The following is a 57,671-nucleotide window of genomic DNA, read 5'->3' as shown; positions in this document are numbered from 1 at the left end:
ACCCTAAAATTTTACTATTCACCATCACGATAACACAAAAAAATCGCTCAAATAAACGATGTTAAACTTTTGTGATAATTTAGCGATAACCCAGTGAGATCCCTTTGTCAGAATCATTATCAATCAAACAAAAGGAGCTCTGTTATGAAATCATCAGTCTTAAAGACATCAACACACAAAAATTTATCAGTCAAAACCAGCTTGTTAACCCTTGGATTAGTTGCAGGCGGAATATTTAGTGCTCAAGCATCTGCAGCTGATTTAGAAATTAGTGTCGTTAACCTAACCCATGGTAATCATTTCACCCCGCTACTGATTGCTGCTCATGATACTGACAGTCACCTTTTCCATGTCGGTGAAATGGCCACACCAGCCTTACAAAAAATGGCTGAAGGCGGCGATGTTGGTGATTTAGATGCCGCCGTAATGGGTGCTGGTGGTTTTACCGCTGTTAACCCTGCAATGGGATTATTAGCCCCTGGCGCGAATGTAAGTGAAGTGATGCTCGACTCTATGGATATGACACATTTATCGATTGTGGCAATGGTATTACCAACCAACGATGCCTTTATTGGTTTAGATAGCTGGGAAATTCCGACTGAGGCAGGCAGCTACACTGTGTATTTAAATGCATATGATGCAGGTACAGAAGCCAACGATGAAATCGTCAATGGCGGCGGCATGTCAGGTGTTCCAGGTATTCCAGCTGCTCCTGGCGGTGACGGAGGTATGAATGGTACTGGTGTTATGGATGGTTCTACTAATGCTTATGTTCACACTCATCCAGGTGTGCTTGGCGATACTGATGCAGTAGGCGGTGCCAGTGATTTAGACAGTCGTATTCATCGCTGGTTAAACCCTGTGGCGAAAGTTGTTGTTACCGTCAAATAAGGGGGAATCGCAATGAGATATTTAACGAATACGTCCAAAAAACGCAGTCATCCATACAGTTTATCAGCCGTAGCACTTATCGCTGTGATTGGATTAAGTGGTTGTTCTGATGACGATGATGACTCACCAACACCGGCACCAGTGACACCAACGCCGCCAGCTGTGGTAATGCAAACATACACTGTCACTGTTACGAATTTAACAGCTAACCAGCCAATGTCTCCCATTGCTATCGCCTCTCATGGTGATGATGTCATGTTGTGGCAGGCCGGTGAAGCAGCCAACGTTGCACTAGAGAAAATCGCAGAAGGTGGTGATGCAGCAGATGTTGCTGCGATTGAAGGCATTACTTCAACCGTCAGTGGCGCTGGTATTTTAATGCCAGGGATGTCAGAAACCATTACCGTGACACTCGAAGAAGCCGATGTAGCCAACCTCACGGTTGCCACTATGTTAGTGAACACCAATGATGCATTTACAGGCTTAAACAGCTATGACATCAGTATGCTCGCAGTGAGTGATTCAGTATCTATGCGTGGCATGGTTTACGATGCTGGAACCGAAGCAAACTCAGAAGCACAAGGCACTATGCCTGGACCTGCTGATGGTGGTGAAGGCTACAACGCTGAACGTGATGATGTTGATTTTGTCCATATCCACCCTGGTGTTATCACTATGTATGATGGGTTAATGGATAGCGTATTAACGCCTTCACATCGTTTTGATAATCCAGCGGTTTCTATCTCGATTAGCCGTACTGAGTAAGTGATGCGAATGCATAGCTAATCAGATTGTTCAGCGATAGATTAAATTCTGTTTGATAACATTATTTAAACAATTTGAAATTTAATCTGCCCAAGTCAGGTCTGCTCAGTAGGGATCTGATTTGGGACATTCTGGATGAACGATAGCACTAAGCATAACGGCCATCAGATAAAGCCGCATATTTTACTTGTGGAAGATGAACAAGACTTAGCAAAACTTATCATGCTCAACTTAACAGCATTAAATTATGAAGTATTTCATGCGACTACGTTAAGTCAGGCAATGCAAATCATCGACACAAAAACGTTCGACCTCATTCTCATGGACAGGATGCTGCCTGATGGTGACGGCATCATGTTATGTCAGCAATTACGAGAAGCAGAAAAGTCATTACCAATAATGATGCTAACTGCAAAAGATTCTGAAGCCGATATTGTTTTGGGGTTAGAAGCTGGCGCTGATGACTATTTAGTGAAGCCATTTAGCGTATTAGAGCTTAGAGCCCGCGTTAAAGCCATGCTAAGGCGCAGTAAGGTTCAACAAGTACAAACTGAGCAATTGGACTTTAATGGGGTCACCATTAACTCAACCACCCGAGAGGTCGTATCCAATAACAGCCCACTTGAACTCACCGCAAGAGAGTTTGATTTACTGTTATTTTTAGCCAAGCACCCACTCCAAGTATTCAGTCGTATGCAATTGCTAGAGGCTGTTTGGGGTTATAACTATGATGGATACGAGCATACGGTAAATAGCCATATTAATCGTTTACGCAGCAAACTTGCCCGCAGTCCAGGTCATCCTGAGCTCGTAAAAACAGTGTGGGGAGTGGGTTATAAATTTTCTCCACCAGAAGCGTAAATGGATTATTTTTCTCTGATGTTACCAAGGCAGGCCAGTCATTATGAATCGACTATTTAATCGACTATTTCTTTCAGCGACATTGGTTGTGCTTATTCTGTTCATGGCGTTATGGCAATGGTTGCAACTCAATCATGAATTTAGTCGTAACCAAATTCAGCAATCTTTGCATCTCGAATTGGCTGAGCATATGGCACATATCAACCCATTACTCTCTCAAGGCATTACTTCTGATGCGGCATTAAAAGAAGCGTTTCATGATTTTATGTTACTTGGGCCCAGTTTTGAGATCTATACACTCGATCCAGAAGGCCGAGTCGTTGCTTATGATGCAAAAGAGGAGAAGATTAAAAAAAACCGAGTGAGTTTAGATAAAATTGAGCAGTTTATTGCACGCCGAGATTTACCTATATTAGGAACAGACCCTCGATCGACTGAAACTGAGAAGATTTTTTCAGTCAGCCCACTTATCACAGAGGATGGCCTTCACAGCGGGTATTTATACGTGATTATTGGCGGTGAAGATTATGACAGCTGGCAGGCGCTGATTAATTCTGAAAACCAGCCTAAACTATGGGGCGCTACGATTGGTTTTTGGGTGATATTTGCCTTGATATTGTTTGTATTATTATTAGGCTTTTTTACCCGTCCAATTCAAAAGTTAGCCAGTGATTTAACGCGTCTTAAAGCGTGTTCGTTTGAAGGGAATTCCTTCGACAGCAGCCTGACTCTCCCAAACCGTTATAACGGTAGCTTAGAAATCAAAAAGCTCAGCGAACATATTAATCATTTACTGCAAGAGCTTAATAATCAACATCAACAAGTTAAACGCCAGCAACAAGCAAAACATGACTTTTTACTGCATTTATCCCACGATTTAAAAACACCGCTCACCTCTTTATTAGGATATATAGATACCTGGTTGCTCTCCCCACCAAATGAGCGCCAACCAGAATACATAGAGTATGCGGCTAACTCAGGGCAAAACTTGCAACAATTACTATCGCAACTGCTTGAGCTTGCAGCACTTGAAAACGGTCAAATTAGCGCTCAAATTAAACAAATCAATTTGCGTGAGTTGTTACTCGATTTGAATCAGACATTTGCTCCTAGAGCTAAAAAGCTGGGAATAAGATTACAATTTAATATTACCGATGAATTACAGGTTTATACCGATCCACAATTGATGCGCAGAATCCTCAATAACCTTGTTGATAATGCGCTCAGATACACCCCTAAAGATGGCACTATTACCATTTACAGTGAAACGTTAAATGGTCAAACTTGGCTAGCCGTTAAAGACACTGGTGCAGGTATGCACAAGCATGAAGTGGACGCTTTAAAACAATTATCAATGCAACAACTTACCTTTTCACCAGAACAACCACTCCCACAATTAGGTGTTGGGCTTGCAATTGTTAGACAGCTCCTTGGGATATTAAAGTGCCGTATAAATATCGACAGTCAACCTGGTACAGGAAGTTGTTTTCATATTGAGCTGCTTTCTTCAAGTCATTGAGTGTTATGTGAGTAATCGTTACTCCGATTTTGATTACTCATTATTTTTTACAAGTTAATGAGCCACTTTTCTACCCATCGCATTTGAATGTTGATAACATAAATTCAACAAGCACCGTCCGTATTAAACGAACAATTATTATTTTAAATCGTTTGCAGGTAGATACAGCATGCACCCAATATATTCAGATGAACTCAACCTTCCTGATGCACCTTTCGATGCTCCTAAACTCAATTATGAAAAGCCCGAAGAAAATAAAAACTTTTGGATAATTGATAATTTCTTTTCTGAAAAGCAAGCAACAGAGATTGCCAATCGCTGTTTCATGAAAAGTAAGTGGAAGCTTGGCAAGCCTTATACTAGTGAGTTATGGCCTGGTATGCGCTCTAAAAACGCCTTGAAGAAAAAAGAGCTCTTACAAGTAGAAAACTGGATAAAAGAAACCCTAAAAGTCGATAAATTATGGGTTGCTGAATCAAACAGTGTCGTTGTTGATACAAACACAGCTATTTTGGTTGGGGCTGATGAAGGAGCGGCAAGACCTCATGTTGATAATCGGCAGCTTTGTCGATACGGCGCCGTGCTTTTTTTAAGTAAAAATCCTAAACCACACTCTGGAACCTCTTTCTATCGCTTGAAATACGCGAATGAAGCTGCTGGCGGTAATCTAGTACAAAAACCCTATAACAATTTAGTGGATGCGTTAAACACCGACAGCTTACCTCCAAGTGCTTGGTATGAAGACGAAGCCATTGAAAATAAATTTAATCGCCTCATTTTATTCAAAGGCAATATGGTTCACAGCGCCAGTAGTTACTTTGGTAAAGAAAAGAGGGAAAAAAGACTCGCGATTACTTTCTTCTATATGACAGAGGATTAAACGTATAATTGCTCAAAGCATCAAAGCCAAAAACAACAAAGCCAAAAACAACAAAGCCACCTATTTAGGTGGCTTTACGTATCAAGTCAATTAATAACGAACCTTGAATGTCTACAATTAATCGTTATAAATTGATTGATATAAGCTTTTAATTTTGTGGAAGAAAAGACTCGCAATACCCGCAAACAAGCTAATCCACATCAATAATACTGAAGCAACTGTGATGTATTGCCCCATGTAATAATCAGCATTGGCTACATAGATGTAATGGGTGCCAGGAAGCAAAGCAGCAAAAATAGCGAAGAACACTAAAGCAACAATAATTTGAATTTTCATATTTAACTCTCTTTTAGCGAAGGCTACTAGATGTGGCTTCCATCCCATCGTGAAACAAAACTAGTTAGCATAAAATATTTATTCTCAGAATGTGTATAAAATATCAAATTAACTCTCTGAAGAATTTTGCAAAGATCACAAATTAGAATATCTCATATTTACTTTGTGACACATATCACCACACCTTTAACTCGATGATTCCTATAAGCTAGTTCAGCTTTAGTCATTCGTCACTTTTTTCACAAATAAAAAAGACGAGCTAAGCTCGTCTTTTTTTACGCATCTTCACGACGCCTCAAACTTCATACCCATTACTTGTGGTATTTAGCCGATAACTCATGCACAGAGTTGATGAACGAACCGGCATGCTCAGGATTAACATGCTGATGAATACCATGACCCAAGTTAAATACGTGGCCAGTACCTTCACCGTAAGATGACAAGATTTGGTCAACTTCTTGATGAATACGCTCAGGTGATGCGTAAAGTACTGATGGATCCATGTTACCTTGAAGCGCAACTTTTTCACCAACACGGCGACGTGCATCACCGATATCAACAGTCCAGTCTAAACCTAGTGCATCACAACCTGTTTCAGCCATAGATTCTAACCATAGTCCGCCACCTTTAGTGAATAAAGTAACTGGTACTTGGCGACCGTCTGCATGACGAGTAAGACCATCAACGATTTTTTGCATGTAACGTAGCGAGAACTCACGGTAAGCATGGTGAGATAATGCACCGCCCCATGAATCGAAAATCATTAACGATTGAGCACCGTTAGCAACTTGTGCGTTTAGGTATAAGATAACTGAATCAGCTAACTTGTCTAAAAGCATGTGTAGTGTTGCTGGCTCTTCGTAAGCCATTTTTTTGATCTTTTCAAACGTCTTGCTTGAACCACCTTCAACCATGTAGGTTGCTAGTGTCCATGGAGAACCAGAGAAACCAATTAATGGTACTTCACCTTTTAGTTCACGACGAATGGTGCTAACAGCACGCATAACATAACCAAGCTCATCTTCAGGATCTGGGATAGCTAGCTTTTTGATAGCGTCGATTGTATCTGTAGGACGCTCGAAACGTGGACCTTCACCGGTTTCAAAATATAAACCTAAGCCCATTGCATCTGGAACAGTAAGAATATCTGAGAATAAAATTGCAGCATCTAAATCATAACGACGAAGTGGTTGTAGCGTCACTTCACATGCTAAATCTTGGTTCTTACAAAGAGACATAAAGTCACCCGCTTCTGCGCGAGTCGCTTTATATTCAGGTAGATAACGTCCAGCTTGACGCATCATCCAGACAGGGGTTCTGTCAACAGGCTGTTTTAATAAAGCGCGTAAATAACGATCATTCTTTAATTCTGCCATGGGGCTTGATTCCTAAACATATAGTGATATCCGCTGGCGCGTAGTTTAGCACTTATGCGATTAATGTAACCAGCAATGCTAAATTAATGTGAAGTAACACCCCAACTAGTATCGAAATTGCTAATGTAATCGTTATCGCGCTCACAATAATACTCATAATTAGGTATAGATTAGGCTAATTGGATAAAAAAGTTGCACCTATTGTTAGCGTTTGGTATAAAAAGTCTGCGCTAGCAAGAACAATCAAGAAGCACGATAAATCGAGCCCTTAAAAAATCTATTTGCCCAGTGATAGCTTGCTATCACTGGGCATTTTTCTTTCTGAACTCCACAGTTTCATTATTTTTTACAATTAAAACGTCCTTCTTCTGGTCGATCCATTCGATCTTTTACAGAAAATAGTTGATCAATAGTCACTTTCTCTCATACATTAAGTGTTATGGATTAGTTGCAATATTGGATTTCGTTATGCTGACAAAACTAGAAAAAGCCGAACAAAAATGGGGCGGTTCTAACAAGCTTGTCGATCAATGGCTACAACACCGTAGAAATTTACTGATCCAATACTTCAATATTGCCGGTCTAGCCCCTTACACTGCGCCAGAAAAAAGCCTTCCAACCACAGAAACGGTCAAGCAATTTTGTGCACAATTAGTGGACTACGTTTCCGAGGGACACTTTGAAGTGTATGACCAAGTGGTCAACGAATGTGAGAAGTCTGGTGAAAGCAGTAAAGCCCGTGCACAACACCTATTGCCTCAAATTAGCGAAACAACCGATGCTGCGCTTGACTTCAATGATAAATATACAGAAGTTGAAAGTGACGATGTATTGATGGACTTAGACGCCGATTTATCAAAATTAGCTCAAGCAATGGAAACGCGTTTTGCTTTTGAAGACGAACTTCTTGAGCAACTTTACGAACATCATTCAAAAGCGGCCAGTTAACGCTATTGCCAATTGTATGGGTGCTAGTCATTACCGTTAGCGCTGAGCATTTGCACATAAAATTAGCGCTTAAGAATAGTTTAAACCATTAGCTTTCCATTGCCCGCTCACAAGGCATACTCAGTTATACCTTCATTTACGCCAGTTATCTGGTAATTCCACCTGCGACCATAAATCGTTGCACAACATTTGATGTTGATGCCAGTCGCCCTGTTTTAACCATTTCACTAAAGCATCACCGACCTGAGGGTACTGAATAGGCTTTGGCGATGCAGACTTTAGCCAACGTTTTAATACACTGCCATCTAAAGTGTCCATGCTTTGTGCAGCAGCAAGTAATTCTAATGCGGCCACATTAGATGACTGCTCAAATTGACCTAATAACGGTTTTACCAACAGCTTTTTGCCAAGCGTCATGGCTTCACTGGCCAGTTCAAACCCAGCATTGCCTATCACGCCGCCACATTGTGACATATGGGCTTTAAAACCCGTGCGATTGAAACCGAACCAATTAATATGGTCTGCCAATGCTATATTCGGTTCAGCAGCGTGATAGACAAAGAATTGATATTGATTAAAAGGCGCCAAGAACCGAGCAATTTCATCTGGGCTTTCAAAAGGCAAATACACCAAAATCTGATGATGGTGATCACCGCAGTTTGGCTCGACTTCAACAAAAGGCGGAATAATTGGAAAACCAAAGTGATGCCAGTGGCAACCTAGTTTAATATCTGTTGGAGCGAAGTTATTCAGTAAACGTTCGTCAAGCCAACTCATCCCTTGTTTAGGCACAGGATACTGCAATGCAGCTTGATGGCTGATGCTTATTGATGTGACTCCCTGTTTTTTTGCTGCCCAAGCCGTCACAGGCTCAAAATCATTAATCACTAAATCATAATCAGATAAGTCCATGTGCTGCACTTCTGAAAAGATGGACGTAGAAAGATTGCGTCTAATGGTTTTTGGCAGATTAACTCGCCCACCTTCTGTCATAAATGACATACCTTTTCGCAGCTGAAAGTCACCAAAACAATCCATATCAAAATATTGATGTTCTTCTCGGCCACTGAATAAAAAATCGACCTCTATGTCCGTTTTACTCAGTGACTTCGCCATCACACGTGCACGGCTAATATGGCCATTTCCTGTACCTTGAACACCGTATAAGATTTTCATAAACGCCCTTGATTACCTGCCACTAATTTCTACATCCCACAAAATAAAAAGAGTTAAATACCCTGTGGTTAAATAAATTGCTCTGCCATGCTCACCGCTCCGAGCCCTAATGCTATTCCAGCTAAGATATCTAATGGGTAATGCACGCCAAGTGCGATTCTCGATAAGCCAATTGCCATAGCCCAAGTAAATGCCATCACAGCCAGTAATGGGAAAACATGCATCACGACTGATGCCATAATGAAGGCCGCCGCCGTATGCCCAGAAGGCAGGCTAAACTTATCGGATGGTTGAAAATCAGATTCAAACCCTGCAAATGCGGCGCAGGGACGATTGCGACGAATAAAATTTTTGAGTAATAAATAAAGAGGCAGCTCAATAATATAGCTGACTAACATAAGGTTGAAAAAGTGGCTTCCTTGAGGATGTAGAAACAACAATCCAACGGCCAAATACACATAAATATGGCCATCACCCGTTGCAGAGACCTGCTTAGCAAACTGATTAAGCTTATGCTCACGACAAAAGGTTAATATATGACAAAATAACAACTTATCTAAGTTTGCTATATTCACCATCTCGCTAGTCCTTTGGGTTATTTATTATCCAACCATGATTAGGACTGTAAATATGACCAATGACGCTGACATGACATTCTGTCGAAAGTTTTATGACAATGACGAATCTGATACTGATATCAAGTGTCCGCAATAACCGTCATAAGAGGAAGTGATATCTGAGCACAAACAGGCAAGCTTGCATCAGCCTTTATATGTCAATAAAGCGTTGGAACTGACATAAAGATAAAAACGAGAGAGGATATATGAAGCGTGGTTGGTAAATAGTAAATTTCAGTGATGGATTAAGGTGCCCAATAAAGGCACCTCGCTTGACCATTTTTACGCAGACGCTTCAGATAAGCTTTCTGACTTATTGGTACGATAGATTTTGATCAAATGGAAAATATTGATCCCCGCAACGAAGGCATTCATACCTGCTACTGGCCATGCTTCAATTTGCACACCGTAAATAACGAATAATGTACAACCCACAAAGTTTAACCAACGTAGCCAGATAATATCTTTCATCATTAATGAAATAGCCACCATAACTGATGCGCCATAACCTATGATTTCAACAACGTTTAACCCTTCCATAAGAACCTCTCATTAAGGCCCTCTGCCATCCATAAGCGTTACGGGGGGTCCGTGCCCCTAAAGCAAATAAAACAAACTGCATTTAATTAAGCGCTGATATTAACAAAATTTCATACAAGGTTGTAATAAAAAACCGTAATAAGATGACTAAGATCAATATAAACATCCTAATCCACCACTAATGTAAGTTAGTTTCCTACAACTTAGTCTCTGGTGCGATGTTGTGGGATTTCTCAACATCAGTTTATAAATCAACTTGTTGGTTTATCGTCATCTGGTGATGAATATCGCTTTTAATTTCACAAAAAGCTCATATAATTCATTTAAGATTGCTTAACTACTAGCGAGAAGTAACAAATCGCTACCCCCAAGGAGTGTCACTATGGAATACAACACCTCAGAACTGTGTGATATGTATTTAGATGTTGTTGATGTCGTAGAACCTATGTTCAGTAATTACGGCGGTACGAGCTCTTTTGGTGGTTCTATTAGCACCATTAAATGCTTCGAAGATAACGGCCTTATCGCAGATGCACTGCAAGCAGATGGTGAAGGAAAAGTATTATTAGTTGATGGCGGCGGTTCGATGCGTCGTGCACTAATCGATGCTTCTATTGCCGAGATTGCTGTTGCCAACAAGTGGGAAGGCATCATTGTTTATGGTTCTGTCCGAGATGTCGACACACTTGAAGAAATGGACATTGGCATTCAAGCACTCGCTTCAATCCCAATTGGCGCTGATGGTAATGGTGTCGGTGAAGTTGAAATCCCAGTTAACTTTGGCGGTGTAACCTTCTTACCTTGCGATCATATTTATGCTGATAATACTGGCATTATTTTATCGCCAGAAGCTTTAGACATCGACTAATCAACTTTCACCTTGTGAAGGTTAATTGATAACTACCGTCATATCATGAGCAGTCAAAATTAAAGCCAGCTTTGCTGGCTTTTTTATTTACTGTAATAGAACATTGTTTAAGCTAAATCTGCTTTACTCATTCATCACTGTCATGAACAATAGTGGCACAAGGCATCACAATAAATGCGCTAATAGCCCTTGTGGCCACAACAATAACGAACCCAACCTCGATAACAATAATACTTAACACGAGATAAAGTAGGTTTTTATGCTACAGATAATGACGCACGAAGCAATTAAGCAGTTTGTCTCCCCCCGTGATGGAGAGACAAAATTAGGACAAACAGTGCACGTGCTTGCACCATCCTTAACTAACAGTGCGGCGCAACAAGAAGCTTTACAGCAGTTTAAATCCCAAGGCGGACAGTTCGTTATTCTTGGGATCAGCGAAGATGCAGGCCCTAGAGCTAACCTTGGTCGAGGTGGAGCAAATACGGCTTTTGAAGCAACGATGTCGCAATGGTTGAACTTGCAATCAAACAGATACCTTCACGGAAAAGAATGCCTTATTTTAGGCAACCTCCTACCTCACCATCTCGATGACAATACCACTCAAGCAGACTTATCAAAAGCAACAGCTGAATTAGATGAGCAAGTTATCAACATCGTCAGTCAAATATTTGCAGCACAATTAACGCCTATAGTGATCGGCGGCGGTCATAACAATGCTTATGGCCTTTTAATGGCTGTAAAAGGTCAATTTAATCAAGCTGCTGCGGCGGTCAATCTCGATCCACATAGCGATTTTCGACCACGAGAAGGCCGACACAGTGGCAATGGATTTAGCTACGCTGCTGCCAATGGTGCATTAAGTTACTACCATGTACTTGGATTACATGAACTTAAAAATAGCGAAGCGACACTAGAACAACTCAGTTTATTTGGTGGTCAGTGGCATACTTTCCAGCAAATTTGGGTCAGACGAGAAATCAGCTTAACTGAGGCATTAACCCAGATAAGTAAGAATATTAATCAAACCCAATTACCAGTGGCGTTAGAGCTTGATGTCGATGCTATCGCTAAAATGCCGAGTAGTGCCTCAACTTTTGCAGGTATACCACTACTTGATGCCTGCCACTACGTCAGTTATATGGCTAAACATACTCAAACTGCATACTTACATATTGCTGAAGCTGCACCGCTATGTCATGAAGCGGGCGAGTCTGCTGGCAATAGAGATGTGGGTCAAAGTGTGAGTGAATTGATTTATGCTTATATTCAAGCCAAGCAACCGCAACACTATTAAAAAACACAAAAACAACTTTAAATCAGAGTGTTACCGACATTCAATTTAAGACTAGGCGGTCATACTGGCAAAATGATAACGCCTACAAAGTATCAAGCACTGCGTAAAGTTGAACCCAGTGTTTAATTAAGGCGTATGATATTGACAGTTATGCTGTATTTGCGCCATTTGAGACTATTCAATATCGAGTCGTTTTGTGGTCTAATGCAGAGCAATTTTTTGCAAAGCTGCAAAACGATTCTGGTTTGCCACTTTCCACGCTGTTTCTAGTAAACTTGATCACACTCTCGCTGATTAAAGTTTCTGCAAAGCAAGCAATGGCATACACTCGCAGTTAATTATCGCACATTATAGGAATACACAAATGTCTGAGGGCGACCCAAAGAACACGCATTTTGGTTATAAAACCGTTGAATCAGAAAAGAAAGCTGACTTAGTTGCTGACGTATTTCACTCGGTTGCGGCTAAATACGACATTATGAATGACGTGATGTCTTTTGGTGTTCATCGTTTCTGGAAACGTCACACCATTGCGACAGCGGGTGCACGTCCAGGTATGAAAGTGTTGGACTTAGCAGGTGGAACCGGTGACTTAACCGCAAAGTTTTCACACCTCGTTGGTGATCGTGGCCAAGTGATTTTAGCTGATATCAACGACTCTATGTTGAAAGTTGGCCGCACTAAACTGCGTGACAAAGGCATTGTAGGTAATGTTGATTACGTTCAAGCTAATGCCGAAGCATTGCCATTTCCTGATAACTACTTCGACATCATTACCATTGCATTTGGCCTACGTAACGTCACCGACAAAGATGCCGCTTTACGCTCAATGCGCCGCGTATTAAAACCAGGTGGAAAGTTATTAGTGCTTGAGTTCTCTAAACCTCAGCATGAAGTCATGCGTAAAGTGTATGATATGTATAGCTTTAAAGTATTACCTAAGATGGGAGCATTAATTACACAAGATGCTGACAGCTACGAATACCTTGCTGAATCAATTCGTATGCATCCAGATCAAGACACATTAAAACAAATGATGGTTGATGCTGGTTTTGAACAAGTCGATTACACCAACATGACTGATGGTGTCGTTGCACTACATCGTGGTTACAAGTTCTAATGCAACCGAATCATTTTTCACTATTGGCTTGCGCTGCATTCGAAACTGCTATTGAGCAGTTACAAGCGCAAGACAAGGGTGAATATGCGCGCCTTAAGCCATTACACGGTAAAGTATTTTGCATTCAGCTTACTCAAGTTGAATGGCCGCTTTACCTTGTATTCGCTAAAAAAATTCAAGTACTCAACGCTTACGAAGGTGATGTGGATGTCAGCGTAACAGCCGATGCCACTACCCTGTATCAGGTTTCAGAAGGTGACAGCCTAACTGAGTTAATCAAGCAAGATAAGCTTAAGCTAGATGGCGACGTCAACTTGTTACAAAGCTTCAGTCACTACTTACGCCACATTGAATTAGACTTCGCCGAGCCTATCTCAAAATATATCGGTGATGCACCCACTCACATCTTGGTATCGGGTACAAAACAATTAGCGCAAACAGCCAAGCAGGTCTTCGAAAAATCTCGCTCTCACGTGGGTCAATTAACCACTGAAGAGTACCGGCTTGCACCTCATCAAATAGAATTCATCCATTTTCGTGATAATCTGGAAGAGTTAGCAGAAAGCACAACTGCCATAGAAACCAGAATTGCATCACTAAGAGAAAAGATTACCCCATGACAATTGCCAGTATCAGACGTGGTTATCAAGTCATCAAAACTGTATTGCATTACGGCCTAGATGAGATTATTGCTAATAAGAAAACCCCCTGGTACTTCAGTTTGCTTCGCAATTGCTTCTTCTGGCTTCGCAATCAACACAAAGATAAACCCGCAGCAGAACGCTTAAAACTGGCGATGCAAGAACTAGGACCGGTCTACATTAAGTTGGGCCAAATGTTGTCCACACGTCGTGACTTGTTGAATGACGAGTGGGCAAATGAGTTATCAATGTTGCAAGACAGAGTCCCTCCTTTTGATTCAGCACTCGCTAGACAGGCTATTGAAGCTGAATTAAAAGCACCAATCGAAAGCTTATTCGATAACTTTGATGAAACCCCACTCGCATCAGCCTCAATTTCACAAGTACATACTGCAAATTTAAAAGAAAATGGCGCCGAAGTGGTACTGAAAGTCCTTCGTCCCAATGTCGAAGCGCAGGTGCAAGCCGATTTACAATTAATGTGTCAGGCTGCAGATCTACTTGAAAAGCTGTTAGGAGAAGGCAACCGCCTACGCCCTGCTGAAGTAATTGATGATTATCGCACCACAATACTAGGTGAGTTAAACCTGAATCTAGAAGCCCTTAATGCGGTTAAACTGCGCAATAACTTCTTAGATTCTGACGCCTTATATGTACCCTATGTCTATGAAGACTATTGCTACCCTCGTTTGATGGTCATGGAACGCGTTTATGGTATCCCTGTATCAGACGTTGAAGCACTGAAAGCCCAAGGCACAAACCTTAAATTACTAGCAGAGCGCGGTGTAGAGCTATTTTTCACCCAAGTATTCCGCGATAACTTTTTCCATGCTGACATGCACCCTGGTAATATCTTTATTAGCCGTGAGCACCCAGACAATCCATTTTATATCGGTATGGATTGCGGCATCATGGGCACATTAAGCGATGTCGATAAACGATACTTAGCTGAAAACTTTCTTGCTTTCTTTAACCGAGACTACCAACGAATTGCACAGCTTTATATTGAATCAGGCTGGGTATCTGAAAACACAGACGTACTGGCATTTGAGCAAGCCGTTAAAGTGGTGTGTGAGCCGATGTTCAATAAACCATTAGATGAAATATCATTCGGTCACGTGTTACTAGAGCTGTTCCGCACAGCCCGCCAATTCGACATTGTGGTGCAGCCACAACTGGTTTTACTCGAAAAAACATTACTTTACATTGAGGGGTTAGGCCGTCAGCTTTATCCTCAACTTGACTTGTGGTCGACAGCAAAACCATTTTTAGAGCAATGGATGTCTGAACAAGTCGGGCCTAAAGCGATTTTTGACAAAGTGAAAATGAAAAGTCCTTACTGGGCAGAAAAGTTACCTGAATTCCCAGAACTGATTTATGACAACCTAAAAGTGGGCCGAAAACTGCTGGGAACTCAGCAACAGATGTTAGATAAGTACCTGAAGTTTCAGCACAAAGCTCATAAGAGCAATTACTTATTAATAACATCTGCTGTATTGTTGATCTGTGGCACACTATTATTAAATCAAGACGCTACACTATGGCCTTCTTATATTTGTATCACATCAGGTATAGTGCTTTGGCTCACAGGATGGAGATCCAGACCAAAGAATCGTAAATTTTAACTAGCACTTATTCATTAGAGGTTCATAATACTCGATGTAATAAAGGTTATAATTTTGACTTTATTCAAAATCACGTTTTTATTCTTATAGAGGAAATGTTCATGGGCGGCATCAGTATTTGGCAGCTTCTTATCATTGCGTTAATTGTTGTTTTGTTATTCGGAACTAAAAAGTTACGTTCTTTAGGTGGTGATTTAGGTGGCGCTGTTAAAGGCTTCAAAAATGCTATGAATCCTGAAGACGAAGAGAAAAAGTCTTTAGAAGATAAAGAAAGCACAGCGAAAACTTCTCAACAGGCAACTGAACAAAAGTCCGAGTCAAAGGACAAAGAACAGGCGTAATTCATTATGTTTGACGGTATTGGCTTTATGGAGCTACTGCTGATTGGTATTTTGGGGCTAGTGGTATTGGGCCCCGAAAGACTCCCGACTGCAGTACGTTCAATATCTGGGTGGATTCGCTCATTAAAGCGAATGGCAAACTCTGTTAAAGACGAATTAGAGCAAGAGCTTAAAATCGAAGAGCTACATGCTGATCTGAAAAAAGCTGAAAGCAAAGGTTTGTCTAACTTATCTCCTGAATTACAAGAGTCTATTGATCAGCTAAAAGATGCTGCGCAATCGGTTAATCGTCCTTATCAAGTAGAGGACATTAATAAAGATGCTGCAACAGCAAAACCAGCTGAAAGCGCCACTACAACTAGTGAGCAAGCAGCAGACTCGACCAGTTCAAATACCAAAAGCTAGCGGGTAATCAATGTCACAACAGCTACCTCTCATTAGTCATTTGCTTGAATTGCGTAATAAGTTACTCAGAGCTATCGGCAGTGTTTTGCTGGTATTTATCTGTTTAGTTTATTGGGCAAATGATATTTATCATTATATGGCGATCCCATTAATGCAATCACTGCCTGAAACAAGCAGCATGATTGCAACAGATGTAGCTGCGCCATTTTTCGCCCCATTTAAATTAACCTTAGTGTTGTCATTTTTTGTGGCAATTCCCTATGTGTTATATCAGGCGTGGTCTTTTGTCGCACCGGGGTTATACAAGCACGAAAAGCGCCTTATTACACCACTGTTATTCAGTAGTACACTGTTGTTCTATCTTGGAATTGCATTTGCGTACTACATTGTCTTTCCAGTTGTGTTTGGCTTTTTTACCAGTGTGGCACCAGAAGGGGTTACCGTTGCAACGGATATCAGTAGCTACTTAAGCTTTATTCTGAAGCTATTTTTTGCCTTTGGATTAGCCTTTGAAATTCCCGTTGCTGTAGTATTAATGTGTTGGGCTGGCGTAACCACTCCCGAAGAATTAAAGCAAAAACGACCATACATTGTCGTAGGCGCATTCGTCGTGGGTATGATGCTGACTCCACCGGATATTATTTCTCAAACAATGTTAGCTGTTCCTATGTTAATATTATTTGAAGGCGGCCTCATAGCAGCTAAGCTATACACGCCAAAAGAAGATACAGATAACGAAGAGTCTAAGAGTGAAAGCACTGACAGCTAAGTAATGCATTTAATACTCATGGACTAGTAAAACAATAATAAAGAAGGATTCTGTTATGCGTTTAACCTTGGTTGCCACTTTTGCTTTGGCTATCACTTCTCAAGCTCATGCCTCAGTGGAAGAGCAATTGGCAACATGTGCCAGTCATACCGATAAACTGGACCGTCTAATGTGTTACGACGCATTAGCGGCCTCAGTTTCTACAGCAACATCTACACTTTCAACATCCCAGACTGCTAAACCAGTCACTGCGCCTGCAGCAGTTGCAGTGACGTCAACTCCAACAAACACAGCACCTGTTACGCCAACAGCGGCAGCAGCGCCTGTTGAAGCGAACGCTAACACCGCTGAACAAGAGTTTGGTTTGAAGAATGTCGCTGAAAAAGATGAACAGGAATTTGGCTTAAAACAAGTCGCTGATGACGAAGAAGATGTTCGTCTATATGCCGAAGTGTCATCCATAAAGAAAGATCCTTATGGTTCATTAATTGTGACATTAGCCAATGAGCAAACTTGGAAACAAGTAGGAACTGAGCGCTATAAGCTCAAATCTGGCCAAACCATCTTTATCAAAAAAGGCGCACTAGGTTCATTTTTACTTGGTAGTGATGGCCGCAATTCAACCATGCGAGTTAAACGTCTCAAGTAATTATGTCTCAACATATCGATATTGCGGTTAACCTACTCAGTAGTCGGTTAGTAGCAGATATAGACACTATTATTCACAATGCAGCGGAGAAAAATGTATCTCCGCTGATTGTTATTGGCAGTGACCTATCTGAAAGTACTGATGCCATCACCCTTTGCCAGCAATACCCAATGCAGTTGTTGTCTACGGCAGGTGTACATCCACACCAAGCCAGTACTTGGAATGGGTCCAGTACAGCTGAGCTACAATCCCTAGTGGACTCTGAGCATGTCGTTGCGATTGGTGAATGCGGTTTAGACTATAATCGTGACTTTTCTCCTCGAGACAAGCAACGTGAAGCATTCGATGCCCAACTGGCATTAGCAGTAAAACTGCAAATGCCAGTATTAATGCATTGTCGTGATGCCCATGACGACTTTGTTGAAATAGTATCTCAATATAGGCAACAATTACCTGCCGCAGTACTGCACTGCTTTACCGGAACAAGAGATGAGCTACTTGCTTGTATTGAACTCGATCTTCATATTGGCATTACGGGATGGGTGTGTGATGAAAGGCGTGGTGCTGAACTTGCCAGTATTGTCCCTCTGATTCCTGATAACCGGATTATGGTTGAAACCGATAGCCCCTATCTGTTGCCAAGAAGTATGAGACCTAAACCTAAATCGAGTAAAAACTTACCGCAATATTTACCTTATATTGTCGACTATATTGCCCAGCTTCGTGGGCAAACCTATGAACAATTTTCGGATCATTGTTACCGCAATAGCGTTAACTTTTTTAATCTAGGCAACAACTAATGCCTAGAGCACCGCTAACTCACTACAGTGCCATATTATTGTTCTCGCTTTTCAGCTTACTTTTTTGCGCAGCGAGCATGGCAATCGATCATGATTATGTACAAAGCCAAACTCAAGTATCAGCGATTAATAATCAAGATGTTTTTGACACAAACGAGCATAAAAATACCCCTCTCAGACTAACAGAATCTTCCATCACCAAAATTGATCTCACTGATTGGCTCTACATCCATAACTCCAATAATATAACCGAGCTTGCTACCCTCACCTTACACAATAACAACAAGCAAAATTGGCATAAATTTACCGAAGCAGACATGCGCTCGATTGGAGCGAAAAATACTTGGGTCAGCTTCAGTATTTATAATCCTAACGATCAATTGTCACGCATTATCGCCTTAGATAACCCACTGTTAGATAGATTGAAGTTGTTTCATCTAGTGGATAATGATTTAAAGAATGTTGAACTGATGGGGGATAGCCTGCCTTTTGATCAACGTCCATTGCAAAGTAACTTATTTCTATATCCGTTCGACATGAAACCCGGCGAGCTACATACTTTTTATTTTAAAATTAATAATCGCGGCACACTCAATATCCCCTTAGTGCTTTGGAGCAAGAATGATTTTAGCCATGCGATAGAAACCCAGAGCCTAGTGCATGGGCTTCAAATTGGTATTTTAATCGCAATTAGCTTATTCAGTTTATTTATTGCATTGGCTTCTGGCTCGTTCAGTTACAGCTATTACTGCGGTTATGTCATGAGCTTAACGATCATTGTCACGAGCATTTATGGTATTTCATTTCAGTATATTTGGCCTTCATTGCCTGGACTGCAGCAATTAATCATTCCGATGATGATCCCTATCGCATTAGCTTTTGCATTGATGTTTACTGAAAAGGTTATGCAACTTAAATATCATAATAAACGCATGTTGCTAATGGGACGCTACTTGGCAGTTTATTGTGTATTCCTAAGCTTAGTGATCTCATTTTTAAATTTTGAAGTGACCATATACCTCCTGGGTGTATCAATCATTTTAATTAGTTTTACCTTAATTGTGTTTTCACTAATACAAGTTCTAAAAGGCACTAAAAACGCTCGCTTCCATGCCATAGGCCGTATTGGTTTATTTGCTGGTTCTTTAATATCAGCATTAATCTATTTAGGTCATATTAGCTGGCAAATATTGCCGCAAACTCCAATTATGGTTGGGCTGACCTTTGAGGTCATTATCATGTCAGCAGTATTGGCTATGCGCTATAACGATGAGCGCAAAGCAAAATTACAAATGCAGAAAAAAGCGCTTGAACAAGCGGTAAGGTTACAACAAAACCGAGATGAAGCACTACGAGCTGAAGCGCAAGCGAACGAGCGCTTAGAACAAATGGTGGCACAGCGAACCTTAGAACTTGAAGTGACCTTGCGTGAGTTAAATGAAGCTAACCAAAAACTCACTCAGCAGAATACCATTGACAGTTTAACGGGTGTTAAAAACCGTAGTGCTTTTGATAAGCGTCTTGCCGCTGAGGGTCGTATCAGTCGTCGTCAACAGACACCATTGGCGATATTAATGATTGATATCGATAAGTTTAAAGACATTAACGATCAACATGGCCATCTTGCTGGCGATCACTCAATAAAAGTGATTGCGACTACAATTTCAGATTTTTTAAAACGTCCAACCGATCTGGTGTCACGTTTTGGTGGTGAAGAGTTTGCTATTATATTACCGAATACTGATAGTGAAGGAGCCATGCAGTTAGCAGAGCAAGTTCGCTTAGCAATATCCAAGTTATCCATTGATTGGGAGAATAACCCTATTCCCCTTTTTGTAAGTATTGGAGTCAGTGCTTCGGTAATTGAAACTGATGAACACCCAACTCTGCTACTTGAACAAGCCGATAAAGCGCTTTACCAAGCTAAGCGCAATGGACGAAACCAAGTAAGCCTATTTTCGTCCGAATAAGAGCAAATTAATATCAGGAGTCGAATGTGAATATTATTACTAGTGCGTTTCCACAGCGCAGAATGCGCCGCATGCGTAAACATGATTTCAGCCGCCGTTTAATGTCAGAAAACAAATTGTCGGTAAATGATCTTATCTACCCAATGTTTATTCTTGAAGGTAACAATCGCACTGAACAAGTGGCTTCTATGCCAGGTGTTGAACGTTATTCAATCGATTTATTGCTTAAAGAAGCGGCTGAACTCGTTGAATTAGGTATTCCGCTTATTGCCTTATTCCCTGTGACTCCGGCAGAAAAGAAATCATTAATGGCTGAAGAAGCTTATAACCCTGATGGGCTGGTTCAGCGTGCTGTGCGTGAACTAAAGCAAGCTTTCCCTGAGTTGGGCGTGATGACTGATGTGGCTTTAGATCCATTCACCACTCACGGTCAAGATGGCATTATTGATGATGAAGGTTATATTCTTAACGACATCACCACTGAAATCTTAGTCAAACAAGCCCTATCTCATGCTGAAGCAGGTGCTGATATTGTTGCGCCTTCTGACATGATGGATGGCCGTATTGGCGCTATCCGTGAAGCACTGGAAGCTGCGGGTCATGTGAATACCCAAATTATGGCTTATTCAGCCAAGTACTCTTCTAGCTATTATGGCCCATTCCGTGATGCAGTAGGCTCAGCAGGCAACCTTAAAGGTGGCAACAAGCACAGCTATCAAATGGATCCAGCCAATAGTGATGAAGCACTTCACGAAGTCGCATTAGATATTCAAGAAGGTGCTGACATGGTGATGGTTAAACCTGGTATGCCGTATTTGGATATTGTTCGCCGCGTTAAAACAGAACTTGCAGTACCAACATTTGCCTATCAGGTCAGCGGCGAATATGCGATGCACATGGCTGCGATTCAAAATGGTTGGTTAGCCGAAAAAGCCATCGTAATGGAATCATTACTTTGCTTTAAGCGTGCTGGCGCTGATGGAATTTTAACCTATTTTGCAAAATCTGCCGCTCAGTGGCTTAAAGAAGACAAATAAAAATTATTGATTGTTTTAAAAAAGAGGCCAATCGGCCTCTTTTTTTGTATCTTTATGAATCAAAACAGGTGAATATTTCATCATCGCTTTAAAATTTAAAAAACAAGGTTTATGCTTTAAATTGCGCTTAATTTGTTGGTGATCCTCGTCATAAGCGGTAAACGTATTTGATTACTGACAACAATGGATTGAAATTAAGGAATGCAAATGATTGTTGATGGTGTAGATGTGTTGTACTACGTTAAAATTGGCTCAAGCATTTTCGCTGTAGCGAACGATGGTCAATGGCATGCGGTTACGCTAGATAACGTCAGCAATGAATTAACCGTTCATGACGTCAATGCTGAAAGTATTTTTATTAATGCAGACAGCGCCCCTTATATTGTTGTCGACCAACAAAGCGTTTTGCTGCCTAATTCATTACTGATTAATTCAGCCAAAGACGAAGGGCTGCAAAATGGCCCAGCTCAAGATAGCTCGACTGAACCCGTGCCTACCAGCTCAAATACTTCTGGCGAGAACAGTAATAATGTCAGTAATAGCGGGCTTAACTACTTCTACCAAATCATTCAAACTCGATATAATGCGCTCATTGCCCAATCTGGTTACGACACTCAAGGCGATGAACAATTCAATTCTACTGACTCAATCAATTCCCTTGTTGGCAGCCAAGATACTTTTTTAACGTTAACTTTATCTGTCAATATTGAAGATGCAAACGACGGCTATTTAAACCAGTTTGAAGTCCCTACGGTCGATATCAATGGCCAAGCACTCGATGCTCGAAATGGGCAAGTACTCCAGCTCACGCTAACGGATATCCAGGGTCAGCAAATTGTATTGTCAGTATTGGTGATGAATGAGTCATGGCAAGTGAATGGGCTTGATATATCAACCCTAGCTGAAGGACTGATTACCGCAGAAATCAGTGCACCAACCTATCAAGGTGAAGCTGCACCAGCAACTGATCAAACCATTAAAGATACCCTCGCCAGCATTACCATTGAAATTGAAGACAATGATAATGTTATCAATGCTGCAGAAATTATCTCTGTCACCATCAAAGGTAACGTCACTAACGTCGAAGATGGTCAGACAGTGCTTGTGACGTTAACTGATGCCAGTGGTCATTCTCGCACAATGTCAACCACGGTAATGAGTGGTGCTTGGCAGCTTGATGCTCAAGACCTTTCCGACTTTGATCAAGGTTCACTCACCGCAACCGCAGAAGTGATTGATATAGCGGGTAACCCCATTGCCGCCACTACAGCAGATCCTATTGATATCCTTGCGAATATTGATATTAGCGTTGATACAGGCAATGACGAATTTGTTAATCGGTTCGAGATGAAAAAGCTCGATTTCTCAGGTCGTGTGGTTGATGTCGAAGATGGCCAGACTGTCACCATCACAATTACCGATATCAATGGCCAAGTATTAACCTTTACCACCCAAGTTATTAATGGCGCTTGGCAAATAGATAACGCTGATATTGAAGCTTTAGTTGATGGAGAATTGCGATTTGATGTCGATACAACAGACTTAGCAGGCAATCCAGCCAGTGCTTCAACTACAGTGATTAAAGATACCATCGCCAATGTCACCATTAATGTCATTGACTCAGACAACCTATTAAACCAGCAAGAAATTGATGACCTCAATACTATTTTTGGTATTGCCAATAATATTGAAGATGGGCAAAAAATCTTCATCACTATCACTGATAGTTTAGGGCAAGTATTCACCCTGTCATCAGAAGTCACTCATGGTATCTGGAGTTTATCAGGCTTAGATGCTTCAGATTTAGCAGACGGGGTATTGCACCTTTATGCCGTGGCAATTGATGCAGAAGGTAACCCTGCATTTGGTAGTAATACCATTATCAAAGATACCCAAGCAGGGATCACCGTTGACATTATCGATAATGATGGCGTTATCAATGCAGCAGAACAAACACAAGTCGGCATACAAGGTAGTGTATCTAAAGTTGAAGATGGCCAAACCGTCACAGTAAGAGTAAGTGATGCTCACGGCAATGCATTAACACTCACGACCACTGTCATTAATGGCCAATGGTCATTGCCTGCCCAAGATTTAAGTCATTTTGATGATGGTACTCTAATCGTTATCGCTGAAGTCAGTGATATCGCTGGCAACCTTGCAACGGCGACGACATCGATGCCAGTCGATACCACCGCAGAGATTAGTATCGATTTTCTGGATAATGATGGTGTTATCAATTCAACAGAAATCACTAACGTATATTTTCATGGTAGCGTAGCGAATGTAGAAGATGGTCAAACTGTTATCATCAATTTAACCGATGATTTAGGTAACACACGAACGATAACAACCTCTGTGATTAACGGACTTTGGGCCCTACCTTCACAAGATCTGTCAGCCTTTGATCAAAACTCGTTAGTGGCAACCGCCACCGTCACAGATATTGCAGGAAATACCGCAAGCTCATCATTGCCACTCCCGATTGATACCCTAGCAAGTATTAGTGTTGAAATTATTGATAATGATGGCGTGATTAATGCCGCTGAAATGACTCAAGTGGTGATTCAAGGGACTGTGACGAATGTTGAAGATGGCCAAACGGTCACCGTACTGCTCTTTGATAATCAAGGTAATACACTAACGTTAACCGCGATAGTCTCAAACGGAGAATGGCAACTCGCTGCGCAAGATTTATCAAGTTTTGATGATGGATCACTGTTCGTAACTGCGCAGGCAAGCGATCTTGCAGGTAACCCTGCAACGGCAGCAACGCAGTTACCTGTCGATATTCTTGCTGACATTAATATCGACGTCGACACTGGCCGTGATGACATTATTAATCGTTTTGAAATGCTACGGTTAGATTTTTCAGGGCAAGTCAATGATGTCGAAGACGGCCAAAGCGTGACGATTATCGTCACTGACTCTTTGGGTACATCGTTAACTTTTACCACCACTATCACAGCGGGAAATTGGCAAATTGATAATGCCGATATCTCTTCACTCGTTGATGGTGATATCCAATTTGCCGTTAGCACCGTTGATATCGCAGGTAACCCAGCCTCAACCTCTACGATTGTCACCAAAGACTCCCTGGCTGCTGTCACCATAGAAGCTGTCGACGATGATAATACGCTCAATGCGATTGAAGTCTCCACAACGACTTTACGAGGTGAAGCACTTAATATTGAAGATGGTCAGAACGTACTTGTATGGGTCACCGATATTAATGGCTTACGCCTTATTTTCAATACCACAGTTGTTGATGGCCAATGGCAGTTAGATAATCTAGATTTATCTTCACTAGCAGAAGGTGAACTCAGCCTAAGAGCCTTATCCATTGACGTTGAAGGCAATCCAAGTATTGGTAACAACACCGTAGCCAAAGATACCCTTGCCGAAATCACTGTTGAAATCATTGATAGCGATGGCGTGATTAATGCCGCCGAAATGGCTCAAGTGGTGATTCAAGGGACGGTTACCCATATCGAAGATGGTCAAACCGTAACGATAAACCTCACTGATAACCAAGGTCATAGCCTCACGTTAACAGCTCAAGTCAATGGTGGAATCTGGCAATTACCAGCCCAAGACCTATCGGGTTTTGATGATGGCTCTTTAGAGGTCACAGCAACCGTAAACGATATTGCAGGTAATCCTGCTACTGCCACCGCTCAGTTACCTGTCGATATTCTTGCCGATATCACGGTTGAAATCCTTGATAATGATGGTGTCATTAACGCCACTGAAATGACACAAGTGGTTATTCAGGGCACGGTAACCGATGTTGAAGACAACCAAACCGTCACCGTTGTCATTACCGATAATCAAGGCCATAGTCTAACGTTAACCACACAAGTCATTGCTGGAGTTTGGCAACTTGCTGCTCAAGACTTATCTGGTTTTGATGATGGCTCTTTAGAAGTCACAGCAAGTGTTAACGATGATGCAGGCAACCCTACCACTGCGACAACTCAGTTACCCGTTGATACCACGGCTGTCATTACAATTAACATCATAGATAACGACGATATCATTAACCAAACTGAGCTTTTGGCCGTCGTTGTTAGCGGGACCGTCACTAATATTGAAACAGGACAAGATGTGACTGTCACGCTTACGGATGCGAATAATACTTCCACCAGCATCATCACCACGGTCAATAGTGACGGTACGTGGACCATTTCAGCGCAAGATCTAGCCGCGTTAGGTTTTGTTGATGGTATTTTAACAGCATCAGCAACGGCAACCGATGTCGCGGGAAATACCGCCAGCGCAACGGATCAACTTGTTATTGATACTCAAGTAACCATTGATATCGATACTGGCGCAGATGGGTTTGACGTCGGGTTATTTACCTATGGTCGAGAGTCATCTTTATCTGGCACCACAACAGGTGCAGAAGAAGGCCAAACAGTCACTCTAACGCTAACTGATGGAGTCACCACCAAAACATTTACTACTGATGTTAAGGCCGATGGCACTTGGGAGTTTGATGAAACCATAGATGTAGATGGATTAGATCAACGTGTAAGTTGGCAGATGAGTGTCAGTGTGACCGACCTTGCAGGGAATACCGCTACAGATGAAATGCCGTATTTAGATATTCCTGATGATGGTTATTTATATGAGTTAGTGCTAAACATTAACAATCAAACAAGTGCCCAGTTTAGTTTTGATATTCCTAATGCCGAGCTGACGTTATCAACTGACCAATCCTTCCTTTTACAAAACCAATCTAATGGCCAAGACTTGTCGATTGTGATCGCGCCAAACAGCCTGTCTTTCCAAGTTTTTAGGGATGGAGATAACGAACTCGTCCTTGAAGCGACGCTTATCGGAACCGAACTCGACGTTACCCTTTATCAAACGCTAGATAACCCTGCTACAGGTAATTTATCCACATTAATTCGAGTTGAGGGGCTGCAAACGGATACAGATGGCACAACTGAGCAAATCATTACTTACGCCATACTGCATGTAAAAGATACCCCTGAATTAGCCATAGACGATCACTTCACAGCCATTGAAGATACCGCTATGACGGGCTCGATAACCGGTAACGATTACACTATCGAAGGCCCACTGGTCGTCGAAACCGTCACATTTAATGGCATCGATTACCCCGTATTAGAAGGCTCTCCAGCTGTTATTGATACGGGTAAAGGTGAATTAACGGTTTTATACAATGGCTTTTGGCGATTTGAGGCAAGTGACAATCTAGATAACACCGTAGAACAATCCATAAGTTTTGACTACACAGTTACGGACTTTGACGGCAGTATTGCATCTGCAACCAGTACCATTATCATCGCTGACGGTGCAATTGGTAACATGAGTGATGTCAGCTTTTCGACTGCAGAAGCGATTATCAACTCCCCTAATACAGACTCACGCTCTTTTACCATTTCCGCAGGTTCAGACTCCATCGTCGCCAGTTCTGTGGTGTTTAGTAGTTTATCGTTAATCCCATTAACCGCATTAGGACTAACATCTAATGGCGACGGTCTCAGTTATATCCTCAGTCCAGATGCTAAAACCATCACTGCATCTGCAAATGGAGTCACTGTATTTACCTTATCTCTTTCTGCTGTCAGTAATGGCGATGATGTCGATGTGACAGCGGTGATGACATTAACTAGGCCATTAGATCATTACAGTGCTGAATCACTGGAATTAGCCACATTAATCGATGCCAATGATATTGATGGCAGTCATATCGATTTAGGTAACCTTAAATGGAACATACAAGATGGCAATGATGCAGCTATCAATAATATTGAAACCTTGATTTTTGATGAAACAAATCTCATAGGAACACCTATTGCCCAAACAGGTCTGTTTGATATTCAAGTCGGTGCCGATGCTATCGACACATTAGGGTTTGATATTGACCAGCTTCCTGAGCTCACCGTTGGCGGTGAAGCGATTCAATTTGACTTATCCGCTGATGGATTAACGCTGACCGCACATACTGGCGATCCTGCTCAACCAATATTTACCATTGCGATCGACAATGGCTGGAATAATGAATCTGACACTTTATCTCATGGCTATACAACAACGCTCCATCAACCTTTTGATCAAATTGATACTGACGACATCAACTTTGGCTTATTCATAACTGATAATGATGGCGATACAACACAAGCCACGATGACGTTGACAGTAAAAGATGATGAAGCAGGTGAAATTACTGGTATCACAGTGCAAATTAGCGAGCTGCCTAGCGTTACTCTAGGTGTTGATAACCGTGCTAGTGGCTTTATTAATATCAGTGCTAAAGGCGACCCCATCGTCGATATCAAATTTGCCATTACCGATGGCGACGTGGTTGTAGATGCAGACAATAATGATGTGACTCAAAATGGGTCACTCGTGTATTGGGTGATATCTAATGACGGGGCAACAGCAGAAGGACAAACAGCTGACGGAACTGTTGTGTTCAGAATGAGCCTGCCAACAGACATCCATATCGATGCCGAGTCCACAGCTCAAATTGATTTTGAAATGCGTATGTTAGGCCCAATTGATAACATCGCAGGCTCGGGGGTTGAAAGCAAAATCAACGTCGATGTTGTCGCAACCGACAGCGACAACACAGATATAAACGCCATTATTTCTATCGATATTTACGATGGAGAATCTCCAAGTCTGCCTTCTTCGCTCATCTTAACAATCGACGAAGGTGAGCTAGTCGACAACAACAGCGTCCTTAGCAGTGCGGTATTAAATATCGATAATGGCAGTGATGATATCAGTAGTATTGAATTTGATCCCAGCTTTACTTTTGGGGCTTATACCAGTAGTGGGCAGTCAATATTACTCAGTAATTTTGCTGATGGTAACGGCTGGTATACCGCCATTAGAGCCGGAGACAGTAGTGAAGTATTTAGAGTGCGATTTAACGCCAATGGTAAAGTTGAATTTGAGCAATTTGAGGCCATAGACCATCCTGATGGCAATGGTGAAAATACCTTAACCATCAGTTTTGACGTTATCGCAACCGATGCCGATGGCGATACCTCAAACAGTCAAACGATACATATCAATGTTCAAGATGATGTCCCCATTCAGCATGACTCATCACTCACCTTTACCGAAGAAAACAATGCTGACCACAGTGTTAATTTGTTTAATCAAAAACAACAAGGCGCTGATGGAGCACAAGTCAGTAAATTTATATACAAAGGCACAGAATATTCAGCAGGCGATTCCGTTGAACTCTTTACCGATACCGGAGTTAAGTACGGAACGTTAGTGATTACTGCCAACGGTAAAGCCACAGTAACCAGTATGATTTTTGAATATGATGAACTGTTTTATAGTGAAGTGGTTCAGGTATATGTCACCGATACTGATGGTGATACCGTCATTGATAACCTCACCATCACGGCTAACGATAAAGCAGGCTCTATCAAGGTGCTCAACCCCAATTATACCGAAGATACACCTGGGGCTTTATCTATCGTCGCCTTGCCTGGCGATATTGATGAAGGGGAAATCATTCAAAGCATTGTCATCAACAAAGCATCTTTAGCAGGTGGCACACTCACATTAGATGGCCAACCTGTCAGCCTAGATGCCGATGGGAACTATATCTTGAGTAGTGGAGATCTGTTGATCAGTAATCTTGGTATAGCAATTCCTAGCGGTGACTTAGTGTTCCATCCTCCTGAAGACGCCTCGGATGCAACCTTAACCATCAACGCTGAAATCACAGTCAATATTAATAACAAACCGTCAATCTCGACTGAAGTTCCGTTGACTATCGCCTCTGTTGCCGATACACCTGAATGGGAAAACACCAGCCAGTTTACCTATGATGTCAATGAAGATGATGGTGCTTTCAATATAAGCCTGTCAGCCAGTACTAAGGATGTCGTTGGCATTGATGCTCAAGGCTCTGAGGTCATGACCTATGTCATTTTCAATATTGCACTAGGTATTCAGCTCACCAGTACAAACAGTGAAGGTGTGCAATTCTCTATCGCCAATGGCCAAGAAATCAGTGCAGATGAATTAGCATTATTACAAGCTACAGTCGGTGAAAATTTAGCGGGCCAATATAGCTTTGATGTTAGGGCCATCTCGACTGAGCCTGATAATGGCGATACTGCGCAAAGCACCAATGAAACAATCACCATCAATGTCACCCCAATTGCTGATGCTCCCACATTAGTGACTCGTGATATCAATGGTCAAGAAGATCAGCCTATCGCTTTAAACACAATTTTATTTGGCGAATTAACCGATACATCTGGCTCTGAAAGCCTCCATTTTGAATTAACCTTACCAGATGGTTGGCAGATTGATGCCCCAAGCGCTATCCATCTAGGCAACAATGTGTGGACTGTCTCGGTAGACGATCTTTTTGCCAGTCCAGAAGCCATGCTAGTGCCTTTAGCAGACGCAAGCTCTGCAAATCTTGGCGACTTTACTATTTCGGTTCGCAGCTATGCGACAGAAACTACCCAGGATGGTATCGTTCCAGTAGACAGTATTATCAATCCCAACCCCAATTACAGTGCCCCACAAACCATAACGATAGCTCTCACTGGTGTCGCCAATGATGCGCCAACCATCACCTCAGATCCCACAGTCTGGGAAATTACCAATGATGGTAATATCAATTCAGTGGCGGCGTTCAATGAGGACACTGATATTCCGCTATCATTTACGGTAATTAGCTCAGATGTTGATGGCTCAGAAAGTTTAAGCTTACGCATTGTGGGCTTGCCTGACGGTGCAAACTTTGTCGACAGCAATGGCCAGATTGTTAATTTACCCGTAGTCGGTTTTGACGGTTCAGCACCTATTTATAGCGTTACAGCAGCAGAGTTATCTGCACTGTCAATCAGACCCGCTGAAGATTTTAGTGGTCAAATTAACTTACAACTATTTGTCGAAAGCACCGAATTAGATGGCGATAGTGCGCAATACGAACTCAATCTCAATATTGATATTGCCCCAGTAATTGATGAAACATCCGCAACATTAACTACCACCAGCAATGGCAAAGAAGATCAACCTATTGTACTGAGTTTAATACCGGCTTTATTAGCCGATATTGACGGTAGTGAAAGCATCACAGATATGACGATCTTTCCTTCTAGTGAGGGGATCATTTACTTATTCGATGGCGCTGAAATAACCGTGGGCAGTTCAGGCCTATTACTATCTGAACTTACCGATGAATTTAGCCCAACATTAATAGAGTTACTCAACTCGGGACGCTTAGCCGTACTGCCACCACAAGATGCTGACGGTACTTTCTCATTAGACGTTATTTATCAAATTACCGACACCTCTGATACAGGAGAAACGTCGGTTCAAGATATCGCGAGTCAGCTTTCTATTGAAGTCGATGCCGTTGTAGAAGGCATCACACGATTACAGGTGAACAACACCGTCCTTTATAGTCCAGATGGCCAACCAATTACCATTGGCGATGATATTGTGTTTTTTGATGGTGATATTGATGGCTCTGAAGTACTCGACTATATCGTTATTACCATGCCAAGTGCTGACGGCTGGTATGTCACCCATCCAAATGGCGCAATTAACGACGGTGATGGCCGATGGATAATTCCTAGCAATAATATGACCAGTGACTCAGTTCAAGAACAATCACTGGCGATTTTAGAAGGAATGACCATATCAAGTGACCACATCACACTCTTTCAAGCTATCCTTGTAGAAGCCAGAGTGCTAGATAGAGATGACCCAGAAGTTATTTCAGCCAATATTTTTGTTACCTTTGATCAACCCACTTCAACCTCAACAGCTTCAACTGTGACGGCACTGCAATCGACGACCGTAGATGCTACCGAAGATAACGCCATCAGTTTTGCTGGCCACTTAAACTTATCCATCACGAGCGATAATAATGATGTGATTAGCTTTAGAGTGCTTGCTAGCGATCTCCCACAAGGGGGCTATTTCAGTGGCAGTGATGTCATTGCGCTTTATGATGCCAGCGGTGAAAACGTGATTGAATATGTCTTTACCACAGCATCATTAAGTAACCTCACACTGCACAATGTTGCCGACGACTTTGCCGGAGACATGGTCATCCCTATTCGCATTATTGCAACGGACTCACTCAGTGGTGACACCCTAGTTGATGATAGCCAGAGTCTGGATATTAATATCTCCCCTATCGCTGATGGCCTATCGCTAGATGTATTAGTTGATACTATGGATGAGGACGATCCGACACCACTTGGCTTGTTCCTTAGTTATGAGGATCAAGATCCAACTGCTGATAATGGTGGCGTTGAAAAAGTGGTGCTTGATAATCCCGCCCAATTATTCACCATACAACTGCTCGATGGTGGTCAGCTAATTGATAACTCAGGATTATTCCAATTAAAGTCTGGCACCACAGATACATGGGAATTCACAGGTTCTACCAATCCTGCATTAAATTCAGCGCTGGCCTTATTACAATTTTCGCCTCCCGAGCATTTAAGTGGAGACTTTAGGTTACAGATATCAGGTGCAGTCAGTGACACCGCTGATATTGACTCAGCAGATGTCATCGATACCACCAATTTCAGTGACACAATTACGATTCATGTAAACCCAGTAACCGACGCTGCTGACATTCCAGCAGGCCTAATCACTATCAACGGTACAGAAGATACCGATATTTTGCTTAGTGGCATTAATAGCTCAGTTATCGGCTTAATTGATTTAGATGGTTCAGAGGTGCAATACATCACTCTTAATGGCGTGCCAGAAGGGGCGACTGTCTATTACCAAGATGCAGGTGGTGATTTACACATTCTGCCAAACAATGGCGCTGATGGCGGTCAACTCAATGGTACTCCGACAACCTATTGGACAGTCACACCCGATCAACTAGATAGCATAGTCGTTAAGCCGCCACACAACTTTAACGGTGATATGCCACTGTCTCTATCCATCATCACCCAAGAGTTAGGCACAGATGATTTTGTGACTACCTCAATGGACTTTATTGTAGGCGTCAGCCCTATCGCAGATGGCGTACAAATCATTTCTGCTCCAGATGATTATACGGGTAACGAGGGCGATGACATCAAAGTAGAAATTGCCGCAGAATTACTTAATCTCGATGGGAGTGAATTCTTTGTTGTTGATTTTCTAATCACCTCAAGTGACGCCAGTGCCCTTGTCGACCTTGAAGGGGTAGAAATTGATGGGCAATTTGTTGCTTTAACCGCTAATGGTTCAGGTGGATATATCGCCAGCTTAATTGTTGAAGCCGTCAGCTTAGCAGAAGTCAAAATATTACCTGGTGAACTTGCCTTTGGTACGCTCAATGTTGAAATGGCAATTTCCAGTATTGATACTGCAGAAGTCCTCGGCTCGGAAGAGCTCGACAGAAGTCAAAGCCAAACCGTGTCCTTTGATATTGAATTAACCCCAGAGGTCGATCCGCCTATTTGGACTCAATTTGCCGACTTCACGACCAATCAAACTGACAATATCGCTTTAAACTTGGGCTTAGAGCTGCAAAACCCTGCACCAAATGAAACCGCAACATTAACGATTCTTGGCCTATCGGATGGCATGACGCTTTCGAAAGGTGAAAAACAAGGCAATAAATGGATTGTTAATATTGAAGATGTCGCAGGGCTTACATTAAGCGGTGCGACAGACGGGGAAACAATTACCTTATCACTCGATCCGATTGCGACATTAGGTTCTGATGTGGCCGATGGTGAACTTGAAACCATCACCATTACCGTTGATAGCAACGCCGTGGTGGCTAATGCATTTGCAGCGAATACATTTGCAGCGAATGCCGCCTACGTTTCAGCTTTCAATATGGCAATGGCGATGACGGTTACCCAGCCAACGGAACTCGACGATCCGATAGTCCATCCATTTAATGATGAAGCAGCGTTAGAGATGATGCAGCTCGATATCATGCAAGAAATGCATGAAAGAGCACAATTTGAGCAAGTGCGGCATTATGAACATGGCTATCGAAACCTGACTCCAACTGCCGCAGCTGTATTTGCTGAAATCGAGTTAATGGAACAAACCGTCGCTCGTTATCAATATGAGCAGTCGCGTAACCCATTATCAAGCCAACCTATAGACGCCATTTTACCTATTGATGAACCAGTCATATCAGATGACATACCGATTCATCAAGATACGATGTCCCCTGTTGCGTCTAATGACTACAGTAAATTTACCTTAGATTCTGAGCCCGACTTTGAACCAGGGGCTGAACCAAACTTTCAACCAGAATCTGAACCAGAGTTTCAACCAGAGTCTGAGCCATTGCTCAGCGGTAAACCTGAATACGGATATCAAGATCCGCAACCTATTACCGACGCTGAAGCTCAAACAGTAGAGCCCATTTTTAGTCATCTCGATAATAACTTAGCCCTATTCAGTGAAATGAGCCCAGTAGCGCAAGAGTTGTTGGAACAAGCACTGCCCAATGAAGGTTTATCAACAATAACGATTGAGTCAACCAGCCAATTATCAATCGATATGCAGCAAACTCATTCATATGACAAGCTTATTCAGCAGCCAGGTTTTGATGAGATACAGCCAATTCCAGACGACACCCAAATGAATGCAACATCAGAGAATCAAACAGAGGCTGAAAACCTATTAGCGCTCACTGATGCGATAAAACAGTCCATGGCACATCAGCAAGATATCTCATTATTCGATGTGCAAACAGATGTCCATTTAAGCCAAACTGAATTGGATGAAATAAACCAATTAGCCGCCCATCAGGCCTTATTAAATCAAAGCTAGAATCAAAAACTAAAAATGCATAAGGATACGCAATATTACAATGTCAGTTACAGATAGCAGTCATGCCGATATAGCTCAACATGAAGCCTTAGTTAATATTCTAGTATTAGCCAAAGCTCACTTTGGCTTAAGCATTAGCACTGAACAAGTGCAGCAAGCACTGCCCGTACAAAAAGACATCGCCATCCAACTCACCACGGCGATGGCCAAAATAAGCTTGGACGCTGCTTCACAAAAAATTGATAGCCAGCATTTAGCGCTACCTGCACTCCTGACCGATGCTAACCAACAGGTTTTTCTCATTACCCAAAAACAAGCTGCAGGTTTTACCTTACTCAATGCTGCTGGTGAACAATCATCAATCTCACCCAAACAATTAAGCCAACAGTTTCCTCAAAAAAACAGCCTGTGTTGGTATCTCAAGCCGCTCGAACAACTCGACGAGCGAGGTACTGAGCACCACAAAGAGACCAAAAGACATTGGCTTTTAGCCGCATTTGATGAAGTAAAACCGTTTTACGGCAGTTTTCTGATTGGTTCTCTGGCCATTAATTTACTCGCCTTAGTCACACCATTATTTACCATGAATGTGTATGACCGTGTTGTGCCCAACCAAGCCATTGATACCTTATGGGTCCTCGCTAGCGGTGCATCCATTGCGATTGTTTTTGACTGGTTACTGCGCCAAGCTCGTACCCGTCTTGCTGACGTCGCTGGCAAGCAAGTTGATATTAAACTTTCAAGCACATTATTTGAAAAAGTCGTCGGAATGCGGCTTGAAAACCGCCCCGCATCATCAGGGGCTTTCGCTAAACAATTACAAGAATTTGATAGCATTCGTGACTTCATCACATCAGTCACCCTTGTCACGGCAGTGGATTTACCTTTTACCCTATTGTTTTTGCTCCTAATTGCATGGTTAGGTGGCGTCATGGTGTTTGTGCCATTAACCTGCATGGTCGTACTCATTTTACTGAGTGTTTTTATGCAAAAGCGCTTATCAGTAACCATAGAAGAATCATCAAAACTGTCTACTCAGCGTCAAGCACATCTAGTCGAAAGCCTAAATATGCTAGCCGAAATTAAACAAAATAACGGTCAAGCTAAAGCCTCACGTATTTGGCATGAAACCGTCAGTAGTCTTGCAGATTGGCAAAATGAGTCTCGTATTAGCTCAAATACCCTAAGCCATAGTGTGATGAACTGTCAGCAGCTCGTGTCCATTGGCCTGATTATTACTGGCGTTTATCAAATTCATCAGGGTAACTTGAGCATGGGCGGGCTTATCGCCATCGTCATGCTAAGCGGACGCGCCTCAAGTGCTATCAATCAAATAGCCATGCTTTTGCTAAAATACCAACAGACTCGCTCAGCAATTACTTCGGTTGAATCTATCTTGTCTTTACCCCAAGAAAACCAGCAGCAATCAATGAGTGTGTCGCAATTCCCATTTAATGGCAGCCTACATCTACGACACGCAAGTTTCAGTTACCCAGAGCAGCCACTAACAGCATTTAATGACATATCTCTTGATATCAAAGCTGGAGAAAAAGTCGGTTTTTATGGCCCCGCAGGTGCGGGAAAATCAACATTACTGGCACTCATTGCAGGGCAGTATCAATTAAATGAAGGTCAACTTTTTTACAATCAACTCGAAGCGCAACAATGGTCCGTTAATCGACTTCGTGACCATATCGGTTATATGAGTCAGCAACCCTGTTTAGTCTATGGCACCGTCCTAGACAACTTACTTTACGGACTCCAACACGTGGATGAAGCATTACTGGCTAAAACCATGATGAATACGGGTATTGATAAATTAATGGATAGACTCGGCAGTGGTTTAAACAGCCAAGTGGGTGAATTTGGCCGCCAATTATCGGGCGGACAACGTCAAGCTATTGCACTATGTCGTACCCTACTTCGTCAGCCCACATTACTCATCCTTGATGAACCCACTAGTGCTATGGATGAACGCAGTGAAAATCAAATTATCAGTAGTTTAAAAGCCAATACTCAAGGCTGCACCCTGTTAATTTCATCCCATAACCCCAAAGTATTGAGCCTTTGTGATCGCATCATAGTGATGGATAAAGGGGCGATAATCGGCGAGAAATCTGCCAGTGAATTTATTGAGCCCAGTAAGCGCCGAATTAAAGCGGTCAATGTGCGCCAACATACAAGCAAAGAGGTGAAATCATGAGTGCCAACATGCACATCAAACACCTTGAAGGGGCAAAACGTGCCAACACGGTCATCATGCTGACTGTTGCCTTGCTTTTGGCCACGATTGCTTGGGCAGCCTTCGCCACCTTAGAAGAGGTGGTGGTTGGCGAAGGCAAAGTGGTACCAGCCACAGCCGTTCAGCAAATAGAAAGTTTAGATGGCGGCAGCTTAAAAGAAATTTTAGTCAAAGAAGGCGATACCGTTAATGCGGGACAAACTCTATTAGTGATAGATGAGTTACGATTTGCCTCAGCATTCCATGAGGCAAGACTCAATAGCGTTGCCTTAAAAAACCAACTCACACGATTAGAAGCATTACTTGAAAGTGTGCAAATCAATGACAATGAACCGCTATGGTTTTCACAAGTGCAAGTCAGTCCGCAACAGTTTGAGATTGCAGACCCTTCAGCCAATCGTCGTGCTCAAGCAATATACTCATCGCAACTCTCACAACTGATATCGCAATTAGATCAAACTGCGCAAATCGTCGAGCAAAAACGCCAAGCCAAAGAAGAAGTGAATATTAATATCGAGGCTCAACGTAGTGGTCTTAGCATGGCGAAACAAGAAATCCGTATGACCCGTGAAGCAGTTAGTGAAGGCGCCGTTGCCGAACTTGAACTATTAAAACTTGAGCGAGACGCGGTTCGCTTACAGGGAGAATTATCTGCCTCGCAAGCCAGTGAAAGACAGCTTCAGGCCGCGATCAGTCAAGCGGTAGCAGAGCGTCGCAATGTGGCACTCGATTTTATTAATCGCATGACCGATGAGCGCAATAAAACCAGTAACGAACTCTCAGCGTTAACCGAAAACATGAAAGCGCTAGCCGATAGGCTCGAACGCACCCAAATCACTACGCCAGTCACTGGTAGCGTGTCGAATATTCTGGTGCGCTCCGCCGGTCAAGTGGTTGAACCGGGGCAAGTTATCATGGAAATAGTGCCGCAAGATGATCAACTGATTATTGAAAGCCAAATAGCGCCTAAGGACATCGCATTTGTTCATACTGGACTGCAAGCCATGGTGAAATTTACCGCTTATGATTTTGTCATTTATGGTGGCATTAAAGGTGAGGTGATTTATGTCAGTCCAGATGCCCAGCAACTAGAAGATGGCACCACCTATTATGAGGCGCACATAAAAACAGATGAAACTCAGCTCAATGGCTGGCCAATTATCCCTGGGATGCAAGCTTCTACAGATATTTTGACAGGTCAAAAAACAGTTTTAAATTACTGGCTTAAACCATTATTACGAGCCAAAGCAAATGCACTAAGAGAACCGTAAAGGTACCAGAAGGTAAGGATACTATGCAAAAACTGCTATTCATTTCTGCTTTAGTGATGTCCACTCAAGTTCAAGCAATGACGCTAGAACAATCGGTGGCTGAAGCGATAAATCATCACCCTAGGCTGCAGCAAAAATATGCTAGCTTTGAAGCTGCTGTTCGCTATAAAAAAGCCGCAGTAGGAGACTATTTACCCCAAGTGAAGTTGTATGGTGGTGTAGGCTATGAAGAGGTGCGCTATAACAGCGGCCAACGCGTCGATACTGATTTAAATCGCACCGAGTTAGGCGTGAAAGTGTCGCAGCTATTATTTGATGGTTTTAGAACCACTTCAGAAATTGACCGCCTCGAATTTGAACAAGAGGCTGAACGCTTTGGGCTGATTTCTGAAGCTGAAAACCTCAGCTTAGATGTCGCAACAGTGTATCTCAATTTAATGCTGTCTAACCGTGTAGTGGGGCTTGCTGAACGTAATATTGTCGAACACGAAGACATCTTAAAAGACATTATTTTGCGTCAAGCAAAAGGCCTGAGTAGTGAATCAGACGTCGCGCAAGTCAAAGCCCGTGTAGCAACAAGCCAATCGGGATACCTTGCTGCGCGCAATGAGCAAATGGATTTACAAGCTCGTTATTACGACCTAGTAGGCCAACTTCCCACAGAGCTGCATGATGCCAAACCCGATTTTAATTATGTACCTACAACACTCAAGCTGGCACTAGAGCAAGCCGTTAAAAACCATCCAGAAATTGATGCGGCCATCAACGATACTCAAGCTGCTTCGTCACAGTATGAACGAGAAAAAAGTGACTATTGGCCTAAGTTATCAATTGAACTTCAAGCCAATAAAAATGACAACATTGGTGGGATTGAAGGGCCTGATGAAGATGCACGAGCCATGCTAATGCTCAGTTATGACCTTTACAATGGCGGTTCAACCAATGACCGAGCAGAAGCCGCGGCCTGGCAAGTACAACAAGCAAAATCAATTCGTCAGCAAACTGAAAAACAAGTCATTGAAGGCACTCGACTTGCTTGGAACGCCTATGAATTTGTTGGCCAGCAACGTAAGTTTTATCAAGTGAATGTGGACCAAGCCGTGCAAGCAGAGCAAGGCTATCAACGTCAATTTGAGCTAGGAAGACGTTCACTTCTTGATGTGTTAGATGCCAAAGTAGAAGTCTATTTAGCCAGAAAAAACTACCTTAGCGCCTATTACAATTATCATATTGCATCGTATCGATTAATTAACGCCACTGGTCAACTCATTGAATCATTTAGAGTCGACACCCCAACACAATGGCAAAAGGAGAAGTAATATGAAACACCTTAACATGCTTCCGCTTTGCCTCGTGGCATTGATGCTATCAGCCTGTATTGAAACACCTAAACCAGCCATGGTTGAACAGCAAAGTCGTGATTTAACCGATGTCGATGCCGATGGCGTTATCACAGCTCGAGATCTGTGCTTAACGACTCCTGACGGTTCAGTTATCAATAACGATGGCTGCGAGAATGCCGTCACCGTGGAGAAAAAAGCCAGCCGTGTGGTGATGTTTGAATTTGATAAACACACACTGACTGACTATGAATCGAATCGTTTGGCTAAAATGGTAAACGCAGTCAAACACCACCCAGACGCGAAGATTTATTTGATTGGTGATACAAGCCCCGAGGGTAGCGATACCTATAACCATGAACTCGCTAAAAAGCGCACCGAAGAAATTACCCGCTTGATTGTGGCGCAAGGGATCAACAAGCAAAACATTACTTCGCAAGTGTATTTTGAAGATAATATGATCCCAGTAGCCATCAAGGGACGTGAACACAGATTAGTTGCTGTAGCTAAGTGGCAAGAATCAGGAATTGAAAAGTCTTGGCATATTTTCTCGACAGAAAAACAGCCCCAAAAGGACAAAAACCGCGCATCAGGAATATGATATGCAATAAGATTCTTATATCTGTTACAGTATTTATCGCACTTATGGGCAAGTTCAAAGTTCTCTTTGAATTATTGCCCTTGTGAGTGATCTAGCTAACAGGTCGCTCATATTCAACTTCCCTAACTTACGTCAAAATGATTGAATTATTGCATTCTTCTTTCATGAGACTTTATCATGCATAAAACTGTTAAAACATTATTAGCCACAACCGCCCTTTTCTTTAGCAGCCAATTGGTTGTAGGTTCAGCCTTAGCTAGCAGCGGCTGTGCGTTTGATGAAGAGCAATCAGGCTTCATGGCAACATGTAGCGAGGAGAAACAAGAAGTGATTATCACAGGTATTGTTGAAATTTCAGCATTAGAAAAAGATTTACCAGGCTATGCAGAAGAGTTTGAAAACTATCAAACAGATGCCGCGACTATCTCAGCATTAAAAGCCATTACCACGCCAACAAATGTGGTTGTGATTATTGGAACTTGGTGCCCTGATTGTCATCGTGAAACACCACGTTTCATGAAGCTAATCGAAGAAGTTGCTAACCCGAATATCACCGTTACCTACATTGGTGTTGATCGCAGCAAGCTTGATCCTGAAGGTTTAGCCGCTAACTATGAGTTTACACGTATCCCAACCTTTATCGTTGAACAAGACAATAAAGAGATTGGCCGTATCGTAGAAAGCCCTGAAGTGACACTAGAGCAAGATTTATTGAATATCGTTAAATAAATCAAAATACGCCACAATAAAAAAGGACCTATTTAGGTCCTTTTTTGATCGCTCATAACAAGCACTTTTTCAAATCTTAGCCCAGCTCAACTCTGTCAGCCAACATTTTCAGCACCCCTTCTCGAAGTGCGCCGCCAGATAAATTTAAAGACTCAATATCAAGCAATTCAAATAAGGCGATTAATATGGCGATGCCTGAAGCAAAAGTCGGTGCTTTTTCTTCAGATAAGCCTTGAATATGATGCAAAGATTCATTCTTTTGCGCCAACACTTCATCACGAAATCGATATAAGACTTTAAGGGTGATGATTTCAGACAGCTCACGATGATTCAGTACCGAAACCACGGACTGAACCGCGCCTGAGGCACCAACCACGCCTTGCCAACCTAGCTCTCTAAGTAATTCACTATGAGGAAGCAACGCATCAGACACCGCTGCTTTAGCTTGTTCAAAATGCTGAAGCTGATGAGGGACTTGATTAAAAAACTGTTGATTAAAGCGCACACAACCAAAATCTAAGCTGGTTTTAAATAGCACTTCGTTGCCATTACCAATAATAAACTCGGTACTTGCGCCGCCAATATCAATCACTAAACGCTGGCCATCACCTTCGGTTGTCGCTGCCATGCCTTGATAAATAAGCTCAGCTTCACGCAGACCGCTAATCACTTCAATAGGGTGACCTAATATCGGTAACGCACGTTGATGGAATTCAGCCGCATTAGAAATAACACGGAGTGTTGCTGTCGCAAAAACAGCAACATGTTGCTGATCTACTTGATGTTTTTCAAGCATATCAGCAAACATTTGCAAGCAATCAAGACCACGCTGTAACACATGTTCAGCTAAGCGATTATCCTCGCCAATACCTTCAGCCAAGCGCACCTTTTGCTTATATTTAGCAATAATCGTTGGTTGGCCATCCAATGTTTGGGCAACCAACATATTAAAGCTATTTGAGCCAAGCGTTATCGCGGCGTAACAGGGTAATGTAGCTGAAACAGTCATTTACGAGTGTCTGCGATTCCTTTGAGGTGGACGACCACCACTGCGGTGAGCACCATTACGGTTAGCACCATCACGACCACGAGTCGTTGGGTGTTTACGATGAATACGCACTGGTGGCGGTAAATCATCAAGTAACGCTTCACGATCGTAATTTGTCACTGGAATTGAGTGCTTAATGTAAGTCTCAATTGCAGGTAAGTTTAATGCATATTCTTCACAGGCAAAACTCACTGACACACCTTTTTGACCTGCACGGCCAGTACGGCCAATACGATGAACATAATCTTCACAGTCATCCGGTAAGTCATAGTTATATACATGAGATACATCAGAAATATGTAAGCCACGCGCAGCAACATCAGTTGCCACTAACACATCAAGCGAACCATTAGTAAATTGCTCAAGAATACGAATTCGTTTCTTTTGCGGCACGTCACCTGTCAGTAGTCCAACACGATGACCGTCACCTTCTAACCATGACCATACTTTTTCGCAGCTGTGCTTAGTATTAGAGAATACAATTGCTTTTTCTGGCCAGTCTTCTTCTAATAATGTTAGCAACAGGCGCATTTTGTCATCTGTTGAAGGGTAAAAAATTTCTTCTTTGATGTTTTTTGACGTTTTTTGCTCAGGCGCAATTTCGACTTTCTCAGGATCATTCATATGATCATAAGCTAGCTCTTGTACCTTCATTGATAATGTCGCTGAATAAAGCATATTCAAGCGAGATTTCGCATCAGGCATACGTCTAAACAAGAAACGGATATCTTTAATAAAGCCTAAGTCGAACATACGGTCAGCTTCATCTAATACGACAGCTTGAATCGAGTTCAAACTAATCACACCTTGGCGAACGTAATCAATAATACGACCCGTTGTGCCAATAAGGATATCAACACCAGCATCAAGCACTTGGCGTTGAACATCATAGCTTTCACCGCCATAAACAATACCCACTTTTAAGCCGGTATGTTTTTCTAATAATTTGGCATCTTTTGCAATCTGAATCGCTAGTTCGCGAGTCGGCGCCATGATAATTGAACGTGGCTGATTGACTTGTCGCCCTTCTGGGACGGCAACGGATAAAAGATGGTTAAAGGTTGCAACCAAAAAAGCCATTGTCTTGCCAGTACCTGTTTGTGCCTGACCTGCAATATCTTTTTGTTGTAATAAAATGGGGAGAGATAACGCCTGTATCGGCGTACAAAATTCAAAGCCATTTTCGTTTAAAGCCTGAACAACCTCTGGTTTCAGAGGGAAGTCGGCGAATCTTTGGGTAGATAAATGTGTTTCGCTCATAGCACAAGCATACTCGTTAGTGTTGCAAAAAAAGACTTAATCGTTTGAAATAGCCCACACGTTTACTTGAAAACTATTTAACCGCCCCAATATACATGGTAAGCCATTAATAAACTAGCAATGGTGCCAAATCTGGAGATTTACATGAGCGATAAAATTGTATACCTAAGCGATGACAGCTTCGAAAATAACGTTATTAACTCAGAATTACCTGTATTGGTAGACTTCTGGGCTGAGTGGTGTGGTCCTTGTAAAATGATTGCCCCAATCTTAGATGACGTAGCTGAAGAGTACGCAGGTAAGCTAACAGTAGCTAAACTTAACGTTGACCAAAATAATGTTTCACCAGCTAAGTACGGTGTACGTGGCATTCCGACATTATTAATGTTCAAAGGCGGCGAGTTAGTTGCGACTAAAGTTGGCGCACTATCTAAGACTCAATTAAAAGAGTTCATCGACGCACAAGCTTAATCAAGCCTCAAATCAGAATCACAGCCTATCTGATTGAATGTTGAATATTATTCATAACGAGTGCTGTTATAAGACTCGTTATTGGCTTAGAGACTCTCATATATGAGAGTCAATAACGCTAATCAATCATGACGATGCTGCGCATTTTGAGCTTGAATAGTGATTATCGGCACAATATGTGAACAATTTGTGCCGATAATTAGCTAAAATTCTGGACGCACACTCCATATAGTGCTAATTTATTCAGCAGATTTTTTCAACTAAACTCCTACTCGCTTATCAATCACACTTTATCTACACCGTTATACCCTATGATTGATTGCGGTAAGCATCGTCGCGTAATACAAGACCCCCAACATGAATTTAACTGAATTAAAAGACACGTCTATATCGGACCTAGTTTCACTCGCTGAAAGCATGAAATTAGACAATATGGCCCGTGCTCGCAAGCAGGACATCATTTTCTCAATTCTGAAAGCCCACGCCAAAAGCGGTGAAGATATCTTTGGTGGCGGTGTATTAGAAATCCTTCAAGATGGTTTCGGATTTTTAAGAAGTTCAGATGGTTCTTACTTAGCAGGCCCTGATGACATTTATGTCTCTCCAAGCCAAATTCGACGCTTCAATATGCGTACCGGTGATACCATCTTTGGTAAAATCCGCCCACCAAAAGACGGTGAACGCTATTTTGCCCTGCTAAAAGTCAACGAAGTAAACTTCGACAAGCCTGAAAATTCTCGTTCTAAAATCTTATTCGAAAACTTAACCCCGCTACATGCAGAAGATCGCCTACGCATGGAACGCGGTAATGGTTCGACTGAAGATATCACCTCGCGTATTCTTGATTTATGCTCTCCTATCGGTAAAGGTCAACGTGGCTTGATTGTCGCACCGCCAAAAGCGGGTAAAACCTTATTACTTCAAAACATGGCGCAAAGCATTACCTACAACAACCCAGAAGTGGTGTTAATGGTATTACTGATTGACGAACGTCCTGAAGAAGTAACCGAAATGCAACGCATGGTAAAAGGTGAAGTGATTGCTTCAACCTTTGATGAGCCAGCATCACGTCACGTTCAAGTGGCAGAAATGGTTATCGAAAAAGCCAAACGTTTAGTTGAGCACAAAAAAGACGTGGTGATTTTATTAGACTCAATCACGCGTCTAGCACGTGCATACAACACCGTGATTCCATCATCAGGTAAAGTCCTAACCGGTGGTGTTGACGCTAACGCTTTACACCGTCCAAAACGTTTCTTTGGTGCTGCACGTAACATCGAGCACGGTGGTAGCTTAACCATTATCGCAACAGCGCTTGTCGATACTGGTTCTAAGATGGATGAAGTCATTTACGAAGAATTTAAAGGTACAGGTAACCAAGAGTTACACCTTTCTCGTAAAGCAGCTGAAAAACGTGTATTCCCAGCGATTGATTTCAACCGCTCAGGTACGCGTCGTGAAGAAAAACTCACCACGCCAGATGAACTTCAGAAGATGTGGATTTTACGTAAAATCCTTAACCCAATGGATGAAGTATCAGGCATGGAATTCCTTATCGATAAATTGGCCATGACCAAAACAAACGATGAGTTCTTCACTGCGATGAAACGCGCTAAAACCTAACGTTGATTCTGCATTAAAAAACCACCTATATTGGTGGTTTTTTTGTGCCTGTACTTTCAACAAGCGGACATGTCAGCACGCAATACTTCAGTAAAAGCACTAAAAGTAGCTAATTATTCAATCTTTCAGGTTGTAGGCACTGGTTTTGATTATGTTCTACCTACTCGGTTTCTAAATCCAAATACCATTATTATGAAAAACAGTGTTATATCTAACAAACCTAGCGCGCCACCTTTAGCACTATAACCTTCACTATGCGTTATTTTTACTTGATCAGGGTTTTCTTTAACTCTCTTTTTAAAGCTATCCAATTGAGTATTTAAATTCATAACCATACTATCCGCTGCTTGCTCAAAGCCTTGAATGCTATCTGCTCTTAACTCTTCACTTAAATTAATAGGTGTTGAGCTGCCTGATATCTGACTGGTTCCTGGCGCCCTAAAAAGCATCATTTTACTGTCGATATCGTAGACAACTGTATCCATCAAGGTGTTCGTATCATTCTTCTCGCCTGATACCACGTAAGCACCGACAATTGTCCAATAGCTTAGCGATAATATGCCCTCATCGGTGAACTGTACTTGGTCATAAGAAACCAATGCGATCACATCAATACCATACATAGTTTGTATTTGAGACAAATTAGCAAAACTACCACCAGCAGTTAAATACGCAGAGGGGATCACTTCTATGCTGCTAACAAAATCCAACATCCGAAAGTTACTAGCAACACTTTCTAAAATTTCGGTTTTCTTAGATTCCGATAACCCTGCAGAATAACTATTTCCGGTCCAAGAGTTATGAGATGAGCTATCACTTTTACTTGCAGGAACAAACGCAACACCAACCCGTAACGGGAGAGTTAACTGAGGGATTGCAGGGGTAATTACTGCTTCGCTGGACTTTGGATAAAGGTAATCCATCACACTACTTTTGGTATTCACTTGCTGCGAAGCGCATCCTGATAACAACAGCATAGCCAGTATGCTGACCAACCTAATGTTCTTATTTAACGGCCAATAAATCATAAATCCCTCTATGTTATTTTGGTGCTTATCTATTGCGAGTCATTGATCCGCAACTGCCACAAACACTCATGTTCAATACTCTTCAAACATCTGAATCAAATGATTAAATAAAAATGACTATATCATTACTGCACATGATTTCATCGGATAAATTTAAACCTAAATAAACATGCTCGATTAACATGTGATGCTCTTGGAATGTAAAACTGATAGTAGTGCTGGTAGTAGTATTGATATTAATAATGGAATAAGTGATTTTCGTCGGAAGTCAATTTGCACAGTTAATGTGAGAAATTATCTAATGCTATAAATATTGCGAGTACGATAAAGCCGCTAAACAATATATGTTAAGCGGCTTTATTGGTGCTATTAATTGCTGAATAAGTTGGTAGTCTTCAAGAATCAATACCTTCTTATATACAGCGCTCTAGCTAATATAACTTTGCCCTGCATACACCACGAAGTGACGTAAGGCTAATACCCCAAGAATGGTGCTACAAGAAACCGTGATTAAAAACCCTTTTGTATGACGCCATGACTTAGGTGCAATCGTGCTAGCAAGCACTGGCACAACTAAACCTAAACCAACAACCCCTAGCCAAAATACACTCGCCCACGTTCCTGTAGTGATAGCTGACGTTGCCGCTTGCGCTGCAGGGCCTGAAAAGTTAAGCCCAACAAACAATAACACCAGACATAAGGCTTCGTTAAAGGCCACTGGGTATTCGATACGGTGCACTTGCTCGATACAGTCAGATTCTTTTTTGCTGAAGAATAAGGTCGCAACCAAAATGTTACCTGCCGAACCTACCGACAAAGCTGATGCTAAAAATAGTGCAGGTAAAACAGCAGTATTTAATATCGGGTAGCTAATCAGCGCTGATAATAAAAAGCCTGTGTAAACCCCAACCCCTATCGCCAATATAAAGATCAACTTGTTAAGGCTATTCTCAAGTTGGCGACATACTTTAGCCACGCCAGCTAACCAGGGCGCATATTTAAGTAGCTGCTTTTCAAACACTAAACCAGCAAATATAAACACCAGCGGGATATAAAATAATAATGCTAATACCCCCCAAGCCATCACCGAAGTAAAGTTGTAGTTAAGCAGAATATGGTAAAACTCAAATGGCTTGGTTAAATCAAGCACTAACAGCGCCATACCTAGACAAATAGAGACTGGGCCAACTACCGCTGCGGCTTTAATCACCGGTAGCCCTTCTGTCGGTAAACCTCGGCTTTGCTTGTACCATTTGAGCCCAATTGCCACCAGCATTGACCCTGCTGATAACCCTGCCATAAATAAATACACTGCGATTATCCAGTTCCAGACGACTGGATCGTATTGCTCCATTGAGCCCCAGATATTATTCATGCTTTGATCCCTCCTTTACGGCTAGGAATACGATAAACCCTTGGCTCTGTGCCTAGATTCACTTTTTGTTGGTAATGATTTTTGGTGTCTAGTAATTGACTCACTTCAGAAGTTAAATCATTGGCATCACCAAAGGTCAGCGCTTGGGTTGGGCACACTGCTACACATGCAGGCTCTTCGCCTCGAGCTAAACGGGTTTCTTTACAGAAGTCACACTTGTCCGGCACGCGGGTTTCAGGATTAATAAAGCGCACTTTGTAAGGACACGCCGCCACGCAATACAAGCAACCAACACACTTACCTTCATTGATGGACACAATGCCATCATCGTTGACATAAGCCGCTCCAGTTGGACAGACTTTCACGCAAGGTGCGTTTTCACATTGCTCACATGACACGCGGTTGTATTTAAAATGCAGGTGAGGGAAATTACCGTAAGGCCCCTCAACTCTTACCTGAATACGGGTCACCGACTCAGGGACATTATTTTCACTGCGACAAGCGACATTACACGCTTGGCAGCCAATGCACTTATTTTCATCGTGCACAAGGACATAACGTTTAGTCATAATGAACTCCGATTAAATCTTGGCTATTTTGACGCCGGTAGTATGTAGGTTCATACCTGTTACCGGAGCCGTGACATGAGGAAGTAAGTTACCGCAATGAATACCCTTGCCTGTGGCACGCGCAAGCTCTTTGTTTTTAGAGCCGCACCCCATATAAGCAAATACGGTATCAGGACGGATACCTGGCGTGACTAAGGCATGACCCTCTTCGCTGCCTGTATCGTTGAAGATACGAATTTTATCGCCGCTCGAAATCCCCATATGTCCCGCTGTTATCGGGTGGATCCACAAGGCATTGTCAGACATCAAGTTAGCCAACATGGGGACATTTTGCGTTGCGCCATTGGTATGTACGGCGACCTTACCTTGGATGAAAAATAGCTCATCAGCTTTTTTCATGGTGACTTCGCGGTATTTAATCACGCCGCGTCCAGGTGCCATTTTTTCCACTTTATCTGAGCTTAATTCAATCTTGCCTGACGGCGTTTTAAAGCTCAGATGGCTGGCATAAGTGCTATCTTCATCTGGCGCTTTGGCATTAGCGTATTCAGTAACAAACGCATTCACCATGCTCGGTTCACGTAACATTAATGGTTTACCGTAGCTTACCCAGCCATCACGCTTAATTTTATCCAGCAAGCTAATATCTTTATTCACTTGGAACATCTGCAAGGTCTGCATATTTTCCCAAGGGAAGTACTCACCTAGGCCTAATTTATCTGCCACCTCTTTCCAAATCTGCCAGCTTGGCTTAGTGTCACCAATGGTATCGACCACCCGCTGACGCACATAATAAGCTGGGTTCTTGCCTGACTTATCCTTAATTTCTTCATCACGCTCTAGGTAGGTAGATTCAGGTAGGAACACATCAGCATAAGCTGCGCTTTCGGTGATGTATAAGTCGCAGGCGACAACAAAGTCGAGCTTTTTCATCGACTCTACAATCCGTGCTCTGTCGGTCATGGTTTGCATTGGGTTGGTGCGGCTCATAACCCAGCCGTGTAATTGATAAGGCACGGCATCAAGAGTGGCATCTAAAATGGTTTGATATACCCCACCCGATGACCACAACATGGCATATTGCTCATCGACCATATCGATACGCTTAGCGTCAATTTTAGGTAAGTTTTTTACACCTGGTTTTGATAGTGTTGGCGCAACATTTTCGCCAGCAAACTTATTATATTTCGATGCTTTTTTACCAAAATATAAACCGCCTTTACGCTCAATATTGCCTACCAATACATTGGCAGCGTATAAAGCACGGCGCATTTCAAACTCTTCTGTTGTAAATGAGGCTCGGTGACCAAAATCCACTAATGCATGAGGCGCTGCAGCAGCGTATTCATGGGTAATACGGCGAATATCTTCAGCGGGTACATCACTTATCGCTTCGGCCCATTCAGGTGTGTAGTTTTTGACTTCTTTGGCAAACTCATCAAAGCCTTCAACGTACTGTGCGACGAAGTCTTTATCGTATAAATCATCATTAATCAGGGTATGACAAATCGCCAAGGCAACCGCTACATCTGTACCTGGTTTAATGGCGTACCACTCATCAGCTTTATCAGCAACGATAGAAAAGCGTGGTTCAAATACCACTAGCTTGGCGCCCTTTTCCATTTGTGCATTCATCATGCCTCTTGTTTCCGACATATTAATGCCTTCATACAAGTTATGACCGAAGTTGATGATGTACTTTGAGTTACTTAAATCACGTTTAATTTTGCCACCAAAGATGGCTTTAGCTGCAACCACATAACCAGCTGGACAAGTCGATGCATGAGTAAAGGTATTTGGGCTGCCAAAGGTTTTGGCGAGATGAAAAAGGTGGCTTTCAAGCGAGCCAGACTTAGAAGAAAATGCAACGGACTCTGCACCATGCTTGGCTTTAATTTTATTGAGGTTTTCCGCTATCAGACTGTAGGCTTCATCCCACTCAATTTCAGCCCATTTGCCTTCGCCACGTTCGCCTACACGCTTAAGCGGCTTAACAATACGCTGCTTATCGTAAAGTAAACTATGACCAGCGCCACCACGGGCACACACTGCCCCGCCAAATGATTTCGCTTTTTTATTCCCTAAAATAGACACGTTTTTGCCGTTTACTACTCGAGCAGAAATAGGACAACGTGTTGAACACATCTCGCAGCTACTTGCGACTAGCTCTTCACTCCCTTGCACAGTGACGCTGCCTAAAGCAGCAATCGAGCCAGGCAGCGCAGCGAGTGCACAACCTGCGGTGCCTGCTCCTGCGCCTTTGATAAAGGTTCGCCGATCTAGTTTCATGGTACTTCTCCCAATTGACAACGATGCCCAAGAACCTTAATCAGCTTGCTTTAATATCCAATCAACTGGATGGCATACGGTTAAGTTGTTCTAAGGTTTTCATCATTCTCAAACAGAAGAAGCGAATTGAATATTGTGGTAAACCACATATCTACGGCGGGTATTTCGGCTTTGTGACTGTGTTCACGGTTTAAAAAATCACCAACACATGTCTATTTTTTTCGCTATTGTGGTAAACCACATTTTGTCTATTTTCGTGATAAAAACAAAATAGTCAGTGTTTTTCCGGCTCAACCAGCCTCTATCGAGGCGGGTTGTTACTCAAGTTAAACGATGAGTTTTTGCTGGCTGCCTCTTTTCTTCAAACTGATTTTGGCAATGCAACCAGATTGAATATCTTGTCGATTTTTAAGGCTAAAGGCGCCTTCATGCTCCTTGATGACTTCATTACAAATCGCAAGTCCAAGGCCTAAACCATTTTCTTTGGTGGTATAAAAGGTTGCCATTAACGCATCTGATGTTTCAGGTAAGCCTGGGCCATTATCGATTATCGAAACATCCACCTGATGCTCTTTAAAATCCATTGCGATGACAATTTTGGCTCGTTTTACAGCCTCAGCACTATCACTTATCGCATCAATACTGTTTTTAATTAGGTTAATCAGCACCTGCAACAAGCCAACTCTATCGGCGGTAATAAAAAATGGCTCACCTTTGATATTGTTTTCAACACTGATGTCGTGTCTAGCCAATTCAATTTTGAGTAATGACACACTCTCATCGACCAAACTCAAAATGTTGACATCCACCATGACCGCTTCTTTGCGCTTTAATAAACCACGAATACGGTGAACCACTTCGCCAGCTCGGGTGGATTGTTGATGGATTTTAGTTAGCAATGCTTTGGCTGATTGTTCATCAAAAGGCTGATTGTTTTCCAGCCTCATAATAGCGCCTTCGCTGTAACTGGTAATCGCCGCAATGGGCTGATTTATTTCATGGGCTAAACCAGCGCCAATCTCACCAATAATGGCAGCACTTTGTAGCTTCTCTAATGCAAGCTCTTGCTGTTTTAGTTGTCGCTCAGACTCAATTAACGACTCACTTTTTTGATGAAATCGATACTCAATCCATAAGTGGTAAACCGTCGCGACGATAAATAACAGCACTGCCAAACCACCCCAATGACGATTATTATTAAGCCATTTTAGTAAAGTGTCCCAGCGGTTTACTTCTGACGCTTCAACATGAAGCTCACTGAATAACTGAATCACTGCCAGCTGACTAATAGGTGAGGTCCACCCTTTCAGTTTTGCTTGTATTGCAGTAGGGTGATCTGAAGGTAAATCCATTAGCGCTTGAGTGATATGTTTACTGAGTTCAATATCCACGCTCTCATTCGCAGCAAACGACCAGTTAGGATAAAGGTTAGTACTGCACTGACAGTCGAATCCTTTCGGACGACTCGGGTTTAATATACGAAACTCATCCGCTTTAATCAGCCCTCGCTCGACCATATCTTCAAAGGTACATAATGGCGTTATCGCCGCATCCACGTTACCGTCACGCACTTGATACAATAATGGATCGAGCGGGAACCCAAGAAACTTAATCTCTTTAAAGTAATTTTTAGTGTCCATGCCTAATTTATGCATCAGGCCAATGGTAGCTTGATAGCCTCCCAACGCATGAGGATCACTAGCCGCAATGGTTTTTTGCTTTAAGTCGTACAAGGAGCGGTAATCACTGTCAGCCCTAACAATAATGGCTGAGCCAATAGCAGAGGTAGCGCCGTTATGACGCCTTGAACGCATCGTAGCTAGCCAAGACAAAGGAAACTGATTGGATAAATAAAGGTATTGCCCAGGGTTTGTAATAATAAACTGGATTTTTCCTGATTCCATTGCCGCATTCAAGGCTTCGAAATTACCTGGATAAACATGAAATCGGGTATCTGGTACCTGTTCATTCAAGTAATCCATCATCGGCGTCCAACGAGCAATCGCCTGCTGATCGCCCCAATTGGCAAGCACACCGACATAAAGCTCTTGCGGTTTAGCCCAAACTGGTGACAAAAAGCTAATAGCGATTAAACAAAGCAATATCCGCAGCACAATAAAACCTTTCATTAGAAAACTATAATAAGCTTACGATGAGCGGCAATCACGCAACGTGATGGATTTCATGGTTTGTATAAAATTAGTTCGCATATCGATTCAAACTGAGATATTTATCAATGATGCATTCAAAACATTGCAAGGAATACACATGCAAACTGACATTCATTGCCCAGTCTATTTAGTCGATGATGATGAAGCCATTATCGATTCAATATGCTTTTTAATGGAAGGCTTCGGTTATCAGCTAACCAGCTTTAACTCTGGAGACGCCTTTCTCGATCAGGTTGATTTGTCATTAGCAGGTTGCGTAATTTTAGACGCCAGAATGCCTGGACTTAGCGGCCCAGAAGTACAGCAATTATTGAATGAAGCGAAAAGCCCGTTGTCGATTATTTTCCTGACAGGTCATGGTGATGTGCCCATGGCAGTGGATGCATTTAAACAAGGCGCATTTGATTTTTTCCAGAAACCAGTACAAGGCAAAGTGCTGGCACAGTCTATTGAAAAGGGTCTGCAATACAGCGTGAAGCAACACTGGAAAATGCATCATCTCGCCTTAATTGATGGACTATCAGAGCGAGAGAATCAAATCTTCAAATTGGTTATAGCAGGCAATACCAATAAACAAATGTCGAATGAATTATGTGTGGCAGTCAGAACCATTGAAGTTCACCGCTCCAAATTAATGGAAAAGCTGGGCGTGCAAAATATTGCTGAGTTAATGAAGCTAGCGCCTTTGGTTTAGTTATAGATGCTATTGTCTTTAATGGATAAAGTTGGAAACTTATTTTTGGACAAAAACGTTTTAAAGCTAAATTCTAAAAGTGACTTTTGGTATTAGGATAGATATGGCAATCGGATATACGGTAACGCTTCGCCTAAGCGGCGAAAAATGCTTGACTATAATTAGCGACGAAGGAGCGCAAGCCAAGCATTTTGCGTCCTTTGCTTTAGGCGTTTGTTAGGTGCTGCCACTCAAAACGCATACTTATTTTCCGCGCATTTCAAATGCAACACCACTTTATCTTTATCTATCTCGGCAACGATAAACGAGCTGTATATCAAGTTGTAATCTGGATGTGGAGAGAAATAGTGAATTTGATTGCCTTCATCACTAACTTCCAACAGTTCACCGTTTCGAAAAGTCTGATATAGGGTGTCAGCGTCCAATGGCTTTTTAAAACTCATACATGTTGAGTAAAGGTCTTTCACCTCTGAATTAGTACAGCCTGTTAAAAGCAAAGTTAATAAAAGTATTACTATACGCATTAGCACTTAACGTCCGCATTTGCGGATTGTTTGGAGCGCAGCGGAAAACCATTCCGACAATGTGCGCTTGTTATATTTCATATGCTCCCCAGTATACTTCTGTTTTTGGAGTACAATAAAACCCTTCAAATGGGTCTAGTGATAGCATTTCTTCAATAACCTCTTTTGAAGAACATAAAAACGAACAGTGACTATCCCAATGTGTTGTAACCAACAAACTATGGTCATGAGTGAATATACAGCCATGAGAGGGAATCTCATCTTTTTCCACTAGGTCGTCAATCCAGAGCAGCTTCCTTTCTGTACCAAACTGATCACCTACCCAAAGCCAATCATGACCAAGTTCTTTGATTGTTTTGAGAAGGCGATTTTCAAGTAATGGAGGGATATCACCTTCCTGAGGATGAATGATATTTTGCTGGTCCAGTTCAGCAAGTTTTTTTGAAAACTGTTCGTTTGATAACTCTTTTTTTAAACCACCAATACTGGTTCTCAAACCTATATCAATATCACATAAGCTGTTTACACCTGAAAGTCCAATGATTTCTCGCCAGCTAATAGCGTCACAGCCATTAATGATTTCAAGCTTGTCAGGCCACGCCGAAGGAAAGAAGCGTTCGATATCAATAGCTGTAGGTTTAAAAAATGGATGTAGAAGAATGTATACGCACTCAAACTGACCATCATAGAAAGGAAGAATCCTCTCATCGTCAGGACAAGATGCGAACTTCTCTGGTGTTGGCAATATTCTATCTATCATAGTGTGAAACACCTAAGAAATATAACGCCAAGTTAACCGGCAGCTTTGTAGCAACGAAGTTGCGGAGAAGCTGTCCAGTGGAAGCCGCGTGTTTTTGCGGCTGTAACGGCGGTTAAACGCCTTGTTAAGTGTTTTGCTTGGCACAGACTTCAGCCTTTGTTTGTGATGAAACATTAACCCAGTTTGTGCTGCTAGATAGCTGTAATGAAATACCTAAACCTGAAGCAGCCACACTTACAATATGATGATACCAATCAGAGTGGCTCCATTTTCTTGGGGCCGGAGCCTTAAACCCTTTTATGTCATTGTCCCAGTATACTTCGGCGGCCTCACGATATATGTGTTGATACATTGGCTGGCCACCACTGGCGAGAACAACATACATTTCCTCGTTCTCTAGTATCTCAACTTTAGATATTGATTCAATTTCCATAGACACTTAACAGCTTATTGAACGGCGCGCCCGATAAAGTCGGCAGCTTAAGTTTTTGATTTATATCATCGTACATTTTCTATCTCTTTGATGTAAAGCAATAAAATACTCTCAACATCATAAAACAAAACGGGCTTGCGCGATAATGTCGTTCAAAAAATAAGCGGTTAAATTTATTTCCAACATTATCAATTAATTATAGTTTTCTAATTGAGCTAACAATACGACTTTAGGCTTACTTAATGAGTTGTTTGATTTAAATTAAGCCAAATCTCATTATACCTGTATATAAAACTAGTTCATTAGAACTAGTGCAACCTAGGCAGTAAGGATGGCAACTGTAAAAGAGCAATTTCAATTTAATGTTGAATGGAAAACGAAGATAAGCATTGTTAAATAGAGCTGTGGTTCTAACTAACTTCGGGGCAGAAATGAGCTAGATATTAAATTTGTATAATGCATTTTTTATTATGATCGTCACCTCATCTTTTATTTCCAAACTTCGTTTGGATTAAGGTCAAGGTCGTGGCGCTTCGCACACACCAGAGCAAGAGGGGAAACAACAGCAATCCCCCTCTTGCATCACCCTTGCCGCTCCCACGAATTAATCTGAAAAGCGATTATTTCAATGGAGAAATATCCAGCTTTTTACTTCATTTGTAGACAACTTCAACAAGCTTCAAAAATCACTAACGCTTCCGATGGGGCGTCCCTTCCCCTCGAAAGCTAGCTAGCCATCCATGGCTAGACTCACGCAATTTTATTGCTTGCCTCAATTCAAATTGAGCATTCTAAGAAGGTCACAAACAGATAAAGTACTTATGCAAGACATCAAGCGCTTACTCTGGACCAACAGACGAACCTGCGGGTGTAATAAATCCCCATTGAAATTGCTGAAATGCGTTGAAGAAAATAGCGTAAGCCTGACAGGACGTCAGGCTAGCTTTAGTTGGCCATGGATGGCCTATCTAAAGCGTTAGCTATTTTCGAATAAGCATGAAGCTTGCTCGCTTTTCAGAGCAATTTCGTAGGGGCGGCAAGGGATATCGAAAAGGGAAATGCTGTTGTTTCCCTTTCGTCTGGTGTGGGCGAAGCGCCACGATCTTGATTCAAACGGAGTTTGGAAATAAAGGAAAGAAACCTACAACCTGAATCTGGTGTGAACTAAGTTCCGTGACCTTGATTTGTTCAAAATAACAAACAAAAAAGCCGCTTACCTCTGCAGATATGCGGCTTTTAAATGTTTAGCGATTAATTAACAACTCACTATCGTTTGCGCCATTTTACGGCGTAAATAGGCAATTTGCTGCATATGCGGTAAGTCTTTCGGGCAAGCATCTTGGCAACCCAATAAGGTCATACAACCAAATACACCATCTTGATTACCAATCACATGATAGAAATCTTCAGCTGTGCGGGTATCACGGCTGTCCATTTCAAAACGAGCGATTTTCATCATACCCACTGCGCCAACAAAAGTGTCTTTCATTTGTTTGGTCGCACACGCAGAAACACACACACCACATTCAACGCAGCGCTCTAATTCATATAACTTAGCCGCTTCAGCTGGATCCATTGGGTTTTCTAAGCGGTGAATGTCGATGTCATTACTGTCTGGTTGCAGCCACAGTTGTAAACGCTCTGCCAGCTCACGCATAAACTTACCAGTATTCACCGATAAGTCGCCAATTAGCTCAAACCCTGGTAGTGGCATGAGTTTAATTTTGCCATCAGGGAAATTAGCCGTCAGGGTACGACACGCCAGCGTTGGCTTGCCATTAATCACCATAGCGCAGCTGCCACAAATACCTGCACGGCAAACAAAATCAAACTGCAAAGAAGGATCTTGCTGCTCACGTAGTAAGTTGAGTGCAATGAACACTGTCATTCCTGGCGCTTCAGTGATCTCGTAAGTCACCATCTTTGGCTTATCGTTAGGATCTTGCGGATCATAACGAAAGATTTCAAAACTGATAGTACGTGGGCTGCTCATTACTTCTCTCCCGACACTGCACTAGTGTCACTTAATCTTTCATTACGAGGACGTAATGTTTCAGGTAAATCGAATGGCATGATGGCGGCTTGTTTATCAAAGCGGTCGGCATCATCACCTAATTCAGCAAGAATTTCGGCAATTTGGGCTTCACGAATTGCGGTATCAGGGTGTGCGACCGCATTATCGTTTCCGTAACCACGATAACCTGGTGGTAGTTCCATTTTCATCACATCAAGTTGCTCATAAGTGAGCTCTGGCTCTAATGCATTTTCATCAGGCCAAGTTGATAATGTTCGGTTTAGCCACTCTTTATCATTACGTTGTGGGTAATCTTCACGGGCATGGGCACCACGGCTTTCTGTACGGGCATTAGCACCACATGCAACCGTTAGCGCAACACGCAGCATACGCGGGACTCTTAATGCTTCAACTAATTCAGGGTTCGCGTGACGTTTTTTACATTTAAGGCCAATATTTTTACTGCGTTTAAGCAAGTCTTTTAACTCGCTGACGGCTTTTTCAAGCTCAGGGCCATTACGGAAAATACCCACGTAATTCATCATAATGCGCTGCATAGCGAGTTTGATATCAAATACGTTTTCAGTACCTTCACCGACTAATAGCTCATCAATTTCGCCTTGTAATTTTGACATGGTGTCATCGATGACTTGTGTATTAATCTCTAGGGTATTCTTCTCACAAAAATCAGCGACATACTTACCGATAATCATGCCGCCAACCACGGTTTCAGCCAGTGAGTTACCGCCTAAACGGTTAAAGCCATGCATATCCCAACAGGCTGCCTCACCGACACTGAATAAACCTGCAAGCTGCGGACTTTCACCGGTAGCATTAGTACGAATACCGCCCATTGAGTAATGCTGAGTCGGTCTGACTGGGATCCAATCTTTCGCAGGGTCGATACCAAGGAAGTTTTCACAAATCTCTTTGACCTCACGTAAATTGGTCTCAACATGCTTGCGGCCAAGCAGAGTAATATCAAGCCATAAGTGTGGGCCATAAGGGCTATCAACCCCTTTAC

The 57,671-nt window shown here is 42.2% G+C and carries 43 protein-coding genes (1 of these 43 only partly in view); 27 read left to right on the top strand and 16 right to left on the bottom strand.

Features of this window, described 5'->3' with window-relative positions:
* Positions 1–144 precede the first annotated feature (144 nt).
* The 5 genes from J8L86_RS05765 to J8L86_RS05745 all read left to right on the top strand — a co-directional run bounded on the left by J8L86_RS05765 (position 145) and on the right by J8L86_RS05745 (position 4,916).
* Entirely contained in the window at positions 145–891 is a 747-nt protein-coding gene (locus J8L86_RS05765; protein WP_080916941.1) for a spondin domain-containing protein, read from the top strand.
* A gap of 12 nt (positions 892–903) precedes the next feature.
* Entirely contained in the window at positions 904–1,656 is a 753-nt protein-coding gene (locus tag J8L86_RS05760) for a spondin domain-containing protein (protein ID WP_055023548.1), read from the top strand.
* A gap of 135 nt (positions 1,657–1,791) precedes the next feature.
* Complete coding sequence (locus tag J8L86_RS05755; protein ID WP_065109331.1) at positions 1,792–2,517, top strand: response regulator transcription factor; 726 nt, start codon at positions 1,792–1,794, stop codon at positions 2,515–2,517.
* A 43-nt stretch (positions 2,518–2,560) separates the two neighbouring features.
* Complete coding sequence (locus J8L86_RS05750; RefSeq protein ID WP_065109330.1) at positions 2,561–4,036, top strand: HAMP domain-containing sensor histidine kinase; 1,476 nt, start codon at positions 2,561–2,563, stop codon at positions 4,034–4,036.
* Between the two features lie 169 nt (positions 4,037–4,205).
* Positions 4,206–4,916, top strand: a complete 711-nt coding sequence (locus tag J8L86_RS05745; RefSeq protein ID WP_055023551.1) for a DUF6445 family protein — start codon at positions 4,206–4,208, stop codon at positions 4,914–4,916.
* A 117-nt stretch (positions 4,917–5,033) separates the two neighbouring features.
* Here J8L86_RS05745 and J8L86_RS05740 read toward each other — a convergent pair whose 3' ends face one another.
* On the bottom strand, positions 5,034–5,252 hold the full coding sequence (locus J8L86_RS05740; RefSeq protein ID WP_055023552.1) for a hypothetical protein: 219 nt from the start codon (positions 5,250–5,252) through the stop codon (positions 5,034–5,036).
* A 311-nt stretch (positions 5,253–5,563) separates the two neighbouring features.
* Positions 5,564–6,628: a uroporphyrinogen decarboxylase gene (gene hemE, locus J8L86_RS05735; RefSeq protein ID WP_055023553.1), complete on the bottom strand. Its 1,065-nt coding sequence runs from the start codon at positions 6,626–6,628 to the stop codon at positions 5,564–5,566.
* Between the two features lie 468 nt (positions 6,629–7,096).
* On the opposite strand from hemE, the gene rsd reads away from it, so the two are divergent.
* Positions 7,097–7,576 (top strand): sigma D regulator, encoded by a 480-nt coding sequence (gene rsd, locus J8L86_RS05730; protein ID WP_211029285.1) that lies wholly within the window; start codon positions 7,097–7,099, stop codon positions 7,574–7,576.
* 132 nt (positions 7,577–7,708) lie between these two features.
* Here rsd and J8L86_RS05725 read toward each other — a convergent pair whose 3' ends face one another.
* The 3 genes from J8L86_RS05725 to J8L86_RS05715 all read right to left on the bottom strand — a co-directional run bounded on the left by J8L86_RS05725 (position 7,709) and on the right by J8L86_RS05715 (position 9,909).
* Entirely contained in the window at positions 7,709–8,752 is a 1,044-nt protein-coding gene (locus J8L86_RS05725) for an MJ1255/VC2487 family glycosyltransferase (protein ID WP_211029283.1), read from the bottom strand.
* 68 nt (positions 8,753–8,820) lie between these two features.
* Complete coding sequence (locus tag J8L86_RS05720) at positions 8,821–9,330, bottom strand: phosphatase PAP2 family protein (protein ID WP_055023556.1); 510 nt, start codon at positions 9,328–9,330, stop codon at positions 8,821–8,823.
* Between the two features lie 321 nt (positions 9,331–9,651).
* Positions 9,652–9,909: a YgjV family protein gene (locus J8L86_RS05715; protein ID WP_055023557.1), complete on the bottom strand. Its 258-nt coding sequence runs from the start codon at positions 9,907–9,909 to the stop codon at positions 9,652–9,654.
* Positions 9,910–10,291: 382 nt separating this feature from the next.
* Between J8L86_RS05715 and rraA the strand changes: the two genes are divergently transcribed.
* The 18 genes from rraA to J8L86_RS05625 all read left to right on the top strand — a co-directional run bounded on the left by rraA (position 10,292) and on the right by J8L86_RS05625 (position 40,388).
* Positions 10,292–10,777 carry a ribonuclease E activity regulator RraA gene (gene rraA, locus J8L86_RS05710; RefSeq protein ID WP_055023558.1) on the top strand — a complete coding sequence of 162 codons (486 nt, stop codon included), beginning with the start codon at positions 10,292–10,294 and terminating at the stop codon, positions 10,775–10,777.
* Between the two features lie 259 nt (positions 10,778–11,036).
* Entirely contained in the window at positions 11,037–12,074 is a 1,038-nt protein-coding gene (locus J8L86_RS05705; protein ID WP_211029280.1) for a formimidoylglutamase, read from the top strand.
* Between the two features lie 364 nt (positions 12,075–12,438).
* On the top strand, positions 12,439–13,194 hold the full coding sequence (gene ubiE / locus J8L86_RS05700) for a bifunctional demethylmenaquinone methyltransferase/2-methoxy-6-polyprenyl-1,4-benzoquinol methylase UbiE (RefSeq protein WP_055023560.1): 756 nt from the start codon (positions 12,439–12,441) through the stop codon (positions 13,192–13,194).
* Positions 13,194–13,814: an SCP2 sterol-binding domain-containing protein gene (locus tag J8L86_RS05695; RefSeq protein ID WP_211029278.1), complete on the top strand. Its 621-nt coding sequence runs from the start codon at positions 13,194–13,196 to the stop codon at positions 13,812–13,814. Before ubiE ends, J8L86_RS05695 begins: the two co-directional genes overlap by 1 nt.
* Positions 13,811–15,460, top strand: a complete 1,650-nt coding sequence (gene ubiB / locus J8L86_RS05690) for a ubiquinone biosynthesis regulatory protein kinase UbiB (protein WP_055023562.1) — start codon at positions 13,811–13,813, stop codon at positions 15,458–15,460. Before J8L86_RS05695 ends, ubiB begins: the two co-directional genes overlap by 4 nt.
* A 101-nt stretch (positions 15,461–15,561) precedes the next feature.
* A complete protein-coding gene (tatA, locus tag J8L86_RS05685) occupies positions 15,562–15,801 on the top strand; it encodes a Sec-independent protein translocase subunit TatA (RefSeq protein WP_055023563.1) in 240 nt (79 codons plus the stop codon).
* A gap of 6 nt (positions 15,802–15,807) precedes the next feature.
* Entirely contained in the window at positions 15,808–16,206 is a 399-nt protein-coding gene (tatB, locus tag J8L86_RS05680; protein ID WP_055023564.1) for a Sec-independent protein translocase protein TatB, read from the top strand.
* Positions 16,207–16,216: 10 nt separating this feature from the next.
* Positions 16,217–16,975, top strand: a complete 759-nt coding sequence (gene tatC, locus J8L86_RS05675; RefSeq protein WP_055023565.1) for a twin-arginine translocase subunit TatC — start codon at positions 16,217–16,219, stop codon at positions 16,973–16,975.
* 55 nt (positions 16,976–17,030) lie between these two features.
* Entirely contained in the window at positions 17,031–17,624 is a 594-nt protein-coding gene (locus tag J8L86_RS05670) for a hypothetical protein (protein WP_211029276.1), read from the top strand.
* A 2-nt stretch (positions 17,625–17,626) separates the two neighbouring features.
* Positions 17,627–18,424 carry a TatD family hydrolase gene (locus J8L86_RS05665; protein ID WP_211029274.1) on the top strand — a complete coding sequence of 266 codons (798 nt, stop codon included), beginning with the start codon at positions 17,627–17,629 and terminating at the stop codon, positions 18,422–18,424.
* Positions 18,424–20,394: a diguanylate cyclase gene (locus tag J8L86_RS05660; RefSeq protein WP_247663242.1), complete on the top strand. Its 1,971-nt coding sequence runs from the start codon at positions 18,424–18,426 to the stop codon at positions 20,392–20,394. The genes J8L86_RS05665 and J8L86_RS05660 overlap by 1 nt, the downstream gene beginning before the upstream one ends.
* A gap of 26 nt (positions 20,395–20,420) precedes the next feature.
* Positions 20,421–21,431, top strand: a complete 1,011-nt coding sequence (gene hemB / locus J8L86_RS05655; protein ID WP_055023568.1) for a porphobilinogen synthase — start codon at positions 20,421–20,423, stop codon at positions 21,429–21,431.
* A gap of 207 nt (positions 21,432–21,638) precedes the next feature.
* Positions 21,639–34,205 (top strand): adhesin, encoded by a 12,567-nt coding sequence (locus J8L86_RS05650; RefSeq protein ID WP_211029272.1) that lies wholly within the window; start codon positions 21,639–21,641, stop codon positions 34,203–34,205.
* A gap of 40 nt (positions 34,206–34,245) precedes the next feature.
* Positions 34,246–36,408 carry a type I secretion system permease/ATPase gene (locus tag J8L86_RS05645; RefSeq protein ID WP_211029270.1) on the top strand — a complete coding sequence of 721 codons (2,163 nt, stop codon included), beginning with the start codon at positions 34,246–34,248 and terminating at the stop codon, positions 36,406–36,408.
* A complete protein-coding gene (locus tag J8L86_RS05640; RefSeq protein WP_211029268.1) occupies positions 36,405–37,718 on the top strand; it encodes an HlyD family type I secretion periplasmic adaptor subunit in 1,314 nt (437 codons plus the stop codon). Before J8L86_RS05645 ends, J8L86_RS05640 begins: the two co-directional genes overlap by 4 nt.
* Positions 37,719–37,741: 23 nt before the next feature.
* Complete coding sequence (locus tag J8L86_RS05635) at positions 37,742–39,037, top strand: TolC family outer membrane protein (protein ID WP_211029266.1); 1,296 nt, start codon at positions 37,742–37,744, stop codon at positions 39,035–39,037.
* 1 nt (position 39,038) lies between these two features.
* Positions 39,039–39,659: an OmpA family protein gene (locus tag J8L86_RS05630; protein ID WP_065109320.1), complete on the top strand. Its 621-nt coding sequence runs from the start codon at positions 39,039–39,041 to the stop codon at positions 39,657–39,659.
* Positions 39,660–39,836: 177 nt separating this feature from the next.
* Positions 39,837–40,388, top strand: coding sequence for a thioredoxin family protein (locus J8L86_RS05625; RefSeq protein ID WP_065109319.1), 552 nt, complete (start codon positions 39,837–39,839; stop codon positions 40,386–40,388).
* A gap of 76 nt (positions 40,389–40,464) precedes the next feature.
* Here the strand turns inward: J8L86_RS05625 and J8L86_RS05620 are convergent, their stop codons facing one another.
* Together J8L86_RS05620 and rhlB are read right to left on the bottom strand one after the other, a co-directional pair.
* Positions 40,465–41,397 carry an exopolyphosphatase gene (locus tag J8L86_RS05620; protein WP_211029264.1) on the bottom strand — a complete coding sequence of 311 codons (933 nt, stop codon included), beginning with the start codon at positions 41,395–41,397 and terminating at the stop codon, positions 40,465–40,467.
* The gene (gene rhlB / locus J8L86_RS05615) at positions 41,398–42,696 is read right to left on the bottom strand and encodes an ATP-dependent RNA helicase RhlB (RefSeq protein WP_055023576.1); all 1,299 of its coding nucleotides are present in this window, start codon (positions 42,694–42,696) and stop codon (positions 41,398–41,400) included. It lies immediately after the preceding gene.
* 144 nt (positions 42,697–42,840) lie between these two features.
* Here rhlB and trxA point away from each other — a divergent pair, with 144 nt between their 5' ends.
* Both trxA and rho read left to right on the top strand, forming a co-directional pair.
* Positions 42,841–43,167, top strand: coding sequence for a thioredoxin TrxA (gene trxA / locus J8L86_RS05610; protein WP_211029262.1), 327 nt, complete (start codon positions 42,841–42,843; stop codon positions 43,165–43,167).
* A gap of 357 nt (positions 43,168–43,524) precedes the next feature.
* Positions 43,525–44,790 carry a transcription termination factor Rho gene (rho, locus tag J8L86_RS05605; RefSeq protein ID WP_065109317.1) on the top strand — a complete coding sequence of 422 codons (1,266 nt, stop codon included), beginning with the start codon at positions 43,525–43,527 and terminating at the stop codon, positions 44,788–44,790.
* A gap of 149 nt (positions 44,791–44,939) precedes the next feature.
* On the opposite strand, the gene rhlP is transcribed toward rho, so the two are convergent.
* The 5 genes from rhlP to J8L86_RS05580 all read right to left on the bottom strand — a co-directional run bounded on the left by rhlP (position 44,940) and on the right by J8L86_RS05580 (position 52,180).
* On the bottom strand, positions 44,940–45,818 hold the full coding sequence (gene rhlP, locus J8L86_RS05600) for a rhombotarget lipoprotein (protein WP_065109316.1): 879 nt from the start codon (positions 45,816–45,818) through the stop codon (positions 44,940–44,942).
* Between the two features lie 427 nt (positions 45,819–46,245).
* Positions 46,246–47,193 (bottom strand): NrfD/PsrC family molybdoenzyme membrane anchor subunit, encoded by a 948-nt coding sequence (nrfD, locus tag J8L86_RS05595; RefSeq protein WP_055023580.1) that lies wholly within the window; start codon positions 47,191–47,193, stop codon positions 46,246–46,248.
* The gene (locus J8L86_RS05590) at positions 47,190–47,762 is read right to left on the bottom strand and encodes a 4Fe-4S dicluster domain-containing protein (protein WP_055023581.1); all 573 of its coding nucleotides are present in this window, start codon (positions 47,760–47,762) and stop codon (positions 47,190–47,192) included. The genes nrfD and J8L86_RS05590 overlap by 4 nt, the downstream gene beginning before the upstream one ends.
* Before the next feature lie 12 nt (positions 47,763–47,774).
* Entirely contained in the window at positions 47,775–50,051 is a 2,277-nt protein-coding gene (phsA, locus tag J8L86_RS05585) for a thiosulfate reductase PhsA (RefSeq protein WP_211029260.1), read from the bottom strand.
* Positions 50,052–50,377: 326 nt separating this feature from the next.
* Positions 50,378–52,180, bottom strand: a complete 1,803-nt coding sequence (locus J8L86_RS05580) for a sensor histidine kinase (RefSeq protein ID WP_247663240.1) — start codon at positions 52,178–52,180, stop codon at positions 50,378–50,380.
* Positions 52,181–52,319: 139 nt separating this feature from the next.
* Here J8L86_RS05580 and J8L86_RS05575 point away from each other — a divergent pair, with 139 nt between their 5' ends.
* Positions 52,320–52,916, top strand: coding sequence for a response regulator (locus J8L86_RS05575; protein ID WP_211029258.1), 597 nt, complete (start codon positions 52,320–52,322; stop codon positions 52,914–52,916).
* Between the two features lie 594 nt (positions 52,917–53,510).
* Here J8L86_RS05575 and J8L86_RS05570 read toward each other — a convergent pair.
* From J8L86_RS05570 to J8L86_RS05555, 4 genes are all read right to left on the bottom strand, one after another.
* Positions 53,511–54,200: a DUF2711 family protein gene (locus tag J8L86_RS05570; protein WP_211029257.1), complete on the bottom strand. Its 690-nt coding sequence runs from the start codon at positions 54,198–54,200 to the stop codon at positions 53,511–53,513.
* Positions 54,201–54,324: 124 nt separating this feature from the next.
* Positions 54,325–54,633 (bottom strand): hypothetical protein, encoded by a 309-nt coding sequence (locus J8L86_RS05565; RefSeq protein ID WP_247663258.1) that lies wholly within the window; start codon positions 54,631–54,633, stop codon positions 54,325–54,327.
* Positions 54,634–55,888: 1,255 nt separating this feature from the next.
* A complete protein-coding gene (locus J8L86_RS05560) occupies positions 55,889–56,626 on the bottom strand; it encodes a fumarate reductase iron-sulfur subunit (protein ID WP_192021647.1) in 738 nt (245 codons plus the stop codon).
* Positions 56,626–57,671: the 3' portion of a fumarate reductase flavoprotein subunit gene (locus J8L86_RS05555; RefSeq protein ID WP_211029253.1), read on the bottom strand. Its footprint extends 943 nt past the window's final position; the window shows 1,046 of its 1,989 coding nt (coding positions 944–1,989); its start codon lies beyond the right edge, outside the window; the stop codon is at positions 56,626–56,628. The genes J8L86_RS05560 and J8L86_RS05555 overlap by 1 nt, the downstream gene beginning before the upstream one ends.

The sequence above is a fragment of the Shewanella sp. MMG014 genome, assembly GCF_018100775.1.
Lineage (GTDB): Bacteria > Pseudomonadota > Gammaproteobacteria > Enterobacterales > Shewanellaceae > Shewanella > Shewanella japonica.
The sequence above is the reverse complement of the archived record's forward strand: the minus strand, read 5'-3'. Positions and strand labels throughout refer to the sequence as shown.

Coding starts and splice junctions, on each gene's coding strand:
- J8L86_RS05765 (WP_080916941.1), top strand. CDS start 145: ATGAAATCATCAGTCTTAAAGACATCAACACACAAAAATTTATCAGTC.
- J8L86_RS05760 (WP_055023548.1), top strand. CDS start 904: ATGAGATATTTAACGAATACGTCCAAAAAACGCAGTCATCCATACAGT.
- J8L86_RS05755 (WP_065109331.1), top strand. CDS start 1,792: ATGAACGATAGCACTAAGCATAACGGCCATCAGATAAAGCCGCATATT.
- J8L86_RS05750 (WP_065109330.1), top strand. CDS start 2,561: ATGAATCGACTATTTAATCGACTATTTCTTTCAGCGACATTGGTTGTG.
- J8L86_RS05745 (WP_055023551.1), top strand. CDS start 4,206: ATGCACCCAATATATTCAGATGAACTCAACCTTCCTGATGCACCTTTC.
- J8L86_RS05740 (WP_055023552.1), bottom strand. CDS start 5,252: ATGAAAATTCAAATTATTGTTGCTTTAGTGTTCTTCGCTATTTTTGCT.
- hemE (WP_055023553.1), bottom strand. CDS start 6,628: ATGGCAGAATTAAAGAATGATCGTTATTTACGCGCTTTATTAAAACAG.
- rsd (WP_211029285.1), top strand. CDS start 7,097: ATGCTGACAAAACTAGAAAAAGCCGAACAAAAATGGGGCGGTTCTAAC.
- J8L86_RS05725 (WP_211029283.1), bottom strand. CDS start 8,752: ATGAAAATCTTATACGGTGTTCAAGGTACAGGAAATGGCCATATTAGC.
- J8L86_RS05720 (WP_055023556.1), bottom strand. CDS start 9,330: ATGGTGAATATAGCAAACTTAGATAAGTTGTTATTTTGTCATATATTA.
- J8L86_RS05715 (WP_055023557.1), bottom strand. CDS start 9,909: ATGGAAGGGTTAAACGTTGTTGAAATCATAGGTTATGGCGCATCAGTT.
- rraA (WP_055023558.1), top strand. CDS start 10,292: ATGGAATACAACACCTCAGAACTGTGTGATATGTATTTAGATGTTGTT.
- J8L86_RS05705 (WP_211029280.1), top strand. CDS start 11,037: ATGCTACAGATAATGACGCACGAAGCAATTAAGCAGTTTGTCTCCCCC.
- ubiE (WP_055023560.1), top strand. CDS start 12,439: ATGTCTGAGGGCGACCCAAAGAACACGCATTTTGGTTATAAAACCGTT.
- J8L86_RS05695 (WP_211029278.1), top strand. CDS start 13,194: ATGCAACCGAATCATTTTTCACTATTGGCTTGCGCTGCATTCGAAACT.
- ubiB (WP_055023562.1), top strand. CDS start 13,811: ATGACAATTGCCAGTATCAGACGTGGTTATCAAGTCATCAAAACTGTA.
- tatA (WP_055023563.1), top strand. CDS start 15,562: ATGGGCGGCATCAGTATTTGGCAGCTTCTTATCATTGCGTTAATTGTT.
- tatB (WP_055023564.1), top strand. CDS start 15,808: ATGTTTGACGGTATTGGCTTTATGGAGCTACTGCTGATTGGTATTTTG.
- tatC (WP_055023565.1), top strand. CDS start 16,217: ATGTCACAACAGCTACCTCTCATTAGTCATTTGCTTGAATTGCGTAAT.
- J8L86_RS05670 (WP_211029276.1), top strand. CDS start 17,031: ATGCGTTTAACCTTGGTTGCCACTTTTGCTTTGGCTATCACTTCTCAA.
- J8L86_RS05665 (WP_211029274.1), top strand. CDS start 17,627: ATGTCTCAACATATCGATATTGCGGTTAACCTACTCAGTAGTCGGTTA.
- J8L86_RS05660 (WP_247663242.1), top strand. CDS start 18,424: ATGCCTAGAGCACCGCTAACTCACTACAGTGCCATATTATTGTTCTCG.
- J8L86_RS05650 (WP_211029272.1), top strand. CDS start 21,639: ATGATTGTTGATGGTGTAGATGTGTTGTACTACGTTAAAATTGGCTCA.
- J8L86_RS05645 (WP_211029270.1), top strand. CDS start 34,246: ATGTCAGTTACAGATAGCAGTCATGCCGATATAGCTCAACATGAAGCC.
- J8L86_RS05640 (WP_211029268.1), top strand. CDS start 36,405: ATGAGTGCCAACATGCACATCAAACACCTTGAAGGGGCAAAACGTGCC.
- J8L86_RS05635 (WP_211029266.1), top strand. CDS start 37,742: ATGCAAAAACTGCTATTCATTTCTGCTTTAGTGATGTCCACTCAAGTT.
- J8L86_RS05630 (WP_065109320.1), top strand. CDS start 39,039: ATGAAACACCTTAACATGCTTCCGCTTTGCCTCGTGGCATTGATGCTA.
- J8L86_RS05625 (WP_065109319.1), top strand. CDS start 39,837: ATGCATAAAACTGTTAAAACATTATTAGCCACAACCGCCCTTTTCTTT.
- J8L86_RS05620 (WP_211029264.1), bottom strand. CDS start 41,397: ATGACTGTTTCAGCTACATTACCCTGTTACGCCGCGATAACGCTTGGC.
- rhlB (WP_055023576.1), bottom strand. CDS start 42,696: ATGAGCGAAACACATTTATCTACCCAAAGATTCGCCGACTTCCCTCTG.
- trxA (WP_211029262.1), top strand. CDS start 42,841: ATGAGCGATAAAATTGTATACCTAAGCGATGACAGCTTCGAAAATAAC.
- rho (WP_065109317.1), top strand. CDS start 43,525: ATGAATTTAACTGAATTAAAAGACACGTCTATATCGGACCTAGTTTCA.
- rhlP (WP_065109316.1), bottom strand. CDS start 45,818: ATGATTTATTGGCCGTTAAATAAGAACATTAGGTTGGTCAGCATACTG.
- nrfD (WP_055023580.1), bottom strand. CDS start 47,193: ATGAATAATATCTGGGGCTCAATGGAGCAATACGATCCAGTCGTCTGG.
- J8L86_RS05590 (WP_055023581.1), bottom strand. CDS start 47,762: ATGACTAAACGTTATGTCCTTGTGCACGATGAAAATAAGTGCATTGGC.
- phsA (WP_211029260.1), bottom strand. CDS start 50,051: ATGAAACTAGATCGGCGAACCTTTATCAAAGGCGCAGGAGCAGGCACC.
- J8L86_RS05580 (WP_247663240.1), bottom strand. CDS start 52,180: ATGAAAGGTTTTATTGTGCTGCGGATATTGCTTTGTTTAATCGCTATT.
- J8L86_RS05575 (WP_211029258.1), top strand. CDS start 52,320: ATGCAAACTGACATTCATTGCCCAGTCTATTTAGTCGATGATGATGAA.
- J8L86_RS05570 (WP_211029257.1), bottom strand. CDS start 54,200: ATGATAGATAGAATATTGCCAACACCAGAGAAGTTCGCATCTTGTCCT.
- J8L86_RS05565 (WP_247663258.1), bottom strand. CDS start 54,633: ATGGAAATTGAATCAATATCTAAAGTTGAGATACTAGAGAACGAGGAA.
- J8L86_RS05560 (WP_192021647.1), bottom strand. CDS start 56,626: ATGAGCAGCCCACGTACTATCAGTTTTGAAATCTTTCGTTATGATCCG.